This window comes from Pseudomonas sp. GW821-FHT09C10 (genome assembly GCF_059418085.1).
The window spans coordinates 57672-115342 of sequence record NZ_JBWKPE010000007.1 but is presented as its reverse complement, the minus strand read 5'-3'; the positions used below and the strand labels follow the sequence as shown (position 1 = coordinate 115342).

Annotated in this window: 49 protein-coding genes (1 of these 49 only partly in view); 29 read left to right on the top strand and 20 right to left on the bottom strand. The window is 61.6% G+C overall.

The window, feature by feature from the left end; genetic code table 11:
* The first annotated feature begins 118 nt into the window (after positions 1 to 118).
* The 7 genes from AC07OT_RS15365 (at position 119) to cysC (ending at position 6614) form a co-directional block, all read left to right on the top strand.
* Positions 119 to 1438, top strand: coding sequence for an N-acetyl sugar amidotransferase (locus AC07OT_RS15365; RefSeq protein WP_371914623.1), 1320 nt, complete (start codon positions 119 to 121; stop codon positions 1436 to 1438).
* Positions 1435 to 2196: an imidazole glycerol phosphate synthase subunit HisF gene (gene hisF, locus AC07OT_RS15360; RefSeq protein WP_065939798.1), complete on the top strand. Its 762-nt coding sequence runs from the start codon at positions 1435 to 1437 to the stop codon at positions 2194 to 2196. Before AC07OT_RS15365 ends, hisF begins: the two co-directional genes overlap by 4 nt.
* Complete coding sequence (gene hisH, locus AC07OT_RS15355) at positions 2189 to 2839, top strand: imidazole glycerol phosphate synthase subunit HisH (protein WP_065939797.1); 651 nt, start codon at positions 2189 to 2191, stop codon at positions 2837 to 2839. The genes hisF and hisH overlap by 8 nt, the downstream gene beginning before the upstream one ends.
* Positions 2836 to 3528, top strand: coding sequence for an acylneuraminate cytidylyltransferase family protein (locus AC07OT_RS15350; RefSeq protein WP_065939796.1), 693 nt, complete (start codon positions 2836 to 2838; stop codon positions 3526 to 3528). The genes hisH and AC07OT_RS15350 overlap by 4 nt, the downstream gene beginning before the upstream one ends.
* 215 nt (positions 3529 to 3743) lie before the next feature.
* Positions 3744 to 4826, top strand: a complete 1083-nt coding sequence (locus tag AC07OT_RS15345) for an acyltransferase family protein (RefSeq protein ID WP_495108416.1) — start codon at positions 3744 to 3746, stop codon at positions 4824 to 4826.
* A 92-nt stretch (positions 4827 to 4918) separates the two neighbouring features.
* A complete protein-coding gene (locus AC07OT_RS15340; RefSeq protein WP_065939794.1) occupies positions 4919 to 5875 on the top strand; it encodes a hypothetical protein in 957 nt (318 codons plus the stop codon).
* 118 nt (positions 5876 to 5993) lie between these two features.
* Positions 5994 to 6614: an adenylyl-sulfate kinase gene (gene cysC / locus AC07OT_RS15335; RefSeq protein WP_065939793.1), complete on the top strand. Its 621-nt coding sequence runs from the start codon at positions 5994 to 5996 to the stop codon at positions 6612 to 6614.
* Between the two features lie 22 nt (positions 6615 to 6636).
* On the opposite strand, the gene AC07OT_RS15330 is transcribed toward cysC, so the two are convergent.
* On the bottom strand, positions 6637 to 7518 hold the full coding sequence (locus AC07OT_RS15330; protein WP_495108415.1) for an EamA family transporter: 882 nt from the start codon (positions 7516 to 7518) through the stop codon (positions 6637 to 6639).
* A 103-nt stretch (positions 7519 to 7621) separates the two neighbouring features.
* Here AC07OT_RS15330 and AC07OT_RS15325 point away from each other — a divergent pair, with 103 nt between their 5' ends.
* The 3 genes from AC07OT_RS15325 (at position 7622) to AC07OT_RS15315 (ending at position 11412) form a co-directional block, all read left to right on the top strand.
* Positions 7622 to 8404: an AraC family transcriptional regulator gene (locus AC07OT_RS15325; RefSeq protein WP_115489139.1), complete on the top strand. Its 783-nt coding sequence runs from the start codon at positions 7622 to 7624 to the stop codon at positions 8402 to 8404.
* Positions 8405 to 8497: 93 nt separating this feature from the next.
* A complete protein-coding gene (locus tag AC07OT_RS15320) occupies positions 8498 to 10051 on the top strand; it encodes a DUF726 domain-containing protein (protein ID WP_495108414.1) in 1554 nt (517 codons plus the stop codon).
* A 41-nt stretch (positions 10052 to 10092) separates the two neighbouring features.
* Positions 10093 to 11412, top strand: a complete 1320-nt coding sequence (locus AC07OT_RS15315) for an Nramp family divalent metal transporter (protein ID WP_141157455.1) — start codon at positions 10093 to 10095, stop codon at positions 11410 to 11412.
* Between the two features lie 21 nt (positions 11413 to 11433).
* On the opposite strand, the gene AC07OT_RS15310 is transcribed toward AC07OT_RS15315, so the two are convergent.
* The 3 genes from AC07OT_RS15310 to AC07OT_RS15300 form a co-directional block, all read right to left on the bottom strand.
* Positions 11434 to 11811: a type II toxin-antitoxin system VapC family toxin gene (locus tag AC07OT_RS15310; protein ID WP_495108413.1), complete on the bottom strand. Its 378-nt coding sequence runs from the start codon at positions 11809 to 11811 to the stop codon at positions 11434 to 11436.
* Complete coding sequence (locus AC07OT_RS15305) at positions 11808 to 12158, bottom strand: type II toxin-antitoxin system Phd/YefM family antitoxin (RefSeq protein WP_371914519.1); 351 nt, start codon at positions 12156 to 12158, stop codon at positions 11808 to 11810. Before AC07OT_RS15305 ends, AC07OT_RS15310 begins: the two co-directional genes overlap by 4 nt.
* A 126-nt stretch (positions 12159 to 12284) precedes the next feature.
* Positions 12285 to 13217 (bottom strand): LysR family transcriptional regulator, encoded by a 933-nt coding sequence (locus AC07OT_RS15300; RefSeq protein ID WP_065939868.1) that lies wholly within the window; start codon positions 13215 to 13217, stop codon positions 12285 to 12287.
* A gap of 118 nt (positions 13218 to 13335) precedes the next feature.
* Here AC07OT_RS15300 and AC07OT_RS15295 point away from each other — a divergent pair, with 118 nt between their 5' ends.
* The 3 genes from AC07OT_RS15295 (at position 13336) to AC07OT_RS15285 (ending at position 14541) form a co-directional block, all read left to right on the top strand.
* Positions 13336 to 13824, top strand: coding sequence for a DMT family transporter (locus AC07OT_RS15295; RefSeq protein ID WP_065939787.1), 489 nt, complete (start codon positions 13336 to 13338; stop codon positions 13822 to 13824).
* A gap of 4 nt (positions 13825 to 13828) precedes the next feature.
* Positions 13829 to 14281, top strand: coding sequence for a DMT family transporter (locus AC07OT_RS15290; RefSeq protein WP_027607512.1), 453 nt, complete (start codon positions 13829 to 13831; stop codon positions 14279 to 14281).
* 89 nt (positions 14282 to 14370) lie between these two features.
* On the top strand, positions 14371 to 14541 hold the full coding sequence (locus tag AC07OT_RS15285; protein WP_074846300.1) for a metallothionein: 171 nt from the start codon (positions 14371 to 14373) through the stop codon (positions 14539 to 14541).
* Positions 14542 to 14585: 44 nt separating this feature from the next.
* Here the strand turns inward: AC07OT_RS15285 and AC07OT_RS15280 are convergent, their stop codons facing one another.
* Together AC07OT_RS15280 and AC07OT_RS15275 are read right to left on the bottom strand one after the other, a co-directional pair.
* On the bottom strand, positions 14586 to 14849 hold the full coding sequence (locus tag AC07OT_RS15280) for a hypothetical protein (RefSeq protein ID WP_495108412.1): 264 nt from the start codon (positions 14847 to 14849) through the stop codon (positions 14586 to 14588).
* Positions 14850 to 14865: 16 nt separating this feature from the next.
* Positions 14866 to 15108: a DUF6555 family protein gene (locus AC07OT_RS15275; RefSeq protein ID WP_495108411.1), complete on the bottom strand. Its 243-nt coding sequence runs from the start codon at positions 15106 to 15108 to the stop codon at positions 14866 to 14868.
* Between the two features lie 116 nt (positions 15109 to 15224).
* On the opposite strand from AC07OT_RS15275, the gene AC07OT_RS15270 reads away from it, so the two are divergent.
* From AC07OT_RS15270 to AC07OT_RS15260, 3 genes are all read left to right on the top strand, one after another.
* Positions 15225 to 16001, top strand: a complete 777-nt coding sequence (locus AC07OT_RS15270) for an AraC family transcriptional regulator (RefSeq protein ID WP_495108410.1) — start codon at positions 15225 to 15227, stop codon at positions 15999 to 16001.
* Between the two features lie 69 nt (positions 16002 to 16070).
* Positions 16071 to 16244, top strand: a complete 174-nt coding sequence (locus AC07OT_RS15265) for a DUF1427 family protein (RefSeq protein WP_081744482.1) — start codon at positions 16071 to 16073, stop codon at positions 16242 to 16244.
* 30 nt (positions 16245 to 16274) lie between these two features.
* On the top strand, positions 16275 to 17234 hold the full coding sequence (locus AC07OT_RS15260; RefSeq protein WP_495108409.1) for a quinone oxidoreductase family protein: 960 nt from the start codon (positions 16275 to 16277) through the stop codon (positions 17232 to 17234).
* Between the two features lie 16 nt (positions 17235 to 17250).
* On the opposite strand, the gene AC07OT_RS15255 is transcribed toward AC07OT_RS15260, so the two are convergent.
* The 3 genes from AC07OT_RS15255 to AC07OT_RS15245 form a co-directional block, all read right to left on the bottom strand.
* A complete protein-coding gene (locus AC07OT_RS15255; RefSeq protein WP_495108408.1) occupies positions 17251 to 18279 on the bottom strand; it encodes a purine-nucleoside phosphorylase in 1029 nt (342 codons plus the stop codon).
* 14 nt (positions 18280 to 18293) lie between these two features.
* Positions 18294 to 19241: a nucleoside-specific channel-forming protein Tsx gene (locus tag AC07OT_RS15250; RefSeq protein ID WP_495108407.1), complete on the bottom strand. Its 948-nt coding sequence runs from the start codon at positions 19239 to 19241 to the stop codon at positions 18294 to 18296.
* 155 nt (positions 19242 to 19396) lie between these two features.
* On the bottom strand, positions 19397 to 20335 hold the full coding sequence (locus tag AC07OT_RS15245; RefSeq protein WP_495108406.1) for a helix-turn-helix domain-containing protein: 939 nt from the start codon (positions 20333 to 20335) through the stop codon (positions 19397 to 19399).
* Positions 20336 to 20545: 210 nt separating this feature from the next.
* Between AC07OT_RS15245 and AC07OT_RS15240 the strand changes: the two genes are divergently transcribed.
* Positions 20546 to 21856: an ABC transporter substrate-binding protein gene (locus tag AC07OT_RS15240; protein ID WP_495108405.1), complete on the top strand. Its 1311-nt coding sequence runs from the start codon at positions 20546 to 20548 to the stop codon at positions 21854 to 21856.
* A 21-nt stretch (positions 21857 to 21877) separates the two neighbouring features.
* Positions 21878 to 22651: an L-iditol 2-dehydrogenase gene (locus AC07OT_RS15235; RefSeq protein WP_495108404.1), complete on the top strand. Its 774-nt coding sequence runs from the start codon at positions 21878 to 21880 to the stop codon at positions 22649 to 22651.
* 138 nt (positions 22652 to 22789) lie between these two features.
* Here the strand turns inward: AC07OT_RS15235 and AC07OT_RS15230 are convergent, their stop codons facing one another.
* Complete coding sequence (locus AC07OT_RS15230; RefSeq protein ID WP_495108403.1) at positions 22790 to 23482, bottom strand: NUDIX hydrolase; 693 nt, start codon at positions 23480 to 23482, stop codon at positions 22790 to 22792.
* Positions 23483 to 23628: 146 nt separating this feature from the next.
* Here AC07OT_RS15230 and AC07OT_RS15225 point away from each other — a divergent pair, with 146 nt between their 5' ends.
* From AC07OT_RS15225 to nadE, 3 genes are read left to right on the top strand one after another with little or no spacing between them, the layout of a single operon-like run.
* Positions 23629 to 24276 (top strand): nicotinamidase, encoded by a 648-nt coding sequence (locus tag AC07OT_RS15225; protein ID WP_495108402.1) that lies wholly within the window; start codon positions 23629 to 23631, stop codon positions 24274 to 24276.
* Positions 24277 to 24287: 11 nt separating this feature from the next.
* Entirely contained in the window at positions 24288 to 25505 is a 1218-nt protein-coding gene (gene pncB, locus AC07OT_RS15220; RefSeq protein WP_495108401.1) for a nicotinate phosphoribosyltransferase, read from the top strand.
* 1 nt (position 25506) lies between these two features.
* On the top strand, positions 25507 to 26319 hold the full coding sequence (nadE, locus tag AC07OT_RS15215) for an NAD(+) synthase (protein WP_495108400.1): 813 nt from the start codon (positions 25507 to 25509) through the stop codon (positions 26317 to 26319).
* On the opposite strand, the gene AC07OT_RS15210 is transcribed toward nadE, so the two are convergent.
* A complete protein-coding gene (locus tag AC07OT_RS15210) occupies positions 26309 to 26797 on the bottom strand; it encodes an Hcp family type VI secretion system effector (RefSeq protein WP_027607498.1) in 489 nt (162 codons plus the stop codon). The genes nadE and AC07OT_RS15210 overlap by 11 nt on opposite strands.
* A gap of 185 nt (positions 26798 to 26982) precedes the next feature.
* Between AC07OT_RS15210 and ssp4 the strand changes: the two genes are divergently transcribed.
* Both ssp4 and AC07OT_RS15200 read left to right on the top strand, forming a co-directional pair.
* Complete coding sequence (gene ssp4 / locus AC07OT_RS15205; protein ID WP_495108399.1) at positions 26983 to 27906, top strand: Ssp4 family T6SS effector; 924 nt, start codon at positions 26983 to 26985, stop codon at positions 27904 to 27906.
* A complete protein-coding gene (locus AC07OT_RS15200) occupies positions 27903 to 28382 on the top strand; it encodes a hypothetical protein (RefSeq protein WP_319804785.1) in 480 nt (159 codons plus the stop codon). Before ssp4 ends, AC07OT_RS15200 begins: the two co-directional genes overlap by 4 nt.
* A gap of 45 nt (positions 28383 to 28427) precedes the next feature.
* Here the strand turns inward: AC07OT_RS15200 and AC07OT_RS15195 are convergent, their stop codons facing one another.
* The 7 genes from AC07OT_RS15195 to AC07OT_RS15165 are packed head-to-tail and all read right to left on the bottom strand — an operon-like array spanning position 28428 to position 34867.
* On the bottom strand, positions 28428 to 29459 hold the full coding sequence (locus AC07OT_RS15195; protein ID WP_115489123.1) for an ABC transporter substrate-binding protein: 1032 nt from the start codon (positions 29457 to 29459) through the stop codon (positions 28428 to 28430).
* Between the two features lie 14 nt (positions 29460 to 29473).
* Positions 29474 to 30571 carry an NAD(P)/FAD-dependent oxidoreductase gene (locus AC07OT_RS15190; protein WP_495108398.1) on the bottom strand — a complete coding sequence of 366 codons (1098 nt, stop codon included), beginning with the start codon at positions 30569 to 30571 and terminating at the stop codon, positions 29474 to 29476.
* Positions 30568 to 31911 (bottom strand): FAD/NAD(P)-dependent oxidoreductase, encoded by a 1344-nt coding sequence (locus AC07OT_RS15185; RefSeq protein WP_495108397.1) that lies wholly within the window; start codon positions 31909 to 31911, stop codon positions 30568 to 30570. The genes AC07OT_RS15190 and AC07OT_RS15185 overlap by 4 nt, the downstream gene beginning before the upstream one ends.
* On the bottom strand, positions 31908 to 32198 hold the full coding sequence (locus AC07OT_RS15180; RefSeq protein WP_065939771.1) for a (2Fe-2S)-binding protein: 291 nt from the start codon (positions 32196 to 32198) through the stop codon (positions 31908 to 31910). The genes AC07OT_RS15185 and AC07OT_RS15180 overlap by 4 nt, the downstream gene beginning before the upstream one ends.
* On the bottom strand, positions 32198 to 32992 hold the full coding sequence (locus AC07OT_RS15175; protein ID WP_495108396.1) for an ABC transporter permease: 795 nt from the start codon (positions 32990 to 32992) through the stop codon (positions 32198 to 32200). Before AC07OT_RS15175 ends, AC07OT_RS15180 begins: the two co-directional genes overlap by 1 nt.
* A 4-nt stretch (positions 32993 to 32996) precedes the next feature.
* Positions 32997 to 33842 (bottom strand): ABC transporter permease, encoded by an 846-nt coding sequence (locus AC07OT_RS15170; protein ID WP_495108395.1) that lies wholly within the window; start codon positions 33840 to 33842, stop codon positions 32997 to 32999.
* On the bottom strand, positions 33839 to 34867 hold the full coding sequence (locus tag AC07OT_RS15165) for an ABC transporter ATP-binding protein (RefSeq protein WP_065939768.1): 1029 nt from the start codon (positions 34865 to 34867) through the stop codon (positions 33839 to 33841). The genes AC07OT_RS15170 and AC07OT_RS15165 overlap by 4 nt, the downstream gene beginning before the upstream one ends.
* Positions 34868 to 35107: 240 nt before the next feature.
* Here AC07OT_RS15165 and AC07OT_RS15160 point away from each other — a divergent pair, with 240 nt between their 5' ends.
* The 4 genes from AC07OT_RS15160 (at position 35108) to AC07OT_RS15145 (ending at position 40111) form a co-directional block, all read left to right on the top strand.
* Positions 35108 to 35938, top strand: coding sequence for an IclR family transcriptional regulator (locus AC07OT_RS15160; RefSeq protein ID WP_495103074.1), 831 nt, complete (start codon positions 35108 to 35110; stop codon positions 35936 to 35938).
* A 261-nt stretch (positions 35939 to 36199) separates the two neighbouring features.
* A complete protein-coding gene (locus AC07OT_RS15155) occupies positions 36200 to 37288 on the top strand; it encodes a hypothetical protein (protein ID WP_495108394.1) in 1089 nt (362 codons plus the stop codon).
* Between the two features lie 254 nt (positions 37289 to 37542).
* Complete coding sequence (locus tag AC07OT_RS15150) at positions 37543 to 38898, top strand: MATE family efflux transporter (protein WP_495108393.1); 1356 nt, start codon at positions 37543 to 37545, stop codon at positions 38896 to 38898.
* 40 nt (positions 38899 to 38938) lie between these two features.
* A complete protein-coding gene (locus AC07OT_RS15145) occupies positions 38939 to 40111 on the top strand; it encodes an MFS transporter (RefSeq protein ID WP_115489114.1) in 1173 nt (390 codons plus the stop codon).
* 23 nt (positions 40112 to 40134) lie between these two features.
* Here the strand turns inward: AC07OT_RS15145 and AC07OT_RS15140 are convergent, their stop codons facing one another.
* Both AC07OT_RS15140 and AC07OT_RS15135 read right to left on the bottom strand, forming a co-directional pair.
* On the bottom strand, positions 40135 to 40500 hold the full coding sequence (locus AC07OT_RS15140; protein ID WP_065939763.1) for a type II toxin-antitoxin system HicB family antitoxin: 366 nt from the start codon (positions 40498 to 40500) through the stop codon (positions 40135 to 40137).
* A complete protein-coding gene (locus AC07OT_RS15135) occupies positions 40497 to 40748 on the bottom strand; it encodes a type II toxin-antitoxin system HicA family toxin (protein ID WP_027607491.1) in 252 nt (83 codons plus the stop codon). Before AC07OT_RS15135 ends, AC07OT_RS15140 begins: the two co-directional genes overlap by 4 nt.
* A 210-nt stretch (positions 40749 to 40958) precedes the next feature.
* Between AC07OT_RS15135 and AC07OT_RS15130 the strand changes: the two genes are divergently transcribed.
* Together AC07OT_RS15130 and AC07OT_RS15125 are read left to right on the top strand one after the other, a co-directional pair.
* Positions 40959 to 51956, top strand: a complete 10998-nt coding sequence (locus tag AC07OT_RS15130; protein WP_495108392.1) for an amino acid adenylation domain-containing protein — start codon at positions 40959 to 40961, stop codon at positions 51954 to 51956.
* A 3-nt stretch (positions 51957 to 51959) separates the two neighbouring features.
* Positions 51960 to 57671, top strand: the 5' portion of a protein-coding gene (locus tag AC07OT_RS15125; RefSeq protein ID WP_495108391.1) for an amino acid adenylation domain-containing protein. 2070 nt of this gene lie beyond the right edge of the window; the window shows 5712 of its 7782 coding nt (coding positions 1-5712); its start codon is at positions 51960 to 51962; its stop codon lies off the right edge, out of view.

Genomic DNA, 57671 nt, shown 5'->3' with positions numbered 1-57671 from the left:
CGATATACCAATGTTGTTCGAGCGCGTGCAGCACGCGGGGCGGTAGCGATGCAGGCCCAACGATCCGCTGTTGGCACGTACAAGTACACTGTTCAATAAATAATTTCGTGATTGGAGATTGGTTTTGAAAATTGCCCCGGGTTCATCTATAGATCTTTCAAGGTTCAGCAAGCCAAAAAGTGAACTGGAAGTTTATTACGGGTTGCCGCGCGACGTTAAGTTCTGCAAAAAATGCAACATGTCGAACCAGCAGCCGATGTCGAGTAATGAATACGCGCACAGCAATGGCTCGACCAAGACAACCTTGAGTTTCGACGAGGAGGGTGTATGTCACGCTTGCCGTTTCAACATTCTCAAGGAAGACGGCGAAATCGATTGGGATGAGCGCGAGCGTGAACTCGTCGAGTTGTGCAATCAACATCGCAAGACCGACGGCACCTATGACTGCATCGTCGGTGGTAGCGGTGGTAAGGACAGCGCGATGCAGTCTCACCTGCTGAAATACAAATACGGCATGAACCCTCTGACCGTGACCTGGTCGCCGCATCTGTATACCGATATCGGTTGGAAAAACTTCCAGCAGTGGCTGCATGTGGGGGGCTTCGATAACTATCTGTATACCCCAAATGGCAAGATTCACCGCCTGCTGACCCGCAATGCAACAATCAACCTGCTGCACCCGTTCCAGCCATTCATCCTGGGGCAGAAGACGTTCGTTGCCAAAATGGCAGCACAACTGAATATTCCGCTGATCTTCTACGGAGAAATGCCCGGCGAATATGGCGAAAAGATTTCCCATAAAACCTCCAGCTACGCGGCAGCCAACGAAGTAGCGGAAAGCGAGGGTTTTTCGCTGGATTATTTCGGTGGCAAAGACGTACGCGACGTTTATCTGGGCGGCAAGAAAATCGGCGAATACCTGGATGAAGGCGTTCCTCTGGTTGACTTGAAAAGCTACCTGCCAATGCCCGCCGAAGTGCTTGAGCGCAAGGGTATCGATTTCAAATACCTGGGTTACTACAAGAAATGGGTACCGCAGGAGGCCTACTACTACGCCGTAGAGAATACCGGCTTCGAAGCCAACCCTGTTCGCACTGAGGGGACGTACTCCAAGTACAACAGCCTCGATGACAAGGTCGACGGTTTCTTCTACTTCACCCGTTGGATCAAGTTCGGCGTAGGCCGCTCGATGATGGACTCCGCTCAGGAAATTCGTAACCACCACATCGACAAGGACGAAGCAATTGCGTTGATGCAGCGTTATGAGGGTGAATATCCATCGCGCTACGAAAAGGAATTCCTCGACTACATCAGCATGACCCGTGAAGAGTTCCTGGAAACGTGTGATCGTTTCCGCTCCCCGCACCTTTGGCATGTGGTGGATGGCGAGTGGAAGCTGCGTTACACGCCCTGGAATCCTCAGGTTAACGCTGAATGAGCAACACGCGACTGATTGCCCGCCTTGATGTGAAAGGTGCCAATCTCATTAAAGGCATTCATCTTGAGGGGCTCCGCGTTGTCGGGTCCCCTAACGAACATGCCCTGCGTTACTACGAGCAGGGCATTGATGAATTGATCTATATGGATTGCGTCGCGAGTCTGTACGGGCGCAACAGCCTGAGTGAGCTGATCAAGCAGGCGGCAGAGAATGTCTTCATTCCCCTGACCGTCGGCGGAGGCGTGCGATCGGCCGACGATGTTGCTCATCTGTTGAGATGTGGCGCTGATAAGGTGGCGGTCAATACCGCTGCCGTAAGCAACCCGCAGTTGATCACCGAGATCGCTCGACGTTTTGGCAGCCAATGCATGGTTTTGTCTATTGAGGCAAAAAGCGTCTCGCCGGAACGTTGGGAGGTTTTCACCGACAATGGCCGTGAAAGCACGGGCATTGACGTCGTTGACTGGGCAAAACAGGCCGCAGCACTGGGGGCCGGAGAAATCTTGCTGACTTCAGTCGACCGCGAAGGAACTCGCAAAGGTTTCGATCTGGCGCTTGTTCAAGCGGTGAGCGAGTCAGTCAATATTCCTGTTATAGCCAGCGGCGGCATGGGTAAAGCCCAGGATGCGGTCGAGGTGGTCAGGAAGGGCGCGGATGCGGTCGCCATGGCTGACATTCTTCACTTTAAGCGAGCATCGTTGGCTGACATCCGAACAGAAGCATCTGCTGGCGGGATCCGGGTTCGAACCTATGAGTAATGTAGTTACTGTTATCGATTATGGCGTAGGTAACCTGTTCAGCGTCCGCCGGGCGCTCGAACACTGTGGTGCGACGGTAAATCTGGTTTCCGATCCCGATGCGTTGAAAGACGCCACCAAGGTTCTATTGCCGGGTGTGGGCGCATTTTCGAATGCAATGACGATGTTGTCGGCAAACGGAATGGATCAGGCAATCAAAGAGTACGCGTCATCAGGTGCGCCACTTTTCGGTATTTGCCTGGGCATGCAGTTGTTGCTCGATTGCAGTCACGAGTTTGGCCTTATCAACGGGTTGGGATTGATCCCGGGTACGGTAGAACCCATACCTGCCGTTGATAGCAGCGGTGCTCGTCTGAAAATCCCGCATATCGGTTGGTCCAACCTGGTGTGTGCCGCAGGGCGCGAATCCTGGGACGGGACATTGCTGGCCTCGATAGAACCGCATAACAGCGCGGTCTATTTTGTGCACTCTTACATGGCTGTGCCTGACGATGGTGCTCATCGCGTTGCGGATTGCTTGTACGGCGATACTGCGGTGGCGGCTGTCATCGGGCGCGACAATGTGTGGGGCGCTCAATTCCATCCTGAAAAAAGTGGCAAGGTCGGATTGTCGATGTTGAGCGACTTTGTGGCGCTGAAATGAAAATCCTTGCAATCGTACCCGCAAGGGGCGGATCCAAGCGGCTGCCCGGAAAGAACATCAAGGTTCTGGGTGGGCGGCCGTTGATTGCATGGACAATTGAAGCTGCGCTGCAAAGTGGCGTTGTTACCGATGTGGTGATTTCCACGGACGACCTGGCTATTGCAGACGTTGCCCGCGCCTTTGGTGGCAATGTTCTCAGTATGAGGCCCGCACATCTGGCCACTGATACTGCTGGCAGTTTTGATGTGGTGGTGCAGGTGCTGGATGAGTATGAAGCGGTTCATGGCGCGGTAGAGGCTGTCATGTTGCTTCAGCCGACGTCGCCCTTTCGTTCGGCAGAATCCATTCGGCGCGCGGTAGTGCAGTTCCAGCAAGACGTTTCCCGTTCCGTGGTCAGTGTGACTGCTGCCAGTTCCCATCCTGCTTGGTGTTTCAGGCTGGATGGGGACACGATGACGCCATTCCTCGGCTGGGAGAGCCTGTCGAGGCGGTCTCAGGATCTGGAACCGGCCTACACGCTGGACGGTTCGATTTACCTGCTGGCGCCAGACGTGCTTCGTGAGCAGAAGCGTTTTGTAGGCCCCGGTACGGTGCCGTTAGTCATGACGGACAGTCGCGAGTCGCTGGATATTGATACGCCAGAGGATTGGGATATCGCGGTACGTCTGCTGGAGCGGGCATCGACATGAGCGGACGTCCGCCTGAAACGGCCAAGCTTGAACAAACCGTCATTCTCGTTTGAATGACGGTTTTTTGTTTTTTGCGCGGGGTGGTGTTCTTTATGCGTCAGTGCCATCCGCTGATGGTTGCACGATTATATGGCGGAGACGCGTTTATCTCTGCATGTCAACTCCGTTGAAAACAGATGTTTTTTTTCGAAGAATAATGAATAAGGGATATATTCGTGACTAATAGATTATCCATCGGCCAGTCGACCATGCTCGACGCAATACGCGCGCTGGCAGCGTTTGTGGTGCTGGTGGGGCATACCTTTTCAGTGGTGGTACCTGACAGTTGGTTCGGCAATGTAATGCCATTTCAAAGCCTGGCGGTTGTTGTGTTTTTCTGGCTTTCAGGTTTTCTTATTGCCTATCAATGCCTGAGTAAAGCCAAGTACAGCTTTGGCGAATACATGATTGATCGCTTTAGCCGGATATATGTTTTATATGTTCCGGGGCTGATAATAACCTTCCTGGTTTGTATTGTTTTATTGGGCCGGGCGCCGCCAACGGCCTGGGATTCTGTCGGGCATCTTTTTCAGCTTCAGCACACGCCTTTTGCCAGGATGATAGAGGGCGTGCCGCCTATAAGGATTTATGGGGGCAACAGTGTTCTTTGGACAATCGCCATTGAGTGGTGGCTTTACGTCTTTTTCGGCATTGCCTTTTTTTGGCGATCGATGGGAAAAATTGAGAAAGCGTTTGCAATGCTGCTGGCAGGTCCAGCGACGTTCGTGGTTGGGTATTTCACCGTGTGGGAGTCGGTGGCATGGGAGTGGTTTGTGGGGGCTGCCTGCGCGACTATATTTGTTTATGCGCCCCAGATCGGTTGGCGGCAGGTTGTTATTCCCCTGATGGCTGTTGTGGCCGGGGTCCTCTGGCGATTCCAGAAACTCTCGCTTGCCAGTCAAGTAAATATGTATGACTTGCAACTGTTGATCTTTTCAGGTGCAGGACTGATGCTCGTGGTACTGGCATGCAAAGATCTTCATATCCCATCGCCGCTCAAATGGGTGGCTGCGAAGGGCGCTTTTGTGTCCTATGCGCTGTACCTGACACATGAACCTATTCGCGTCCTGGTGGGGCAATATATAGATTCATCGCGCGTACCTAATGCTTGGCTGTCGGTATTTATATGCATACTGTTCGCAACCTTGCTCGCGTGGTTGCTGGAAGATAAGCACGTCAATCTACGTGTCTGGCTGAAAGGAAAGTTGATCGCCCCCAAGGATGGGGTGGCCAAGGTTCAGGCGACGAAACTGACCTAGGCTGATCGCGAAAGCCTGCCGCAACTGCAGGGCGTTGAATTTACTCATGGGGTGGCGCCGATTGTTTTCGGGGACCTCCAACAGGATATTTAATGAAGCTCATTCATATTGGCCTGCCCAAGTCAGCGTCGACCTACATACAGGCCGCGGCACAGCAACGGGGCGACGTGCAGGTGTTGCAGTGGCACAACTACGCGCAAAATATAGTTCAGGGTGCTTCGCTGGGCGCTTATCTGAGCGGGCCGGGGGAATCGACGATAGCGCCACATGTTCCACTGGCCGACACCCCTGTTTTTGTGAGCAGTGAAGAACTCTGCGGTTGGGCGCCGAGGCCGGTAACGACAGATGAAATTCAAACCTACCAAGGCCTGGTAGCGGCTGCGCTGAAACACGAGTTATCCGACGCGAAAGTATTGATTGTGACAAGAAGTCCGTTGTCGTTTTTGGACAGCTATTACAATCAGGCGGTAAAGGAAGGCGCCTCTGAAAATCCTCGCGTGTTTGCCGAGCGCTGGCATGCGATGTTGCTCGAACTTCTGAATTACACAAGGTTGTGCAGTCTGTACGCTTCACTGTTTGGTGCCTCAAATGTGCTGGTTATTCCCGTAGAGTTACTACGTGACGACCCCGATCGTTTCTACAATATGATTGAGGGGCACGCAGGCTTTACCTTGAGGCCTCGCTCTCCGCAGAGCATTCAGCACAACCGCTCTCTGACCGGCCATGAGCTGCAGGCTATGAGAGTGCTGAATCGAATGCTGAAAGTACTGTCAGCCGATCAACGGGGCAAACCCGAGCAGTTCCTGCTACCTCACTTGAACTCGATAAAGCGCAGTTTCCTATCGTATTACATTGAAAACGACCCGAACTCCAAGCGGCGAAGCCGACGGTTGCTGCACACGGCCGGAGTCAGTGTTGATAAGCGTAAGGTCTCGACGGTATTTCTTGAAAAATGGCGTGAGGCAATTGTTTGCGGTTTGAGCGGATTGGAACAGTACGCCTTTCCCCGTGAGTATTTATCCACCTACCTGGCAGAAGTTGGGAGGTGATCGTCTCTTGATATACTCATGTCTGAAGTGCCCAAGACGATTGGCCATAATCGAACGGTGCTGAGTAGAATGCTCCGCACCGTCTAACTCATGCGTTGAGAGATGCTGGATCTAACTTATGAAGTCGCCTTTCAATACCCCTAACTTGACGTCTGTCAGCCACCATGTGACCCAGGCTGAGCGCGCCCATTATATGGGGGCACAAGGTGCCGTACTTTGGTTTACGGGCCTTTCTGCGTCCGGAAAGTCGAGTTTGGCGATGGCCTTGGAAGCGCATCTGTTGAGGTCCGGTTATGCGTGCTACACGCTGGACGGAGACAATGTTCGCAAAGGGCTTAACGCCAACCTCGGATTTTCAGAAGACGATAGAACAGAGAACATCCGCCGGGTCAGTGAGGTAGCCGCACTGTTCGCCGATGCAGGCATGATTTGCATCACGGCATTCATCTCCCCCTATCGTGAAGGACGCGCTCGTGCCCGCGCCGCTGCCAGCAACACGTCTTTCCACGAAATCTATATCGCAGCAGACCTGGCAACGTGTGAGCTGCGTGACCCCAAGGGCTTGTATCGCAAGGCTCGGGCCGGGGAAATTCTCGATTTCACTGGTATAGATGCACCGTACCAGCCGCCCTTGAACCCGGACTTGGTCATTGATACGGCTAACCAGACGTTCGAGCAAAGCCTGAGTCAACTGGTTGAATATGTTGTTGAGCACATCCCAACCAGAACTGATCGCTGAACGGCGACTTTTTGCTCGAAGATTATTTTGGTTTTTTTCCCAGGCTCGGTCTGTAGCCAGGCATTAATCCCACTGCCAAGCCAGCGATGATCACCGCAATGCAGATCAGGTTGGTAGTGGAGAGGTGCTCGCCGGTGATCAGCATTGAACCGGCGATTCCGAATACCGGAATCAGCAATGACAGCGGCGCCACCGTAGACACGGGATACAGCCTGAGCAACGAGTTCCAGCCCCAATAGGCAAAATGTGTGGCCAGGTAGACCTGAAAAAGGATGGACCCGGTGGCCCTCAGGTCGAGACTAGCGGTTAAGTGTTCGAATGGCGCGCCACCGTGCATCCACCAAGCCATGAGGAACAGTGGAATCGGTGGAAACAGACTGGCCCACACCATGAACGAAAAGATCTCTTTGACGCCCGATTGCTTGATGATGACGTTGCCGATGCTCCAGGCCAGGGCACTGAGCACGATCAGCAGGACACCCAACAGCGCGTGGTCGCCGGTTTGAGTCGAGATAATCCCGAGCAGGCCGGCCAATGCGAGGACCGCGCCGGCTATCTGCGGACCTCGGATTCGCTCATTGAACAACACACAACCCCAGCCCATGGTGAAAAACACGCTGAGTTGAATGATCAATGACGCGATGCCGGGGCTCACACCCCTCTCGATTCCATAGTTGATCATGCCCCACATACCCAGCCCGAAGATAAAGCCGTAGGCGGCCACGTAGCTGAACTTGATGGCGGGCCGCTTGATGAAGAACACCAGCGGCAGGGCGGCGAGGGCAAAGCGAATACCCGTGAGAATAAACGGGTCAACCGTGCGCAGGCCCAATTTGGTGATAGGGAAATTCAACCCCCACACCAGGGTGACGAGCACAGCTAACGCCAGGTGTTTTTTCAGCATGGAGTATTCCCTTGGTCATTACACTTTTCTAAGACAGTGAATGTTAGGGAGTGGCTGATTGGCCCGCTTGCTATGCAAGGCCAAGTTTTGACAGAATCGGGCCATGATTCCGACCTTTGATTCCGCCAGTCCAGAAGCCGTGGTAACGCTGCGCGAATACCCCAGCGGTACCGTCTTTGAGCGGCACACCCATTCACGTGGCCAGTTCGCCTATGCCTCCACCGGCGCGCTGAAAATGTTCACCGATCTCGGCAATTGGGTGGTACCGCCGCAGCGGGCGATCTGGGTGCCGGGTGGTGTGCCCCATGAAATGCAGATGCGCGGGGATGTGGTGATGCTCAATACCTATCTGGACGCCGATGCCGCTAAGCGGGCACGGTTGCAGGAGCGCTGCCAGGTGTTTGAAGTGTCGCCCCTGCTCAGGCATTTACTGGAGGCGGCGCTGGCTATCGACTCCTCGGCATTACCCAGCGTGAGGCATCACTGCGTGCTGACGCTGTTGATTGATGAAATCGCAGCCATGCCCGAGCTGCCCCTCAGCGCGCCATTGCCTGGCGAGCCACGGCTGGCACGAGCCTGTCAGCGTTTCCTGGATGCACCCACGCAAAAAATCACCCTCGATGAGATGGCTGATTGGTCGAACATGAGCCGACGCACCTTCACTCGCCATTTCTACGAGGGCACGGGGATGACGTTCGTGTCCTGGCGCCAGCAGGTGTGCCTATTGGAAGCCACCGCACGGCTAAGCCATGGCACGTCCATCACCGATGTCGCGTTCGAATTGGGGTTCAGCAGTTCCAGTGCATTCACCTCCGTGTTCCGGCGCAACCTGGGGGATTCGCCGGCGCGCTACCTGGCCAAATCAAAGGCTGCGGCGCAGTTCTGATCCCTTGCCAGTGCCACGCCGGTCAGGATTCACCGTTCTACGGGCCTCCCTTTGTTATTATCGCCGTCCCTCGTCACCAGGAGTCACCGGCCCATGCAGCACCAGTGGGATGAAATGCACCGCACCCGCAAGCCCACGTTCGTATTGTGCGGCGAGCCTCAGGGCGATGTGCTCAATCTCTATGTTCACGGTTACTCGGCGTTCTTTAACCGGCAACAGCTGGGCAATTTCAAGCAACAGCTGGCGGGTATCGAGGGGTCGACCAACCTGATGCTGTTCTGGCCGGCGGGGCATTTCCTGGAAAACCTGTTTGCGCCCTTCAAGGAGGTGATCGCCGCGATGCTGGGTGGTGGCAGCATCGGTGCCGCGACCGTTGGCGTGGGCAAGGCGATTGCCTATTTTCTCGACCACTACAAAAGCGTCGAGGCGCGGGTGGACGAAGTGGCCAGGAGCTTGCTGCCGGAGCTGGACAGCTACCTGCATGGCGAGGCGCTGGAGGTGCGGCGTATCAACCTGATCGGGCATTCCCTGGGGGCGCGGATTCTGGTCAAGAGCCTGCTGGCCAGCCCTGAAACTGCACGGGAACTGCCGTTGGACAACCTGCTGTTGATGGGCGGGGCGATCTGTACGTCCAGCCCTTGGGATGAAGTGTGTGCGCCGCTCAAGGGGCGGGTGATCAATTGCCACTCCAGCAAGGACTGGGCCCTGGCCATGAAGCCGGACACCGAGCGGTGCATCGGCCGGTATGCGATCCCGGTGACGCCGGCGCTCAAGGCCAAGGTTACCAATGTGCACCTGGCCACCTTCGATCACGCCGCTTATTGGCCGCAGTTGCAGACCGTGGTGCAGTACACCGACCTGTTGCAGGAGCGGCGCGGCCTGATCCGCGCCGACCAGCGCAGCAGCGAGGTACGCTTTGCCGAAGAGGACACCGACTTGTTGGCGGCCCTGGTGCAGGCGCGGCCGGAGGAACTGGCGTTCCTGGCCGAATTGATGGCGCAAAAGCGCAGTGCATCGATCGACGCCACGGTGCGCGAGCCGCTCAAGCTGGCCATCGAGTTGCAGCGCATGGGCGGCGACAGCTTTATGAACCTGGCCCGCGGCCACGGCGTGAGTTATCGCCAGATTGCCGAAGAGGTGGCGCAGCGACTGGGAATCAAGTTTGCCGAGCCCGTTGAAACGGTGGCACTGGCTGACCTCGAAGCCCAGGTCGCGGAAAAACTGCTCGAGCAGTACAAGGACAAACTCAGCCACGCCGACCGCCAGGTATTCGATGCTGAACTCAAGGCGGCCGCGCAAAAGGAGCAGGGTCTGTTCAGCCGTTTCGATCTCGGCCGAACAGCCACTACGGCGTTGAGCGGCACGGCGCTGGCCGGGTTGACCGGGTTTATCCTGCGTCGTGGTGCGGCCTCCGCGATCCCGGTGGTCGGCCAGGCGTTGGCGGCGGCGATGCTGCTGGTGAGCGGGGTACGGGCGTTTTCCGGCCCGGCGTACTCGATCACCACCCTGGCCGTGCTGGTGATCGGGGTGATTCGCCAGCGCATGGAGCGTGAAGCCTTGAACCAGGAGATGGATCTGGTGGTGCAGGTCGTGGAGGCGTTTGACCTGCCTCGGGACACGGTGATGCGCACGGTTGCGTCCGACTGATAAGCTGAGCCTCTGTCGAGTGTGTTTGCCTGGGATACCGTGTGAAATTCAGCCTGCCGAAAATCGCTACCGCTCCATTCTGCCCGCCGGAAGTGGCCGGCTCCGTTGTCGTTGACCCCAAGGCGTCGTTCTTCAAACGCATCCTGATGTTCGCCGGGCCCGGCCTGCTGATCTCCATCGGCTACATGGACCCGGGCAACTGGGCCACGGCTATCGAAGCCGGATCGCGCTACGGCTACAGCCTGTTGTTCGTGGTGCTGCTGGCCAGCCTGGCGGGGATGGCGGTGCAGTGCCTGTGCTCGCGCTTGGGTATCGCTACCGGCAAGGACTTGGCGCAACTATGCCGTGAGCGCTACAGCAAACGCTCCGCACGCACCCAGTGGGTGCTGGCGGAAATCTCCATCATCGCCACCGACCTCGCCGAAGTGCTCGGCTGCGCCCTGGCGTTTCACCTGCTGCTGGGCGTTTCCCTGACCACCGGCATTGTCATCACCGCCTTCGATACGCTGTTGGTGCTGGCTCTGCAGAACCGTGGTTTTCGCCGCCTGGAAGCGATCATGCTGGCGCTGGTGGCGACCATCGGCGTGTGTTTCTTCATTGAGCTGGTGCTGATCAAACCGTATTGGCCGGATGTGCTCAGCGGCTTTACCCCATCACTGTCGGCCATCAGCGATGCCGCGCCGTTGTACCTGGCCATCGGTATTCTCGGCGCCACGGTGATGCCCCATAACCTCTACCTGCACAGCTCGGTCGTGCAAACCCGCCTGATCGGCAAAGACCTCGCCAGCAAACAGGATGCGATCAAGCTGGCCCGGATCGACACCATCGGCTCCCTGGCCCTGGCCCTGCTGGTCAACGCTGCGATCCTGATACTCGCCGCCTCCGCCTTCTACAAGACCGGGCACACTGAGGTGGTGGAGATCCAGGACGCCTACCGCTTGCTCGACCCGTTGGTGGGCGGCGCCTTTGCCAGCATCCTGTTCGGCATCGCCTTGCTGGCCTCCGGGCAAAGCTCGACCTTTACCGGCACCATCGCCGGGCAAGTGATCATGGAGGGGTATCTCAACCTGCGCATTCCCTGCTGGCAACGCCGCCTGATCACCCGTGGGCTGGCGCTGATCCCGGCGTTTCTCGGGGTGTGGCTGATGGGCGACCAGGCCATTGGCAAGCTGCTGATCCTCAGCCAGGTGGTGCTCAGCCTGCAACTGCCGTTTGCCTTGTACCCGTTGATCCGCATGACCGGCGACAAGCAACTGATGGGGCCGTTCGTCAATCGCCTGCACACCCGGGTGCTGGCGTGGTTTCTGTTTGCGCTGATCAGTGGGGCCAATGCGTGGTTGATCGGGCAGTGGGTGTTCTGAGTTCCAGGCCGTGGGTGCGGGCTATACCAGGATTGCCAAGGATGTGTACTGGGCAATCTGCGTGTCGGCGGTCAATAGCCTCATCGGTTCACTGATGGCTGTCGCTACGATAAGTCGATCAAAAGGGTCTTTGTGATGAGGCTCAAGATCCTTTACGGCAATCGCGTGTTCCGAGGTGATGGGCAGTTCGACGAAACCGCTTTCAAGGCAATATCCCCGGATTTCGTCCAGGTCTGCATCGAGTTTTCCAAGGCCGACCTTGATCGCCAGTTCCCAGAAGGTTGCCGCGCTGACGTAGATCTCTGCGGCATTCTCGATCAGTCGTCGGGCTTTGCTGGATAGCTTCGGATCGTCACTCAGTGCCCAGAGCAGAACATGGGTATCCAGCAGCACCCTCATGGATGGCTGCCCTCAAACGCATCCAGCAGATCGCCTGGCAGGGGCGCATCAAAGTCCTCGGGGACAACGAGCTTTCCTTTCATCGCGCCAATTCGCTGACCGTTGGATTTCCCCACGGGAACAAGTTGTGCCATCGCACGCCCATGCTTGGCAATGGTGATAATTTTGCCGGCGGCGGCGTCATCCACCAGTTTTGACAGGTTATTTTTTGCTTCGCCCAAGGGTACGGTAATCATGAGGTGCTCCGCGTATTTTGGCCAAATATAGCCAAAACTGGGTGAGCTATCCAAGACGAGCCGACCGCTGGTTGCCGCCTCACGTTCAGCGCGTGACGGCTTTGGGTACATGAAAACCATGGCATCTCTCCAAAAAGGACATCGCCAAAGTCTGCCCCAATGCACCCGGTCCAAAATAGGGTGGCCCGTTAAATCAGACCGAACCTACTTTTACTACTCGGAAAATTCCTCAACCGTTTATCGATCCCAATACGGCACCGTCCCAAAACACTCCACAAAATAATCGATCACCGTGCGCACCTTCAGCGACAGCCTGCGGCTCCCCGGCCACAGCGCCGCGATCTGCTGCGGCTCCAGCGTGGTCGCCACTTCATATTCCGTCAGTACCGCTTGCAGGGTGCCAGCGCGCAGGCCTTCGCCGATCAGCCAGGACGGAAACACCACCAGGCCCAGGCCTTGTTCGGCGGCGTGGGTGAGGGTGTCGGCGTGGTTACCGGTGATCGGGCCCTTGACGCTGTAGGGCGTCCAGTCGCCCTGGCCTTTGCGGAAGAACCAGCGTTGCTGGCCGGTGATGCCCTTGTAGGCCAGGCACTGGTGATGGAGCAGTTCCTCGGGGTGCTGGGGCGTGCCCTGGCGGGCCAGGTAGGCGGGGCTGGCGGCGAGGCGAAAGCGCTGGGGGGCGAAGATGCGCGCCTGCATGCTGGAGTCGTTGAGCACGCCGATACGGAACAGCAGGTCGGTGCCGTCTTGCAGCGGGTCGACGTATGTATCGGTTTGCTGGATGTCCAGTTGCAGCTTCGGGTAGCGCCGGCATAACTCTCCCAGCCACGGTGACAGGTGACGCTGGCCGAACACCATCGGCGCGTTGATGCGCACCAGGCCGCTGGGTTCGCTTTCCTGTTCCTGCAGGGCCTGGCCGGCGGCTTCCAGCTGTTCGAGCATCAAGCGTGCGTGTCGCCCCAGCAGGCGCCCGGCTTCGGTGGGGCTCACCGCGCGGGTGTGGCGGTAGAGCAACTGCTGGCCGAGGGCCTGTTCCATCAGCTGGATCTGCCGGGAGATGGAAGAGGGCGCCAGGCCTTCGCGGCGAGCTACTTCGGAAAAGCTGCCGTGGTCCAGCACCGCGACGAACAGGCGCAGTGCCTTGAAACTCAATTCATTCAAGCCCTGCATCAGGCCTCCGGTTTGTGCGTATTGCGCAAAGGTGTTGTCGGCATGCTCCCATTTATCGCACAGGACGGCCACCGGATAATGCGCGTCATCCAATCCTTTGTTGACGTGCAGGTGATGTATGCAAGCAAGTTCCATCGAGGCCGTGGCGCAAGCCACGCCGAAGAAAAACCTTCTACGGCTGCTGTTGTTGCCGCTGGTGATCCTGGCCGGCATGGGCTTGTCGGTCGAGGCCGGATTGCTCGGGCCGCTGGGCGTGCAAGTGGGGCACCTCTGGGCAACCTTGAGCATCTTCGGCGTCGGCTCGGCGATTCTGTTTTTGCTGCTGTTGTTCAGCGGCCCGCAAAAGGGCCCGGCGTTGTCCGAGTTGCCGCGCTGGCAACTGATCGGTGGGTTCCTGGGGCCGATGTATGTGGTGGTGCTGACCCTGGCCACGCCGCACATCGGTATTGCCATGACCATGATCGCGATTTTGTCCGGCCAGGTGGGCAAGAGCGTGCTGATCGACCATTTCGGCTGGTTCGGCACTGCACGCAAACGGGTCAATGGCGAGCGCTGGATAGCCCTGGCGTTGATTGTGGCGGCACTTGTTCTGATTGCACGAGGGTAAGGCGATGAATCTGATTCTGTTATTGGTGCTGGTGATTGCTGCCGGTGCGGTGCTGAGTGTGCAGGCTGCAATCAATGGTCGCCTCGGCCAGGCGGTGGGCGTGTTGCGCAGCAGTCTGCTGACGTTTGCGGTGGGTGCGCTGACCACCGCGCTGCTGATTTTCTTCTTCGAGCCGGCCCAGTCCGTGAGCCTGCTCGACGTGCCCAAATGGCAACTGACCGGCGCATTGTTCGGCGTGGTGTACATGATGGTGATGGTCGGGGCCGTGCCGGTGGTCGGTACTGCGGTGGCAACCGTGGCCGTGATCACCGGGCAATTGGGCATGGGCATGCTGATCGATAACTTTGGGTGGCTGGGCAACCCGGCCGTCGAACTGTCGAGCAGCCGCATCCTGGCGATGGTGTGCCTGGCTCTGGCCCTGGTGTTCATGTACCGCAGCAATACACGCACGGACTGATGGTTTGAACCATCGCCGACGCCTGGCAGTCACTGCTTAAGGTGCCGGCAACCGCCGCACCGGACGACCATAGAAGAAGGAGTCTGGCCATGCCTGATCAAACCTGTGCCTGCCCGCATTGCAAGTGTGTGCTGGGCGTCGATGCGGTAATGAAGGACGGTAAGGGCTATTGCTGCCAGGGCTGTGCCGAGCACCATGCCCATGGCGAGCCTTGTGCGGCGGCGACGGGGTGCGAGTGCGCCAAGTCGGCTAAAGGCTGAATACGTTCGCAGGGAGCGTCAATAGCGCGCTCCCTGCGTATCGCTTACTGGGGTTCCAGCTCCAGGCGCAGGCTGTGGTCGGACAAGCGCCGGCTGTCTTTTACCACGCCGCTGGTTCGTCGACCTTCGAGGGCCAGCACCAGGGTCTGCGCATCATGCAAATCGTCCGGCAGCGGCTGGAACACTTTCAGCACCAGCCAGCCGGGTTTGCGCTGCAAGCTGACCTGGCACTCGACATGCCTGGCCAGCGGCCCGAACAAGGTGTCGCGCGTGTAATCAATGCGCGCCTTGCCATTGATTGAATCCATGGTTATCTCTCCCTGATCAAGCCTCGGCGCGCACATCCGAGCGGCGCCATTGCACGTTTTTTATGCCGAATTTTTCGGCCTGTTCCTGGCTGGTTTTCTTCACCCGCTCGCGGGCAAACCGGCCGATACGGCCCACGCCGGCGTCACAGCTTGCCCAATGCCAGGCCTCCAAAGTATCGAGCCTTTCCAGACGAATGATGAATGACTTGGCTTCGCCATGAAGGGTGTAGTCGATCACAAACAGTTTTGCGTTATTCATTGGCCCCTCAACCCTGGTGGTGTAAGCAAGTGATCGCCCTCGGCGGTAAAAATTCACTCGGATTGTCGGACGGTGGTCTTTACCATGGCGGCTGACTTCCGATAGATGTGCTCCCCATGGCCCTGGCTGCACCCCCCGACCTCAGTGATCACGCCGTCCCCGTGCAACCCTTGGCGCGCACCTACCCGCGTGGCCTGTACGTGGAGCCCCATCGCCACGACTGGGGCCAATTGCTCTATGCCATGAGCGGCGTGATGTGGGTCGAGACGCCTCGTGAAGCCCTGGTGGTGCCGCCCCAGCGCGCGGTCTGGCTGCCGCCGGGCGTGGAGCACGGCATCCGGGTGGTGTCGGATTTGCAGATGCGCAATATCTACTTGCGTCCGGCCCTGGCGGCGACATTGGACAGCCAGGTGCAAGTGATTGAAGTCGGTGGGCTGCTGCGTGAGTTGATCGTCACGCTGGTGGAACAGGGCGACAGCGGTGACGAGGGATATTACGCCGCCTTGGTCGGCCTGGCCCTGCTGGAGTTGCAACGGGCGCGGCGCTCGCAGATTCGTATCGCCATGCCGGTGGAAGCTGACCGCCGGTTGATCAGCGCGTGCCAGGCGGTGATGGCCGCGCCTTCGCTGGACATCCCTTTCGAGCAGCATGCCGAAGCGGCCGGTGCCAGCGTGCGCACCTTGGCGCGACTGTTCCAGCACCACCTGGGCATGGGCTTTGCCGAATGGCGCCGCCAGGTGCAATTGGCCACGGCGGTGGCCGAGTTGATCCAGGGCCAGTCGGTCAGTGCTGTCGCGCGTTCCCTGGGCTATTCGCCGAGCAGTTTCAGCGACATGTTCCGGCGGGAACTGGGGATGGTGCCTTCCCAGTACGTGAGTTGGCCGAAATCCTGAAGCCCTTGGCCGATGCTACCGGGATGGGCTCCCTACACTAAGCCCATCAACCCAACAGGCGTCGCCCCCATGAGTTACCTGATCTCCCTTGGCATTGGCCTTTTTGTCGGCGTGATCTACGGCGCCCTGGACTTCCGCTCGCCCGCACCGCCCGCCATTGCGCTGGTAGGGCTGATGGGCATGCTGCTCGGCGAAAAACTCTGGCCCATGGGGCGGCAGTTGCTCAGCGGTTGGTGGTCCTGATTCCTTTTCTCCCTTCGATGGATACTGGCAATGAAAGCACTGCAATTTTCCGCTACTGGCGACCTCGGCGCCCTGAGCTTCGTCGACGTCGCCACGCCGGTACCGGCCGCCGATGAAGTGCTGGTACAGATCAAGGCGGCGGGCCTCAACCCCAGTGACGTGAAGAACGTACTCGGGCGTTTCCCCTACACCACCGTGCCGCGCATACCTGGCCGCGACTTCGCCGGCGTGGTCGTGCAGGGGCCCCAGGCGCTGGTGGGGCAGGAGGTCTGGGGCACCGGTCGCGACCTGGGCTTTTTCGCCGACGGTTCCCACGCCCAATACCTCACCGTGTCGGCCAAAGGCGTGGCGCATAAACCTGCCCACCTGAGTTTTGCCCAGGCCGGCAGCCTGGGTGTGCCCTACACCACGGCCTGGGATGCGCTGCAGCGCAGTGGCGTGGGCAAAGGCACGCGCTTGCTGGTGATCGGCGCCAATGGGGCGGTGGGCAGCGCGGCATTAGCCTTGGGGAGGGTTCTGGGTGCCCAGGTGTTGGCGGCGGTGCGCAAGGCTGACCAGGTCGAGGTATTGCAGGCGCAAGGGTTCGACGCGATTGCGTTGGGCAAGCCCGAAGCGCTGGGCGCGCAGGTGAATGCGGTGTTCAAGGGCGGCGCCGATGTGATCTTCGACACCACCGGTTTCTGGCTGCCGGCGGCCGTGGCAGGCCTGGCGCCGTTCGGTCGCATCGCGATCATTGCCGCGCCGGTGGACGGTCACGTACAACTGCCGGCCCTGGCCCTGTATCGCAAGGGCGGCTCGGTGGTGGGGATCAATTCATTGCTCTACAACTGTGAGCAGTGCGCGGTGATGCTGGAGCAGTTCGGACGTTTTTTCGACGAAGGCTTGTTGCCGCTGCCCACCGGCCTGCGTGAGGTGGCGCTGGCCGATGGGGTGCAGTGCTATGAGGACGTGAATCAAGGCAGTGCGGACAAGATCATCTTGCTGCCTTGACCCATGTCGCTCCGCACTAGGCTTCTGGGACGCCTTTTTCCCACGCCTGCCAGTTCTTGAGGATCGCCTGTACCAGCGGGTTCCCCGTGCGGTACAGGTTTTCCAGCGCCGGTACGAACCCGCCCTGGTCGGCGTACTTGAGCAGGTTGTCGACTTCGCTGTAGCCGGGGTATGGGCGGTCGAAGTCCGAACCGGCACGTACGACGGCCAGGCGCTGGATGTCCACCAACCCCTCGCGGCTGGCGCGCAGCAAGGCTTCGTAGGTGGAGTTGTCTTCCTGTTGGGTGGTGCAGTACTCGCCTTTGTTATCCGTGAGCAGCTTGGTCCACACCTCGGCGCGTTCGCTCAGGCGCGTACCGGAGAACCAGGTGTTGCCCGCCAGGGTGTCGCAGCGGGTGACTCGCGGCGGCTGGTTGGCGGGGGCGGCGGGGTAGTGTTTGCGCCAGGCGGCGGACTCTTTGCTTTCCGTAAGTTCGACGGTGTGCGACAGGGCGAACGCCTTGGCCTGCAGCTTGGGGTTCAGCTCAAACACTTCGGTCTTGTAGTCCAGCGGCGGCTTTTCGTTGGGCCCCTTGGTGTTGATGCCAAGGTAGCCGGTCGGCCAATCCTTGGGCGCATCCCGCGAATCCAGCTCCCACTGGGTGCCGAACTCCACCAGGTAGTGGGCCCAGGCGGCAGTGCCGATGGTGCCGTGTTTCGGGCTGATCCCGGCAATCCCGGCGATCAGGAAATAGCTCTGGCGCAGGTCGAACTTGGGCGACAACGCCAGGGCCAGGGTGGACGCGGCGGCGTTGGTCTGGCCCATGCCGGTCACCAGCAGGCACACGTCCCGGGTGTTGCAGCGGATCACCGGGTATTCGGCAGACAGGCCGGGCACGCGCACTTCCTGCTTGAGTTCCAGGCGGTCGATCCAGGTTTGCGCCTCGGGGGCGAACATGGTGATCAGCATCACCTTGGGCCTGATGGGGGCAGCAGAATCAGCCAGCACCACATGGGGTAGCAGCGCCAGGCCTACGGCCATGGAGAGACGGGTAAACGTATTCATCTAATACTCCTTGATCAGAATTGGTAGCCCACGCCGGCGTAATAACCCCAGCCGTCGGAGCGGGCGCGGAAGTTACCCTCGCCGAAGTTCAACTCACTGCCATCTTCCCAGTTGCCGCCGTTATGAAAATAACGACCGACCAGGGTGAAGCGCAGGTGGGTGAAGGAATACAGCAGCACGTTGGTCGCCACCAGGGCGTTGGCGGTGCGCGCCGGGTTGTCCTTGTGCAGGCCCGAGCCGAAATCGTAGTTGGTGAAACCGATATAGGTCAGCGACGCACCGTTATCGAACTTGCCGATGGGCACGATGTATTTCATCTGTGCGCGGTAGCCATCCCAGGAATACTCATTGCTGGCGCCGTAGTTTTCCCACTGGTAACGCCCGTAGAAGTTCGCCGACAAGTTGACTCGCGAATGGGTGTCGATGTCCGTACCGAGGCCGCTGTACAGGGTGTTGGCGCGGTTGGCCTTATTGCTGCCGTGGTCGTAGATCCAGTCGAACGCCACATACCATTCCTTGAACGGGCCGATGGCCAGGCTGCGTCCGGCCAGGTAGTCGATGGAGATACGCGGCTCGTGCTCCATGAACACCGGCGAGCCATGGTCCCACGCGCCTTTGTCGTTACTGTTGCCGATGCCGAGGATCTTCGGCACGTCGATGTAGCCGTACAACTCGAAGGGCCCCTTGCGGCCGAAGTACTCGTATTCCAGGTACACATCATCCTGGGGCTTGGGGCCGAAGCTGATGTCTTTACTGCCGATCAGCGTCAGGTCCTGGTTGAACCATTCCGACAGATAGACGCCTTTTTTCGCCGGGCTGGCCTCAGGGCTCAGGGTTTCGCCCTGTGCTGAGTCATCCACGGGTTTTTCCTGCGCCAAAATGGGCGGGCTGAGTACTCCCGTTACGGCGGCCAGTAGCAAGGAAACACCAAAGCAGGCACGGGGCCTTGAGGTGGAGAGCATTGAAAATCCCTATTCGTACGCGGTTTGAACCCGATTCTTCGGGTCGTGGTGAACTTGGCGGTCAAGTTCGTACCGCAAACGGCTGCACAGGCTGTACCAACTTTGCTTAATGGCTTGAATGTCATGGAAAAAAGCAGAATTACTCGACCTTTTGATCAGAAATGACTGGGTGTCATTTTCTCGATGGGGTTGAACAGGTGTATCGGCGGTTCGCGGCGATATTCACTGGGCGTCTGGTGCATCTCGATCCGGAAGTGCCGGTTGAAGTTGGACAGGTTGGCGTAGCCCACTTCAAAACAGATATCCGCCACCGACATCTCGCTTTGCAGCAGTAACCGACAGGCGCGTTGCACGCGGAATTTGCGCATCAGGTCGATAAACCCATGGCCCGTGTTGCGCTTGAAGAAACGTGAGAAGCCCGGTTCGCTCATGTCCAGCTGCTGGGCGATCACTGACAGGCGCAGGTCGCCGGTGAGTTCGCGCATCAGGTAGTCGAAGGCCTTGTTGATGCGCTCGGCGCTGCGGGCGTCCAGGGTCGGGGCGTAACAGGGGCTGGCCAGGGCCTTTACCTGCTGCGCCGGGGCGTTTTTCAGGCAGTCGAGCAGTTGCAGGAACAGGATCAGCCGTTGCAGGCCGTGGGCGTTGCCGATGGCCTCCATCAAGCGTGCGGCCTGCACGGCGGTGTCGCCGCTGAACTCCAGGCCGCGCCGGGCCTGTTCGAACAGCGCGTGCAAGTCGCCGAGTTCCGGCAGGGTGTTGCGCAGGGCGAGGAGGGCGGCGCCGTCGAATTGCAGCACCACGTCACGGCCGGCCAGGTGTTCGCCGGGCGCCAGTTCGCCGATCCAGTCGTGGGGCAGGTCGGGGCCGATCAGCGCCACATGCCCGGCACTGAACGCACCGATATAGTCGCCCGCCACCAACTTGCCGCAGCCCTGGCGAATCAGGTGGATTTCGAATTCGGGATGGTAGTTCCAGCGCGCCAGATCGTAAGGGTAGTCGTGCTCGAACCAGCGAAAGCAGTGCTGCGGCTCGGGCAGGATCACCTCAAGCTCGGCGGGGCGGTGTTCGAACAGCTTGGCGCGACTGACGGGCATGGTGATGCCTCTTCTATGGGTGCAGTCGCCTCAAAATACGCGGGTGGCACTACCTGCGCTACCCCCGGTTTCGCCCGGCACTGATACTTTTTTGCGCCCTATGCAGCGGTTAAAAAAGTATCAGCCAGGCATACCCCAGGCGTTTGTGAGGGCCTGGCCCAAGCTGCTGTAATCGGCCCTCAACAACAAAAACAACAGGTGGAAACCGCTATGTCCAAGATTCCGCAAGCGTTGTTCCTGCTTTCCGGCCTGGCCTTGGCCATGCCGGGCCAGGCTGCCGATACCGTGACCATCGCTACCGTCAATAACAGCGACATGATCCGCATGCAACGCCTCTCCAAGGTGTTCGAGCAGCAGCACCCGGACATCCGGCTCAACTGGGTGGTGCTGGAAGAAAACGTGCTGCGCCAGCGCCTCACCACCGATATCGCCACCCAGGGCGGCCAGTTTGACGTGCTCACCATCGGCACCTACGAAACCCCGCTGTGGGGCGCCAAGCACTGGCTGGAACCGCTGACCCAACTGCCGGCCGATTACGACGCCGACGATATCTTCCCCTCGGTCCGCCAGGGCCTGTCGGTCAACGACACCCTGTATGCCTTGCCGTTCTACGGGGAAAGCACCGTCACCTACTACCGCACCGACCTGTTCAAGCAGGCCGGTCTGAGCATGCCCGCGCATCCGACCTGGACCCAGCTCGGTGAATTCGCCGCCAAGCTCACCGACAAGAACAACGGCCAGTACGGCATGTGCCTGCGCGGCAAGGCCGGTTGGGGAGAGAACATCGCGCTGCTGAGCACCATGGCCAACGCCTTCGGTGCGCGTTGGTTCGATGAGCAGTGGAAGCCTGAGTTGACCAGTCCCGAGTGGACCGCCGCCGCCAACTTCTACGTCAACACCCTCAAGCAATACGGCCCGCCCGGCGTGTCCAGCAACGGCTTCAACGAAACCCTGGCGCTGTTCAACAGCGGCAAGTGCGCGATCTGGGTCGATGCCAGCGTCGCCGGCTCCTTCACCACCGACAAGAGCCAGAGCAAAGTCGCCGACAGCGTAGGCTTCGCCGCGGCCCCCACCGAAGTCACCGACAAGGGATCCTCCTGGCTGTACGCCTGGTCACTGGCAATCCCGGCCACCTCCCAACACAAGGGCGCCGCCAAGGCCTTCATCGCCTGGGCCACGTCCAAGGACTACATCCAGCTGGTCGCCGATAAAGAAGGCATCACCAACGTACCGCCTGGCACCCGCCAGTCCACCTACAACGCGGCGTACCTCCAGGCTGCACCGTTTGCCCAGGTGACCCTGGAGATGATGCGGCATGCCGACCCCGCGCACCCGTCGGCCAAACCCGTGCCGTACGTGGGCATCCAGTACGTGACCATTCCCGAGTTCCAGGCCATCGGCACGTCCGTCGGCAAACTGTTCTCGGCGGCGCTGACGGGGGGCATGTCGGTCGAGCAGGCGTTGCTCCAGGCGCAGTCCACCACCGAGCGCGAAATGAAACGCGCCGGCTATCCCAAATAATCTTCAAAGGACAGATGCCTTATGAAACGACTCGAAGGTAAGAGCGCGCTGATCACCGGCTCGGCGCGCGGGATTGGCCGCGCGTTTGCCCAGGCCTATATCCATGAAGGCGCGACCGTCGCCATCGCCGACATCAACCTGCAGCGGGCCCGGGACACCGCCGCCGAACTTGGCCCGCAGGCCTACGCGGTGGCGATGGACGTCACCGACCAGGCTTCCATCGACAGCGCGATTGCCGCCGTGGTCGCCCAGGTCGGCAAGCTCGACATCCTGGTCAACAACGCGGCGTTGTTCGATCTGGCGCCCATCGTCGATATCACCCGCGACAGCTTTGATCGGCTGTTCTCGATCAACGTCGCCGGCACGCTGTTCACCCTGCAGGCCGCCGCGCGGCAGATGATTCGCCAGGGCCATGGCGGCAAGATCATCAACATGGCCAGCCAGGCCGGGCGGCGTGGCGAGCCGTTGGTGGCGATCTACTGCGCGACCAAGGCGGCAGTGATCAGCCTCACACAATCGGCGGGGCTCAACCTGATCAAGCAGGGCATCAACGTCAACGCCATCGCGCCGGGTGTGGTGGATGGCGAGCATTGGGACGGGGTGGATGCGCTGTTCGCCAGGCATGAAGGGCTGGCACCTGGCGAGAAGAAGCGGCGAGTGGGGGCCGAGGTGCCGTTTGGGCGGATGGGGACGGCGCAGGATTTGACCGGGATGGCGATCTTCCTGGCGTCCAAAGAGGCTGACTACGTAGTGGCGCAAACCTATAACGTGGATGGCGGTAATTGGATGAACTAATCCATACACCGCTCAAAATGTGGGAGGGGGCTTGCCCCCGATGGCGGTGGATCAGTCACTCTATTTGCTGACTGTCACACCGCTATCGGGAGCAAGCCCCCTCCCACATTTGAAGGTCATCGTTCTTGAAAAGGGTGCCTAATCGGCAAAACTGCGATCAAAGAAGTAAACCGCCCCAGGCTTCAGGTTCTCCACCGTCGCCTGGGGCCTGCCGCCTTCACCCTGCTTCTTGCGCCCCGTCTCGCGCAAATATCCCGCCTCCGTCAGCTTCAACAGGCGCTGGCGAATACTGGTCTTGAGCACCGGCCGCTCCAGCACCAGGGAAAAGATCGTGGTCGCCTCCGGCGCGCTGAATTCATTGCCCAGGAACATCAGCGGCAAGTTGCTGTACAGCGACTTGGAAAACAGCCGTTCCTGCACAGCCGCGACGATGCTGTTGTGATCGAACGGCAACTTGATGCTGCCATCAGCCACCGCCTTCAGCGCGAACCAGCCTTGATGCTCCCTCGGCGCCACCTCATGCGCGACGATCGCCAGGTAGTACGTGGACGACGACCAGCAACGCGGATCGCGAAACGCATCGCCCACCGTGCCCACTTGCTCGCTCCAGGCCAGCTCCAGGCCGACCTTGTCACTGACGCGCAAGCGTTCCACCGCATCCTGGAGGCTCAGATCTTGCACGCCGCCATTCACCACCACGCCCGGCAGCGCCCAATGCCCGGCGAAGGGCTCGGCTTCGCGTTTGTTCAGCAGCAGTTGGAGTTCTCCGGCAGCGCGGCAGTAGCACAGCACGCACAGGTCGACGGTATGGAGGTAGGGGCTAAGGGGCATGTGACGTCCTTCTGAACAGCGGTGGGGCACAGTCTAACGGATCGAACAGATATGTCATGTACCTGCGTCAGGATAGATAAATAAATGTTTCTTGCAATGAAAGTACATGACGTGTACTTTTGTTTCCAGGCCACAGGAGAACCGCCATGACCCTTGCGAAAACTGCCCTTGCTTCATTCGACGTCGATGCCCAGAAGAGCTTCACGCCGCTGTGCCCCAACGAGTTGCCGGTGGCCGGCGGTGACCGGATCGGTGCCGAACTCAACTACATGGCCAGCCTCGCCGGCCACCGCGTCGGCAGCAAGGACGCCCACACCCCGCACGCACCTTGGGTGGTCACGCAACACAGCGAGATGCTCAAGCCCACCGGCCTGGCCCACGCCGACGTGACCTGGGTCAGCCACTGCGTGCCGGGCACCGAAGGCTTTACCTTGCTCGACGAGTTGCCCACGCCCTATGACTACGACTACTTCATCTGGAAGGGCGTCGAACCCGACCTGCACCCCTATGGCGCCTGCTACCACGACCTGCACGACAAACTCTCCACCGGCGTGATCGAGTACCTCAAGGCCCAAGGCGTCAGCCGCGTGATCGTCGGCGGCCTGGCCCTGGACTACTGCGTCAAGACCACCGCCTTGCAACTGCTCAAGGCCGGCCTGGAGGTGGTCCTGCACCTGCCGGCGTGCCGGGGGATCAGTGAGGAGGGCGGTGTACAGGCCGTCAATGAGTTGCTCAAGGCCGGTGCCGTCATCAGCAGCACCCGCGAAGAACTGGCCGCGATGGCCACGCGTTAAGGAGATACACCATGGAAAGTGCCTACGACTACGAAGCCCCGGTGATCCAGGGCTTGCTCGACACCGACTACTACACCTTCACCATGATGCAGGCGGTGTTGCACCAGCACCCGAATGTCGATGTGGAATACAACTTCATCGTGCGCGCCAAGGAAAAGCTCGGCCACCTGATCCCCGAGTTGCGCGCCGAGCTTGAGAACATGGCCGGCCTGCAGATGCGCGAGGGCGAGTTGCGCTTTCTGTTCAACCCACGCTTTCGCGAATACCTGACCCCCGACTACGAACGCTTCCTCGGCCTGTTCCGCTTCAACCTGCGCTATATCCACGTCAGCGAAGTCGACGGCCAACTGAACATCCGCGTGGTCGGGCCGATGCTGCACTGCATCATGTTCGAGCAACCGCTACTGGCACTGGTCAGCGAGCTGCGCAACCGCGCCAAATACCCCGACGTGACCCTGGAAGACGTCACCCGCAAGCTCTACCAGAAGTTCGACTGGCTGGAGAAAAACCTCAGCCGCGACGAGTTGGCCGACCTGCGCGTCTCCGATTTTTCCACTCGCCGGCGCCTGTCGTTCAAGGCCCAGCGCGAAGTGGTGGACATCATGCGCCGCGACTTCCCCGGCCAGTTCGTCGGCACCAGTAATGCGCACCTGGCTTACGAATTCGACCTGCCGCTGATCGGGACCATGGCGCACCAGTGGATGATGGTGCACCAGCAACTGGGGCGGTTGCGCGAAAGCCAGAACGCCGGCCTGGAAAACTGGGTGCGTGAATACCGCGGCCGCCTGGGCATTGCCTTGACCGACACCATCAGCACCGACTTTTTCCTCAAGGATTTCGACCTGTACTTCGCCAAGCTCTACGACGGCCTGCGCCAGGACTCCGGTGACCCCATCGCCTGGGCCGACAAGGTGCTGGCCCGCTACAAACAGCTGGGTATCGACCCGATGACCAAGGACCTGATGTTCTCCGACGGCCTGAACTTCGAAAAATGCCTGCCGATCCTGCGGCACATCCGTGGCAAGGCCAAGTTCGGTTTCGGCATGGGCACCAGCCTGGCTTGCGATGTGGAAGGCGTCGAGCCGCTGAGCATCGTCATGAAGCTGGTGCGCGTACACGGCGAACCGGTGGTGAAGTTCTCCGATGACCCGGTGAAGAACGTCTGCGAAGACCCCTCGTTTTTGCAGTACGCAGCGAAGGTATTCAATGTCGGCAACGTGGAGGTGTGACATGCAGGAACGTATCGCGCAGGAACTCAATATCGATCGCACATTGGTGAAGGGCGGTGAAGCCCAGGAAATCCAACGGCGCCTCGACTTCATCAAGACCACCTTGCGCCAGTCAGGCTGCAAGGCCCTGGTCCTGGGCATCAGCGGCGGCGTCGATTCCCTCACTGCCGGGCGACTATGCCAACTGGCGGTGGAGCAACTGCGGGCCGAGGACTACGCCGCGCGCTTTATCGCCATGCGCCTGCCCTACAAGACCCAAGCCGATGAGCGCGACGCCCAGGCCTCGCTGGATTTCATCACCCCGGACCACATCGACACCCTGAACATCGCCGCCAGCGTCGACGGCCTGATGGCCAGCCTCACCGCCACCGAAGCCAGTGCCTCGCAGGTGGATTTCATCAAGGGCAACGTCAAGGCCCGCACCCGCATGATCGCCCAGTACGCCGTGGCCAACCTGCACAACGGCCTGGTGGTCGGCACCGACCACGGCGCCGAAGCATTGATGGGGTTTTTCACCAAATTCGGCGACGGCGCCTGCGACCTGGCGCCATTGTCGGGCCTCACCAAGACCCAGGTGCGCCTGCTGGCCAGTGCCCTTGGCGCCCCGGCGAACCTGGTGCACAAGCAACCCACTGCCGACCTCGAAGAGCTCGCACCGGGCAAGCTGGATGAGCATGCCTATGGCTGCACGTACGAGGAGATCGATGCGTACCTGATGGGTGAGCCAGTGAGTGAGCGGGTACGGGCGATTGTCGAGGGGGCGTATAGCAAGACAGCGCACAAGCGCGCGCTGCCTGTCGTGCCTACACCTTGATATTTTCGCGAATGTTCCAGCCGAACCGGATGGCCCCGCCATCCTTGCCGCCATCGGCTTTCTGTGGCTGGTAACTGACTTCCACCTTGGCGAAGTTAAGGCTGATTTCTTCCGTCAGTACGTCATTGGTTGCCGCTGCACGCGTGTCGTAAGTGGCAACCATGACCTCCTTCAACGTGATCACCAGATACTCCACGCTGCTGTCGCCTCCAGCCTTGCGCACCACAATGCGTGCTTCGGGGTAATGCTTGCCGGTGGCACAGGCCATCATCAGGTTTGGGGTGGATTTATCCAGTGTCTTCTCAATCGCGATATTCGCCATATTGACCTTGCCCGCGCCGCCGCCCGTACCGCTATGCATGGAGCCGGATTGGGACAGGCTCCAACCCCAACGGGTGATATCGATTTCATCACGATGCACCTGGTCCCTGGACTCGCCCTTGATGTCTCCCAGCTTCAAAAACATATCGGTCGCCATGTTCGCTCCTTCTCTGATCGTTCGCCGGTGGTGGCGCGGGGCGTACTTTTCCTATTCCCAGGATTGACTACAAGACGCTGAGGCCAGATCGGGAAGTGCCTGTCTTAAAAAAGGAAACCTTCCTACATTCCTGGCAGATATTGATTCTTTACGCTCTGCGCTCTTGTGAATTCAGGAGTAAAGGAATGGCCACCAGCTTATTGAAGGACGGTTTCCCGAAGGCTCACCTCACCACCCGTGAGCGGGTAGAAAGCAGCATTGACCTGCGTCGACTGTTTGCTGTGATCGACGCTGATCCTGCAATTGCCGGGGCAGGGGTGGTTTACCTCGACGCCCAGTTGTGGCCGGTGACGTTGCGTGAGTTTCAGCCGATTTGCAGTGTGTTGCCCAAGCGCGTGATCTTGCGGGAGATGCCGAGGTCGATGGCGCGGTTGGATTTTGTGCGGCGGTTGGAGCATGAGCCGAGGGAGTCGCAGCTTGTATTCGAAGCCATCAATACGTCCTTGTCTTGCGGGGCTGCAGTGTTAGGTTGGATTGTTGTCCTGAGTGGCTCGGTGGCGACTCCGTTTACAGCGGGGGTCAGCAGTTTTGTCGTTACGGCGGGCGTCTCCGCGGCAATTGCCAGTTCTGCCCAATGTGCGATTGGTGCGGTTAGAACCTTCAACGAACAATACCGTCCGGCCGAAAACGATCATATGGATGATTCCGACTGGTACAACACTGTTTCTCCGATACTCGATGGCGTTTCGCTTGTAGGGATTGGTGCGGGTACGTTGACTACGGTGCGACTGCTCAAAGCCAGCAAGAAATCATTAGGTAAAAGTTGGTATGAACTCTTGAGAGGTCTGACACGCCAAGAGCGAAAAAAACTGACTAATGAACTGTTGGCCCTGAGAGATCCTAGCTTGACCACTAAGATACTCAAGCTAAAGCAGCGAGCTGGAGGACTGCCGAAGAGTTACAGTTCCGACCAAATTCGTCATGCCACGTTGACTCAGTTAAAAGATGTTTTGGGTGGGGGCTTGGGCTTGGCTGGAAGTTACCAAAATGGTCACGTTGGAAGTGCAGCGACGATTGTAATTGGTTTGTACGAGGAGATTATAGAGTGAATGAATCGCTTATTAGCTTTCTCACTCGTTACTTTCCAGTTTTCATGGGCACTATATTCATGGCTATCTTTTCAACAGCCATGCTGACTGTTCTTGTTGACGAAACCTATTTGCGCGAGCTTGACCAGCCATTGAGAACTGAATTGTCTGGTTGGGGACTACTGTTGCTGACGTTCTTTTTCGGATTTGCCAATTTTATGATTGCGAGAGGGCGCTCATGGGCCGCCAATTTGTTAATGGGCTATTTCGCTTTCTGCCTGATGCTAGTGATATCGACGATTCAATACCGCCCGCATACCGTGGCGTTTTCTCTAGGGGTGGTGTTTCCCCTCCTTGGGTTACTTGTGATCAATACTGACCGTCATCGAGAAATGCGGCAGAAATTGTTTGAAATCCGCATTCAGCGGAATGCGGTGAGAGCGACCTATAAAAAATATTCCAATAAACTCAAAGCCAAGGCGCGCAGGGCAAGATAAGCGTAGCTCCCACGTCAACCACGTGGGAGTGACCGCTATGCCAGCCTACCGCTCAATCGACCGACTCCACCGCGCATTCCACTCCGGCCGCGCCTGGTTCACCTGGTCCCAATCAATCGAAATCGCCGTCTGCAAATACCCCTGCATCGCTTCCACCCGTGCACGGGTCTTGTCGGTGGTCGGTGTGGTTGGGTTCGACGGGATCTGGTCGCCTTCTTCCAGTGCCGGGGCCTGGGCCTCGGCGGTCAGCAGGAAGGCGGCGAGTTTCTGCGCCAGTTCCGGCTGGTCATTGCGCGCAATCACGCATTCGGCGACGTTGAGCACCACCGCGCCTTCCTTGGGCTGTGCATATTCCATCGGCACGCCGAGCAGTTTCTGGGTGGCGACCTGGGTCGGGGTGAGGGGGAAGATCGCGGCTTCGTCGGTCTGCACCATCTCGGAGATCTTCGCCGAGCTGGCGATGTATTCCAGCACGTTGGGGCCGACGGTTTTTGGCCAGGCCTTGAAGCCGGGCTCCACGTTGGTTTCGTCGCCGCCCTGCAGGCGGTTGAACATCAGGAAACCGTGCAGGCCGAAGGTGGAGGAGGCCAGGGATTGGAACACCACTTTTTCCTTGAACCGTGGGTCGGCCAGGTCCATCCATGAGGTCGGCGCGGCCCAGCCTTTTTCCTTGAACATGCGGGCGTTGTAGCCCAGGCCGGTGACGCCCAGGGTCACGGCCACGGCTTGGTCCTTGATCTTCGCCTTGTCCGGGATCTGCGCCAGGGTCGGGCTTGGCGCCAGTTTGTCGCACAGGCCCATGGAGATGGCGCGGTACATGATGCCGTCGTCGAGGAACATCACATGCATCTGTGGGTTGTCTTTGTTGGCCTGGACCTTGGCGAGGATGTCCGACGAGGTGCCGGGGACGATCACCACCTTGACGTTATTGGCCTTCTCGAACGCGGGCAACACCTTGTCGGCGTACACCCGTTCCATGGTGCCGCCGTTCATGCCCAGGTACAGCGTCGGTGCGGCGTGGGCGGTGGAGGCGAGCAACGTGAGGGACAGGCAGGACAGCGCGATACGTGGGTTCATGGATGTTTTTCCTCTCAGGCTTGGAAACGACGGATGGAAAACGCTTCGATGGGTTGGCGGCTGGCCCCGTTGCAGACGATCTCTGCCAAGGCTTCACCGACCGCAGGACCGAGCTGGAACCCGGCGCCGGCAAAGCCGAAACCGTGGAGCAAGCCCGGTTGGGTGCTGCTGGGGCCGATCACCGGTTCATGATCGGGTAGATAACCTTCGGTGCCGCTCCAGGTGCGAATCGCCTGGGCACCCTTGAGGAACGGGTACAGTTCGCCGGCATTGCGCAGGATCTCCAGCACCGCCGCTTGCCCCGGACGCGCCTGTTTAGGCCCGAGGGCAAAGCCGCGACCGCCGCCGAGTATGCAATTGCCCCGGGCCACCTGCCGCGCATAAATCCCGCCGCCTTCAACACCGGTGCTGACGTTCATCACCACCGGCAGCGGTTCGGTGACCAGCATGGCCGGGTGCGCCGACATGATCGGCACCGGCTCGCCAAATTGCGTGGCGAGGGTGCCGGCCCAGGCGCCGGCGCAATTCAATAACCAAGGGGCCTGCAGGTGCAGGCCGTTGGCGCAGTGCACGTGGAAATGACGGCTGTCATGTTCGATCCGCACCACGTCGGCCTGCTCGTATACCGATGCGCCAAGGCGTTGCGCGGCGCGTGCGAAGGCAGGCGATACCAGGCGCGGGTTGGCGTGGCCGTCTTCGGGGCACAGTGAGGCGCCCACCGCGATATCGCCGACCCAGGGGAAACGTGCGCGCAGTTCGGCGTGATCGAGCAACTGCAAGCCCAGGCCAAAGCCTCGGGTGTGCTCGGCATACGCCTGCAACGCGGCGAAATCCCCATGACTGCGTGCCAGTTTCAAATGGCCGGAGCGCACGTATTCGCCATCGATACCGATCAACCCCGGCAAGTCGGCCCACAGCTGATGGGCGCGCTGCGACAACGGCAACTGATGCAACGGCCGACCCTGGCGCCTGACGCCGCCGTAGTTCACCCCGCTGGAATGCGAGCCACAAAAATCGCGCTCCACCAGGGCCACGCGCTGGCCTTTCTGCGCCAGCATCAAGGCCGCTGAAGCACCGACGATCCCGCCGCCCAACACGATGACATCGATCATGGCTGCCCCTCCACGCCAAACGGCAGCGGCTTGATCGGTGCCTGGCCACGCAAGCGGCCGACGTTTTCAATCCCGCGCCCACTGCGCTCGGCGACTATTTCCGCCGCCGCCAGCCCGCACATGCGGCCCTGGCAGCGCCCCATGCCGACCCGGCAATGGGCCTTGACCCGGTTGATCTCCCAGTGGCCTTCATCCACCACGGCGCGTATATCGCCGACACTGACTTCTTCACAGCGGCACACAATCAATTCATCCGCTGCCTGCGTCGCCCAGTCTTCGGGGAAGGGGAACGCCGTTTCCAAACCCTGGCGAAAGCGCTGGATGCCTGCCAGTTGCTGCTCCAGCACAGCGGGGCGGCGATGATCGATGGCCACGCCCGCATCTTCCAGCACCGCCAGCGCCGCCCGCTCACCGGCCATCTGTGCGGCATCCGCACCCATGATCCCGGCGCCGTCGCCTGCCAGGTACACGCCTTCGCGGCTGCTGCGCCCAGCACTGTCCCGTCGCGGCAACCAGGCACGGTTCAAGGCATTCCATTCAAATTCACAGCCGAGCAGATCCGCCAGCTGGGTTTCGCTGCGCAGGGCATGGGCGAAGGCCACGGCGTCACAGGCCAGCCCCTGCGTATCCCAACGAATACCGCTGACCCGCTGTTCACCCTCGATCTGTTGCAGCGTCGCGCCCTGATGCACCGGCACCCCATGGGCGCTCAGCCAGGCGCGGTAATACATGCCCTTGGCCAAGGTCGCCGGTTGCCCGAGCAGCGCCGGCAACGCACGGCACTGCGCACTGAACGGCGCGCTGTCGAGCACCGCCACCACCTTGGCGCCCGCTTTGGCATATTGATAAGCAACCAAGTACAGCAACGGCCCGCTGCCACAAAACGCCACGCGCTCGCCGATGGCGCAGCCCTGATACTTCAAGGCGATCTGCGCCGCGCCCAGGCTGTAGACGCCGGGCAAGGTCCAGCCCGGCACAGGCAGGATGCGGTCGGTGGCGCCGGTGGCGACGATGATCCGCGAATACTCGACGCTCTCGGCACGGCCGTTATTGAGCATATCCAGACGATCATCCTCGGCATTCCACACCAGGGTTTCCGGCCGGTAGTCGATCAACGGCGCCAACTCGTCCAGGGTGCGGTGCACGGCTTCAGCCTTGCTCGCCTCAAAACCGTATACCTGCTTGGCCGTACGCTGGAATCCCAGGGGTTGGCGCCGATAGATCTGCCCACCACCGCGCAGGCTCTCATCCACCAGGCACGCCTGGATGCCATGGTCGAGCAGGGTGCGCGCCGCGCTGATTCCCGCTGGACCGGCGCCCACAATCACGACCGGCTTCATGCTTGGCGCCCCGGTTCGCGGCTGATCGCTAGGCCTTCTTCGAGCAGCGTCGAACAGGCGCGCACACGGCGCCCATCCGCCAGCCGCACCCAGCAATCCTGGCAGGCGCCCATCAGGCAGAAACCGGCGCGGCGTTCGGCGCTGAAGTCGCTGCCGCGCAGGTGCTCGGCGCAGGTCAGCACGGCGGTCAGCAGGGTGTCGCCGAGCAAGCCGGTGGCCGCTTGCCCGTCGAGGGTGAAGGCCAGGGCGGGGCGCTCGGTTTCGGCTAATCGTTTGAACAAGGCCATCAATGTTTTCCCACCAGCACGCGGTCCAGGCCGTAGACGCGGTCGAGCAGAATCATGGTCGCCGCCGTCAGCGCGATCACCAGCGCCGACACCGCCGCCATCATCGGGTCGATGGACTCGGTGGCGTACACATACATGCGCACCGGTAGGGTTTGCGTGGCCGGCGAGCTGACAAAGATCGACAGCGTCACTTCGTCGAAACTGTTGATGAACGCCAGCAACCAGCCCCCGGCCACGCCGGGCAGAATCATCGGCAGGGTGATCTGGCGAAACAGCGTAAAACGCCCGGCGCCGAGGGATTCGGCGGCCTGTTCGGCGCTGCGATCAATGCCGATGGCCGCCGCCAATACCAGGCGCAGCACATACGGTGTGATGATCACCACATGCGCGAGCATCAACCAGGTAAAACTGCCGTTGACCCCCATCAGTGCAAACAGGCGCAGCATTGCCACCCCCAGCACCAGGTGCGGGATGATGATCGGCGACAGGAACAGCGCGCTGAAAAAGTCGCGGCCGAGGAACTGATAGCGACTGATCGCCAACGCCGCCGGCACCGCAATCAGCGTCGCCAGCGTGGCGGCGGTAAAGGCCAGGACCAGGCTGTTGTAGAACGCCTGGATAAAATCGGCGCGCTCGAACACCGCGCGAAACCAGCGCAATGAGAAGCCCGAGGTGGGCAGGCTCAAGGTGTTCTCTGGCGTGAACGCCACCAGGCACACCACCACCAGCGGCGCCATCATGAACAGCACCACCAAACTGTGGAAACCAAGGGCCAAAGGACCGTTTCTGGACATGCGCTTAAACCCCCAGGGACTTTTTGTAGCGGCTTTCGAGCATGCGGTTCCAGCTCAGCATGATCAGCAGGTTGAGCAACAGCAGCACCACCGCGATGGTCGCCCCCATGGGCCAGTTGAGTTCCGAGAGGTATTGGTCGTACACCACGGTGGCGACCATTTTCAGGCGCCGCCCGCCCAGCAGGCCGGGGATCGCAAACGAGCTGGCGGCCAGGCCGAACACGATCAGGGTGCCGGACAACACCCCCGGCATGACCTGGGGCAACACGATTTTGCGCATCACCGTGGCCTGGCTCGCCCCCAGCGACAAGGCTGCCTGTTCGGCCGATGGGTCAAGCTTTTGCAGGGAGGTCCACACCGGAATGATCATGAACGGCAGCATCACGTGCACCAGCGCGATAATCACCGCGAACGGGGTGTACAGCAGCTTCACCGGGCGCCCGCCGAGCGCCTGGATCACCTGGTTCACCAGGCCGTCGGCGCCGAGCAGCAGGCTCCAGCCGAAGGCGCGCACCACCACCGAAATCAGCAGCGGCGTGAGGATCAGGATCAGGAAGATCGAGCGCCACGGCGTGCCCATGCGACTGAGGATGTAGGCCTCGGGCACGCCGATCACCACGCACAGCAGGGTCACCAGCGCGCTGATCCAGAAGGTGCGCCAGAAGATCTCGTAAAAGTATGAGTCGCTGAACAACGCCAGGTAATGGGCCAGGGTCCACTCATCTCCCTTTATGCCCACCTGGTAGTCGAACATGTTGAACGACAGCACCAGGGTCAGGCACAGCGGCAGGAGCAACAGGCCGGCAAACAGCACCAGCGCCGGCAGCGAGAGCCAGTAACCCCGGCTCATGGGTGCACCTCATCCGCTGCCAGCACCCGCAGCAGCCCGGCTTGCCAGTCCAGGCCGACCGCTGTGCCGTTGCCCATTGGTGCGCTGCCATCGTTGCTGCGCACTACGGTGATTTCGCCGAGAGGGGTGTGGACGCGGTACAGCCATTGGCTGCCGAAGAAGTAGCGGTCGAGCACTGTGCCTTGCAGGCGACCCGAACCTGCGTCTACCAGGCTGATTTTTTCCGGGCGCAGGCTCAGCGTCAGCTCGCCGTGGCCGCTTTCGTGGCGGACTTGCGGCGTGCCCAGCTGGTCGTAGTCGCCCGGCAACAGGTTGGCCTTGCCGACGAAGTCCGAGATGAAACGGGTGCGCGGGTGCTCGTAGAGTGTGTACGGCGCATCAATCTGGGTCACGCGCCCGGCCTGCATCACCACCACGCGGTCGCTGATGGACAGTGCTTCGGCCTGGTCGTGGGTGACCATCAAGGTGGTGATGCCCACGGCGCACTGGATGCGGCGGATCTCGAACTGCATCTCTTCGCGCAGGTTGGCGTCCAGATTAGACAGCGGTTCATCCAGCAGCAGTACCGGCGGTTCGATCACCAGGGCGCGAGCCAGGGCCACGCGCTGGCGTTGGCCACCGGACAACTCCCGTGGGTAGCGCTCTGCGTGGGGGGCAAGTCGCACCAGGTCGAGCACGGTCTTGACCTTGGCGGCGATCTCCACGGCCGGCACTTTGCGCATCTTCAGGCCGAAGGCGACGTTGTCGCGCACACTCATGTGCGGGAACAGCGCATAGCTTTGGAACACCACGCCCAGGCCACGGCTGGCGGGCTTGGCGTGGGTGATGTCGCGGCCGTCGAGCAGGATTTGCCCGCCGCTCACGTCGACGAAGCCGGCGATCATTTGCAGGGTGGTGGTCTTGCCGCAGCCCGAGGGGCCGAGCAGGGAAACGAACTCGCCTTTTTCCACCGCAAGGTCGGTGGCGACCACCGCGTCGACGGCGCCGTAGCGTTTGCTCAAGGCGTTGAGTTGGAGAAATGCCATGTCTGCGTTCCACCTTTTTGAGTCGCGTCGAAACGCGCTTTTTTGTTTTGGGCAGATGCGAAAAGGGTATTGCGGGTGCGTTGGCGCTCGATCTGGGTCGGCTGCCGTTAGTTGTTCATTTCGCCCCTGTGGACGCAGATTAGGACGAAGACTAGGATGGGCGAAAGATGGAATTTCACTCAACGGACTACTATTTTCAGTTTTATTCGTTCATCAAAATTATAAGTGAGATTAAGTGTTATGGATTCCATTGAGCGGAATGAAACCCATAAGGAAGTCGGCGCTGGCGGGGTGTCTCGGCTGTTTGCGCTGCTGCGGGCCTTGGGTGAAGTGCCCGAGGGCGGCGAGCGCGTGACCCAGCTCGCGCAACAGGTCGGTTTGTCCCAGCCCACCACCCATCGCCTGCTGCGCAGCCTCATGGATGAAGGCATGGTCGAGCAGGACGCGCGCAGCAAACGCTACCGCCTGAGCCTGGAGTTCTTCGCCCTGGCGGCCAACGCGGGCAAGACCGGTAACCTGCGCGACCTGGTGCGGCCAAGCTTGTTGCGCCTGAGCGCTTCACTGGGGGATTCGTTGTTCCTGCTGGCGCGCAGCGGCTTCGATGCGATTTGCCTGGATCGCAGCGAAGGCCCGTACCCGATCCGCACCTTCACCGGCGATATCGGCGGCCGCGTCGCGTTGGGCGTGGGGCAGGGCAGCCTGGCGATCCTGGCGTTTTTGCCGGAGGAAGAGCGCGAGACGGTGATCCGCTACAACCTGCCACGGCTCAAGGACTTCCACCTGTACGACGAAGTGCTGTTGCGCTCGGAGGTCGAGAACGTGCGCACCCTGGGCTACGCGGCGCGCAATACCGGGGTGCTGGAAGGCATGGCCGGGTTGGCGGTGCCGATCCTCAATCGCGATGGGCATGCGGTGGCGGCGTTGAGTGTGGCGACCATCAGTGATCGATTGGGGCCGAGCCGGTTGCCGATGGTGGTGGAGTTGCTCAAGCGCGAAGCGACGGCGATCGGGCCGCGCATCAACCCATTTGACCCGACTTTGCGCCGGCCCTCGATGGCTTTTGGCGATTGACCTGGGCGGCGTTGAACCAGAAGGCGATGCCTACTTGGTCGTGAGGGTTTTTCTCTAAGTGGTACGGGGCTTGGTCTGAACATGGAAATATCATGTTCGTGCAGTCGATTGTCCTTTTATCCCGGATCATGGGAACCGTTAAGTTGCAGGCCGCCACACATGGAGCGTTGATCCAGGGCGGGGGTGTCCTGGGCTGGCAGTGAAGGATTCCATTACCGAGGTACTACTATGAGCATGTTTTGTCCGCCTGCGCGAAATTGCATGAAAAATGAACCTGCCTTTTCCCCTATGCCAGTCAGCAATGGCCAATGGCGTGGCGTAGGTCAGCCTGCACATAGTGGTGCAGGCTTGCCTCCCACGCGTATTTTGGGAGAGTTTGCAAACAACTTCGATTACTTCAGAACGCCAGGATCTCCCTTCGTTTCCCGTGACTCGCTTGAGCACGCGGGCAATCGTCCAATGAGCGGAGATACCTACCATGATCGGATGACAATGCTCGCCCGGGAGATCACCCGTAATCCTGAAATGGCTAACGTGCTGGACGGTATCACCAACGGCGGCGAGCAAGATGGCCTTATCAGCCCAGGGGATGTGCAAGAGACTATGGCTCTGTATGCCACGCAAAACATGTTCTCCAACTCGCGGGGCATGCAAACCGGCCTGGGTGGCATGTTCGGCGGTATGCGCCAACTACGCATGAATCAAGATTACTTTGCGCCGCAGCCTTCTTACACAGGGGGCGCCTACGGCGGTCAGGCTCCGAGGTCTGAATTCAGTCCGTATGCCAACGACAGCAAGGAAGACTTTTCCAATAAAGTCCTGGCCCGTTTCGGCGCCCTGGAAGATCCGAATAAGCCAGGATTCATCACTGACAAGTCTCTGAGTTCAGTCGCGGGCGGATATCACCTGGATGGTCGGCCAGCCACTCAAGATGAGATGGAGATTGCTCAGGAAATGCTGTCACGGGGCGATCAATTCAAACAACTCGACCAAGGCCGCAGCGGAAAGTTGGACGGTGCGTTCTCCAGGGATGATCTAGGTGACGCATCGAACAAATTCAGGGCTGTCAGCGATCACGATCTTGTTCAAGTCATAAAAGATAATTTCAGGCAATACACCGCTGGCGCTAACGACGGCTACGTTAATGTCAACGAGTTGAAAGAAGCCGCAGGTGTGATTCCGTCGGATCGAACATTCAACCCCGACGCGCGTGAAGCGGCGGCTGAGATGCTGCTGCGTCCAGGACTTCTACGGGAGTTGGATATTGGCATTAGCGACTCTGGGCGCGGGGTTGAGGACGGTCGGTTTGATATACACAACCTCGACTATATGCTCAGTAATACTAAGTAGACCGGATAAGGCTTGACTTACAGGGCCATGCAAAAACGGATGGGCGAAAACCTTTTTATGGTGCGTTTCCCACGCGTCACGTCCATCCGGATGGCCGCCGGTACGATCTATCGGAACAGATCAGGTGCGACCGGCAAGCGTATCGCCTGATGGCTTGCCAGGCCACGGGCCTGCAACCGGATAAAGCACGGGAAGATGGGATCCAATTACGGTATAACCCTCGGACGCTTTAGTTCTCCGAGGCCCCGTTTTTCATGCAAAGCCCTTTGCAACGCCCGCTGTGGCAGATCTACCTGATCTTTCTGGCACCGATGGTGCTGTCCAATTTCCTGCAAAGCTTTTCCGGCACCCTCAACGGCATTTATGTCGGGCAGATGCTCGGCACCCAGGCGCTGGCGGCGGTGTCGGGGATGTTCCCTATCGTGTTCTTCTTCATTGCCCTGGTGATCGGCCTGGGGGCGGGCGCCTCGGTGCTGATCGGCCAGGCCTGGGGCGCCCAGGAAACCGGGATGGTCAAGGCGATTACCGGTGCCACCCTGACCCTTGGCGCGCTGGTGGGCCTGATCGCAGCGGTGCTGGGCAGCCTGTTTGCGCGCCCGGCGTTGCAGGCATTGGGTACGCCGATCGATGTGCTCGATGATGCCGTGGGCTATGCCCAGATGATGATGTTGATCATGCCGCTGCTGCTGGTATTTATCCTCTACACCCAGCTGTTGCGCGGGGTCAGCGACACGATCTCGCCGCTGCTGGCGCTGATGGTCTCGACCCTGGTCGGCCTGCTGCTGACGCCGGCGCTGATTCGCGGCTGGATCGGCCTGCCGCCCTTGGGTATCCAGAGTGCGGTATACGCAGGCCTGGTGGGGAATGCTTCGGCGATGCTGTTTCTGATCCTGCGCCTGCGCCATAAAAACCATGTGATGGCACCGGACCGCGAGTTGCTCGCGGCCTTGCGCCTGGATCGCGTGATTTTGGGAAAGGTCCTACGCATCGGCTTACCTACTGGCCTACAGATGGTGGTGTTGTCGCTCTCGGAGCTGGTCATCCTGGCGTTGGTCAATGGCCATGGGTCTCAGGCCACGGCGGCCTATGGCGCGGTGACGCAGATCGTCAACTACGTGCAGTTTCCGGCCTTGTCGATTGCCATCACCGCGTCGATCCTCGGCGCCCAGGCGATTGGGGCAGGGCGGCTGGAGCGTATCGGGCCGATCCTGCGTACCGGGCTGTTGATCAATACGTGCCTGACCGGGGGCCTGATTGTGCTGGGCTATCTGTTGTCGCACTGGTTGCTCGGGTTGTTCATCACCGATGACGCTGCACGCGTGAATGCCGAGCACCTGCTGCACATCATGCTGTGGAGCATCCTCGTGTTCGGCTTCCAGGCCGTGATCGGCGGGATCATGCGCGCCAGCGGCGTGGTGCTGATGCCGGTGGCGATCTCGATCTTCTGCGTGCTGTGTGTCGAGCTACCGATGGCGTACCTGCTGAATGCGCACTTCGGCCTGGAAGGCGTCTGGATGGCGTTCCCGGTGACGTACCTGGCGATGCTGGGGTTGCAGACCGCGTACTACCGGCTGGTGTGGCGGCATAAGCAGATCAAGCGGTTGGTGTGATAAAAGGATGCGCAATTTAAGGACTCAAGGCGTTTAAGTCATGGCGAACCCCTATGCCGAATTGTTCCAGGTTCCTGGCGCTCGGGCCTTCGTATTGGCCGGCATGCTGGCACGCATGCCGGTGTCCATGGCCGGTATTGGCTTGATCACCATGCTTTCCCAGGTGCACGGCGGCTATGGCCTGGCCGGTTCGGTGGCGGCGGTGTTCGCCCTGGCCACGGCGTTTTGCGCGCCGCAGGTGTCACGCTTGGTGGACCGGTACAGCCAGGGCCGGGTGCTGCCGATTGCCGCCCTGATCGGCGGCGGGGCGCTGTTGCTGCTGTTGCTGTGCACGCGGTTGCAGGCGCCGACCTGGACGCTGTTCCTGTTTGCTGCCCTGGCGGGCTGCATGCCGAATATGTCCGCCATGGTGCGGGCGCGCTGGACCGAGCTGTACCGCGGCCAGCCCAGGCTGCAAACCGCATTCGCCCTGGAATCGGTGCTGGATGAGGTGTGCTTTATCATCGGTCCACCGATTTCGGTGGGCTTGAGCGTGGTGCTGTTCCCCGAAGCCGGGCCGCTGGTGGCCGCGCTGCTGCTGGCGGTTGGGGTTACCACGTTTGTGCTGCAACGCGCGACCGAACCCCCGGTGCATGAACACCACGCTCACCATCGGGGCTGGCTGATCGCCTCACCGTCGGTACTGATCCTGATGATCCTGCTGCTGGCCATGGGGGTGATCGTGGGCGTAGTAGATGTGGTCAGCGTGGCCTTTGCCCAGCAACAGGGCCAGCCGGCGGCGGCAAGCATCGTGCTCTCGGTGTACGCCATCGGCTCGTGCTTGGCGGGGCTGGCCTTTGGCACCCTCAAGCTCAAGGCGCCGCTGCCCCGGCAGTTCCTGTTCTGCGGCGTGGCCACGGCGTTGACCACCTTGCCGTTGCTGCTGGTCACCCACATTCCGGGCCTGGCAGTGGCCATCTTCATTTCCGGACTGTTCTTCGCCCCTACCCTGATCGTGTCCATGGCCCTGGTGGAAAAGAGCGTGCCCGCGAGCCGCCTGACCGAGGGCATGACCTGGCTGATCACCGGCCTGAGCATCGGCGTGGCCATCGGTGCCGCCAGCTCCGGCTGGATGATCGATCACTTCGGGGCAGCCAGCGGGTTCTGGGTCGCGCTGGCGGCGGGGGCGGTGGTGATGGGGGCAGCGGTGCTCGGGTATCGGCGGTTGGGTTGAGCATCACAACCCACAATGAAACGTCAGCCAGTCACGGGGCAGGAATCCCCTCGGTGGTGTTGCAGGAATTCGTTCAGCGCCTGGCGCGTCAGGTCATTCAGGGTCACCTTTTTACGTGTCGCCTCAAGGGCGGCGGCAAGATGAAGGTCGTGGCCGACCCGTACGTTGAAAGAGCCTTTGCACGGTTTCTCCGGTGTTTGCCCAAGGGCCTGGCAGGTAGCGAGGTAGTCGTCCACCGCCTCGCGAAACGCGGCGTCCAGTTCCGCGACGGTTTTGCCTTCGTAACTCACCAGTGCCTTGATGAACAGGATCTTGCCGAACAGGCAATTGTCTTCGAGGCTTGCTTCGATAGAGCCGATGTAGCCATTGTGTTTCAGTTGGTTGTTCACTGAATCAGTTCTCCTGATTTCAATTGTTCGATGATCTGGCGCCGAATGTAGTGTTTCAGTTCGTTGCCGGGATGAGGCTTGTGCAAGGTGATCATTGCGCTCGGATCGCCGATGTCGAACTTGACCCGGCTTCCAGCCCCCTCAATCTGTGTGTAGCCGAGACGACGCAGCAGCGTGACGAGCTCTGGCCAGGTAAATGCCATCTGCTCGTTGAGCAATTTGGCGAGCAGCTTTTCATTTTTGGACACGGCGTTCCCTTCGTGTAACTAAATGTAGTTGCAAAAAGTGGTGTTCGTCAATGCTAGCTGGGGTTCGTGGGTGTTTCCCGAGGATTGATGTAACCCTTGATGACAGCTCGCTCTACGCCTCCCATCCCCCGCTAATTTTTCCCTGTCCGGTTCGTTTTATAGGGACGACGTGCCTTTGTGCTTCCTGCCTATTGCTCCGGACTCCAACAAATGAATGCTGAAGACTCCTTGAAACTTGCTCGCCGGTTTATCGGGTTGCCCCTGGAAAAACGCCAGCTGTTCCTGCAGGCACTGCAGAAAGAAGGGGTGGATTTTTCGCGGTTTCCGATTCCGGCCGGGGTGGAGGCAGAGGACCGCCAGGCGCTGTCCTATGCGCAACAGCGCATGTGGTTTCTCTGGCAACTGGACCCGAGCAGCGGCGCCTACAACCTGCCGGGCGCGGTGCGCCTCAAGGGTGCGCTGAGCCTGGGTGCCATGGAGCAGGCGTTTGCCAGCCTGGTGGAGCGTCATGAAACCCTGCGCACGGTGTTCCAGCGCCAGGCCGATGAGCGCCTGATGCAGGTGGCCGTACAGCCGTCGTTGGCCATTGAGCAATTGGACCTGACGGCGTTGGCCGCGGCCGAACGCGAACACGCCGTCAACGATGCAGCCACCCGCCAATCGCTGCTGCCGTTCGACCTGGAACACGGCCCGCTGCTGCGCGTGCAACTGCTCAAGCTCGATGCCGAGGAACACGTACTGCTGCTGACCCTGCACCATATCGTCTCCGATGGCTGGTCGATGAACGTGTTGATCGACGAGTTCATTCGTTTCTACGATGCCCATGAGCGCAACGAAGCGCCGCCATTGCTGGCGCTGCCGATCCAGTACAGCGACTACGCCCTGTGGCAGCGCCGCTGGCTGGAAGCCGGCGAGCAGGCCCGTCAATTGGAATACTGGCAGGCGCGCCTGGGTGATGAGCATCCGGTGCTGGAACTGCCGACGGACCGCCCGCGCCCGGCCATGCCCAGCTATCAGGGCACCCGCCACACCTTCGCGATTGAGCCGGCGCTGGCCGCGCAGTTGCGCACCTGCGCGCAACAGCACAACGTCACCCTGTTCATGCTGCTGCTCGGCGCCTTCAATGTGTTGCTGCATCGCTACACCGGCCAGGGCGATATCCGCGTCGGCGTGCCGATCGCCAACCGCAACCGTACGGAAGTCGAGGGGCTGATCGGCTTCTTCGTCAACACACAAGTCCTGCGCACTGAGCTGAGCGGGCAAACCCGCGTCGCCGAGTTGCTGCAAGGTATCAAGGAGCACGCCCTTGGCGCCCAGGCGCACCAGGAATTGCCCTTCGAGCGCCTGGTGGAAGCCCTGAAGGTCGAGCGCAGCCTCAGCCATACGCCGCTGTTCCAGGTGATGTACAACCATCAGCCGGTGGTGGCCGACATCGCCTCGGTCAGCACCGCCTCTGGCCTGGAATTGGCCCTGGTGGAGTGGCAAGGCCGCACCACCCAGTTCGACCTGACCCTCGACACTTATGAAAAATCCGGCACCTTGCACGCCGCGCTGACCTACGCCAATGACCTGTTCGACGCGCCGTCCATCGCGCGGATGGCACGCCACTGGATCAGCCTGTTGCAGGCCATGGTGGCCGATGGCGAACAGCGTATCGGCGAGTTGCCGATGCTGGCTGTCGATGAGCAACAGAGGCTGGTGCACATCTGGAACCAGACCGCGCAAGCGTATCCCACCGAGCGTGGCATTCATCACCTGATCGAGGACCAGGTCCAGCGCACGCCGGATGCGCCGGCGCTGGTGTTCGGCGCGACCACGCTGACCTACGCGCAACTGGACGCCCGTGCCAACCAACTGGCCCATGCCTTGCGCGACCACGGGGTCGGTCCTGATGCGCTGGTGGGTATCTGCGTTGAGCGTTCCATCGAGATGGTCATCGGCCTGCTGGCGGTGCTCAAGGCCGGTGGCGCCTACGTCCCCCTCGATCCCGAATATCCCCAGGAACGCCTGGCCTACATGATCGAAGACAGCGGCATCCAGCTGCTGCTCAGCCAGCATAGCCTGCTGCCACTGCTGCCTGTCGAAGGCATTCGGGTGATGCTCCTTGACCAGGCGCTCGGCTGGCTCGACGCTTACAGCGTCGCAGCGCCCGCCGTCGACATCCACGCGCTGAACCTGGCCTATGTGATCTACACCTCCGGTTCCACCGGCAAGCCCAAGGGCGCCGGCAACAGCCATCGCGCACTGGTCAACCGCCTGTGCTGGATGCAGCAGGCCTACGGCCTGGATGCCAGTGACGCGGTGCTGCAGAAAACCCCGTTCAGCTTTGATGTGTCGGTGTGGGAGTTCTTCTGGCCGCTGATGACCGGCGCCCGCCTGGTGGTCGCCGCCCCTGGCGAACACCGCGAGCCGGCGCGCCTGATCGAGACCATCGGCGAGCACGGGATCACCACCTTGCACTTCGTGCCGTCCATGCTCCAGGCGTTTATCCATGAGCCGGACGTGCAGCGCTGCGCCAGCCTCAAGCGTATCGTGTGCAGCGGCGAAGCCTTGCCCCTGGATGCGCAACTGCAGGTGTTCGCCAAGCTGCCCCAGGCCGGTTTGTTAAACCTCTATGGCCCGACGGAAGCTGCCATCGACGTGACCCACTGGACCTGCATCGACGAAGGCCGTGACGCCGTGCCCATCGGCCGCCCGATCGCCAACCTCGGCACCTACGTACTCGACGCGCAGCTCAACCCGGTGCCTGCCGGCGTGGCCGGCGAGCTGTACCTCGGCGGCACCGGCCTGGCGCGCAGCTACCACCGCCGTCCGGCACTGACCGCCGAACGTTTTGTGCCCAGCCCCTTTGGTGACGGCGCACGCCTGTACCGTACCGGCGACCGGGTGCGCCAGCGTGACGACGGTGTGATCGACTACCTTGGCCGTCTCGACCACCAGGTCAAGCTGCGCGGCTTGCGCATCGAATTGGGTGAAATCGAGACGCGCCTGATGCAACACCCAGCGGTGCGTGAGGCGGTGGTGCTGGTGCACGGCGGCAAACAACTGGTGGCCTACCTGGTGTTGGAGGGCGAGGCGCCCGCCGACCTCAAGGCCTGGCTGCTCGGCAGCCTGCCGGAATACATGGTGCCGACCCATATGGTGCCCCTGGCCAAGCTGCCGGTGACCGCCAACGGCAAGCTCGACCGCAAGGCCCTGCCGTTACCGGATGCAACGCCACAACAGGCCTATATCGCGCCGCAAGACGACCTGCAAAAAGCCCTGGCGGCGATCTGGAGCGATGTGCTCGGCATCGAGCAGGTGGGCCTGGACGACAACTTTTTCGAACTGGGCGGCGATTCGATCATCTCCATCCAGGTGGTCAGCCGCGCGCGCCAGGCGGGGATTCGCCTCAGCCCGCGCGACCTGTTCCAGTACCAGAGCGTGCGCAGCCTGGCGTTGGTGGCCAGCTTCGAGCACTCCACCGTTATCGACCAAGGCCCTGCCAGCGGCGAGGTGATCCTCACCCCGGTGCAGCAAAGCTTTTTCGCCCAGGCGATCCCCGCGCGTCATCACTGGAACCAATCGTTGTTGTTGACCCCGCGCGAGCGCTTGGAACCGGCACGCCTGGAAGCCGCCCTGATCCAGGTGATCAACCATCACGACGCCTTGCGCCTGCGTTTTGTGCAACAGGCCGACACCTGGCAGCAAGCCTATGCCGCGCCGATCACCGCGCCAGGTCTGTGGCAGACCCACGCCGGCAGCGACGATGAGCTGGCGGCGTTGTGCGATGAAGCCCAGCGCAGCCTCGACCTGGCGCAAGGCCCGCTGCTGCGTGCCGCGTTGGTGAGCATGGCCGATGGCAGCCAGCGCCTGCTGCTGGTGATCCATCACCTGGCGGTCGATGGCGTGTCCTGGCGCATTGTCCTGGAAGACCTGCAACAGGCTTACCGCCAGGCATCGTTGCCGGCCAAGACCAGCGCCTACCAGCTATGGGCCGAACAGTTGCAAGCCCATGCCCGCACGCTGGACGATCAGTTGGCGTACTGGCAGGCGCAGTCGGTGGACGCGGACTTGCCGTGCGACAACCCCCAGGGCGGCCTGCAAAACCGATTGGGCAGCAAGCTCGAAATCCGCCTTGACGCCGAGCACACCCGTCAACTGCTCCAGGACGCGCCAGCGGCCTACCGCACCCAGGTCAATGACCTGCTGCTGACGGCCCTGGCGCGGGTGGTCAGCCGTTGGAGCGGCCAGGCCGCCGCACTGATCCAGCTGGAAGGCCATGGCCGCGAAGACCTGTTCGACAATGTCGACCTGACCCGCACCGTGGGTTGGTTCACCAGCCTGTTCCCGGTACGCCTGCAAGCCGACGGCGAGCTGTCGGCCGCGATCAAGGCGGTCAAGGAGCAACTGCGTGCCGTGCCCGCCAAAGGCATCGGCTACGGTCTGCTGCGCTACCTCGGCCCGCCTGCGGCCCGCGAAGCCCTGGCGGACCTGGCCGCGCCACGCATTACCTTCAACTACCTGGGCCAGTTCGACCGCCAGTTCAACGAATCCGCGTTGTTTGTACCGTCTACCCAGGGCAGCGGCCAGGCCCAGGATGCCGAGGCACCGCTGGCCAACTGGTTGACCGTGGAAGGGCAGGTGTACGGCGGTGAGCTGACCCTGCAATGGGGCTTCAGCCGCGAGATGTTTGAGGTGGCGACGGTGCAGCGCCTGGCGGATGACTATCGGCAGGAGCTGTTGGCGCTGATCGCCCATTGCATCGATCCGCAACAGGGCGGCCTGACCCCGGCCGACGTGACCCTGGCGCAACTGACCCAGGCGCAGCTGGACGACCTCGCGCTGCCCGCCCGTGACGTACAGGACGTGTACCCGTTGTCGCCGATGCAGCAGGGCATGCTGTTCCATAGCCTCTATCAACAGGGTGAGGACGACGTCTACGTCAGCCAGTTGCGCGCGGATGTGCAAGGCGTCGACGTGCAGCTGTTCCAGCGTGCCTGGGCACAGGTGCTGGCGCGGCACGACATGCTGCGCACCGGGTTTGTCTGGCAGGACGACCAGGGCCAGGCCCTGCAGGTGGTGCATCGCCAGGTCAGCCTGCCGTTCGACGCATTGGACTGGCGCGGGCATCAAGACCCCGGCGCGACGCTCGACGACCTGGCGGCCGAACACCAGCGCCAGGGCTTCGAATTGGCCCGTCCGCCGTTGCTGCGGGTGGCGCTGGTGCGGGTCAGCGAAGAGCGCTGGCACTTGATCTACACCAGCCACCACATCTTGATGGATGGCTGGAGCAATGCCCTGGTCCTCAATGAGGTGCTGCAAGCCTGCAAGGGCCTGGCATTGCCGCCGACAGGCGCGGCGTTTTCCGCGCATATTGCCTGGCTGCAACAGCAGGATCCGGCGCTGGGCGAGGCGTTCTGGCGCGAGCGTCTGGCGCAGTTGGACGCGCCCACGCATCTGGCTCGCAGCATCGCCAGGACCGCGCCACACAGCGGCGACGGCTATGAGCAGATCCTGTGGGAATGGGATGAAACCCGAACCCGCCATCTGGCCGCGTTCGCCCGTGCACATCAAGTGACCCTCAACACCCTGGTGCAATCGGCGTGGTTGCTGCTGCTGCAGCGCTACACCGGCCAGGCCAGCGTCGCCTGCGGCGTCACCGTGTCAGGGCGCCCGGCGCAGCTGGCGAATGTCGAGCAACAGGTCGGCTTGTTTATCAACACCTTGCCGCTGATCGCCGTGGCGAATCCGTCACAAAGCGTCGGCGACTGGGTGCGTAGCGTCCAGGCGCTCAATGTGGAAATGCGCGAGCACGAGCACACGCCGCTGTTCGATATTCAACGCTGGGGCGGTTCGGCCGGCGAGGCGCTGTTCGACACCTTGGTGGTGTTCGAAAACTTCCCGGTGGCCAAGAGCCTGGAGTCGTCGGGCGAGGATGGCCTGCGCTTCAGTGGCGTCAGCCATCAGGAACGCACCAACTACCCGCTGACCCTCACGATTCACGGCGGCCAACACTTGAGCCTGCACGTGGAATACCAGCGGGCAGACTTCGACGAAGACGCAGTACAGCACATTGGTGCGTACCTGCAGGAACTGCTGCAGCAGTTCGCCGATGCCCCCGGGCAGGCATTGGGCGCGGTGCCCTTGCTGCGGCCCCATGAACACCTGCGTGTGCTCCAGGAATGGAACCCGCGCGATGTCGCACGCCCGGCCCAGGCGAGCGTGTTGCAGCGCTTCGAACAACAGGCGGCGCTGTGTCCGCATAACGTCGCGCTGATCCTCGACGAGCAGCGCATGAGCTATGCCGAACTCAACCTGCGCGCCAACCGCCTGGCCCATCGCCTGGTTGAACTGGGCGTCGCCGCCGACACCCTGGTGGGCGTCGCGGTGGACCGTTCCCTGGCGATGGTCGTTGGCCTGCTGGCGGTGCTCAAGGCCGGTGGCGCCTACGTGCCGCTGGACCCGAAATACCCCGCCGAGCGCCTGCAATGCATGATCGAGGACAGCGGCTTGCACCTGCTGCTGACCCAGCAGGCGCTGCTGGAGCAACTGCCGCTGACCGCCGACCTGGCGTTGGTCTGCCTGGAAGATGGCGCCGGCTGGCTGGCCGACTACAGCGGGGAAAACCCGGCGCCACGGGCGTTGCCGAGCAACCTGGCCTACGTGATGTTTACGTCCGGCTCCACCGGCCGCCCGAAAGGCGTAGGCATCGACCAGGCCTCCCTGGCGCGGCATGTGGAAGTCTTTACCGAGCTGTTCGCGCTGCAGCCCCATGATCGTGTGCTGCAATTCGGCACCTTCAACTTCGACGGTTTCGTCGAGCAGCTATACCCCGCGCTGTGCTGCGGTGCCGCGGTGGTGGTGCGTGGTGGCGAGCTGTGGGACAGCGACACGTTCTACCGGCAATTGCTCGACCACGATATTTCCGTGGTCGACCTGACGACCGCCTACTGGCTGGCGTTGGTACGTGACTTCGCCGAGCGTGGCCCGCGTGACTACGGACGTTTGCGCCAGTTGCACATCGGTGGCGAAGCCATGCCGCCCGAAGGCCTGAGCGCCTGGCGTGAAGCCGGTCTGCACCACGTGCGCCTGCTCAATACCTATGGCCCCACCGAGGCCACGGTCACCGCCACCGCCCTGGACTGCGCCGCGTACGTCGACGGGCGCGAAGCCTTGCCGTCGATGATGCCGATCGGTCGTGTGCTGGACGGCCGCGCCATTTACCTGCTGGACGCCAACCTCAACCCGGTACCGGTGGGGGTCGCGGGCGAGCTGGTGATCGGCGGGCCGCTGTTGGCGCGGGGGTACTTCAACCGTCCCGATCTGACGGCGGAACGCTTCGTGCCTGATCCGTTCTGCGCCGACGGTGCGGGCCGGCTGTACCGCACGGGTGACCTGGCGCGCTATCGCGGCGACGGCATGATCGAGTATGTGGGGCGTATCGACCATCAGGTCAAAGTCCGTGGTTTCCGCATCGAGCTGGGCGAAATCGAAGCACGCCTGCTGGCCCAGGCCAGTGTGCGCGAGGCGTTGGTGATCGCGGCTGATAACCAGCTGGTCGGCTACATCGTCGCCAACCGGCCACTGTCCGAAGTGCAACAAGCGCAATGGCGCACCCAGCTCAAGGCCACGCTGCGCGACGAGCTGCCGGACTACATGGTCCCGGCGCACCTGCTGGTGTTGGACCGCCTGCCATTGAGCCCCAACGGCAAGCTGGACCGTGCCGCACTGCCCACGCCCGACGCCAGCCAATCCCAGGTTGACTGGATCGCGCCGATCACGGAGCTGGAGCAACAGGTCGCGGCCATCTGGGCCCAGGTGCTGGGGGTCGAGCGGGTAGGGCTCAACGATCACTTCTTCGACATGGGCGGGCATTCGTTGCTCGCCACACAGATGGTGTCCCGTGTACGTCATGGCCTGGGGGTTGAGGTCAGCCTCAAGGCGCTGTTCGAGCACCCGCTGCTGGCGGATTTTGTCCGGGCGCTGGGCGCCGAGGGTGATTCGACGCCGGCGTTGGTGAGCGTCCAACGTGACCAGCCGCTGTTGTTGTCCTACGCCCAGGAGCGTCAGTGGTTCCTTTGGCAGCTGGACCCGCACAGTGCGGCCTACCATGTGCCGAGCGCATTGCGTCTGAAAGGCCGCCTGGACACATCGGCATTGCAGCGTGCCTTCGACACGCTGGTGGCGCGCCACGAAAGCCTGCGTACGCACCTGCAAGAGAAGGGCGAGCGCACCGTGCAGGTGATCAAGCCACAAGGACGCCTCGAGCTTGCTTTGCTCCAAACCCACGAGGGCGGCCTGAAAGCCCTGGTGGAAACCCTGATCACCCAGCCGTTCGATCTACGCCAGGGGCCGCTGATGCGTGTCAGCTTGTTGCGGTTGGCCGAGGATGAGCACGTGCTCGTGCTGGTGCAGCACCACATCATCTCCGACGGCTGGTCGATGCAGGTGATGGTGGACGAGCTGGTCCAGCTCTATGCCGCCTACAGCCAGGGCCAACCGCTGCAATTGCCTGACCTGCCCATCCAGTACGTGGACTACGCCCTTTGGCAGCGCCGCTGGATGGAAGCGGGGGAGAAGGCGCGGCAGCTGGATTACTGGCGCGGTCAGCTTGGCGGCGAGCAACCGGTGCTGGAACTGCCGTTCGATCATCAGCGCCCGGCGGTACCGACCCATCGAGGGGCGCGCTTGAACATCCCACTGGCGGCGCCGTTGCTGGATGAACTCAAGACGCTCGCCCAGCGTGAGGGCGTGACGTTGTTCATGCTGTTGCTGGCGTCTTACCAGGTGTTGTTGCACCGCTACAGCGGGCAGCAGGACATTCGCGTCGGCGTGCCCATCGCCAACCGCAACCGGATCGAGACCGAGCGCCTGATCGGCTTTTTCGTCAACACCCAGGTACTCAAGGCGGAGATTGACGGGCACACCACCGTGCGCGCGTTACTGGCCCAGGTCAAACAGCGTGCCCTGGAGGCCCAGGCCCATCAGGACCTGCCTTTCGAGCAATTGGTCGAGGCGTTGCAGCCCGAGCGCAGCCTGAGCCTGAGCCCGTTGTTCCAGGTCGCATTCAACCACCATGTCAGCCTGGCAGGCGGGCATCTCCAGCACCTCGAGCACTTGCAACTCAGCCCGGTCAGTTGGGATGAGGCGGTTGCGCAGTTCGATTTGACCCTCGATATCGAGGAGTCCCAGGCGCAATTGCGCGCGTCGCTGAGCTATGCCACCGACCTGTTCGACACCGCCACCATCGAGCGCATGGCCTGCCACTGGCAGAACCTGTTGCAGGCGATGGTTGCCGATCAGCAGCAGCTCGTCAGCCAACTGAACCTGCTGGACCAGGATGAGCAACGGCACATCCTTCAACTGTGGAACCAGGCCGACGCCGGCTTTTCGGCCGAGCGCTTTGTTCACGAGTTGGTGGCCGACCGCGCCGTCGAAAACCCCGCTGCGGTAGCGGTCAAGTTCGATGCGCAAACCCTGAGCTATGGCGAGCTGGACCGCCAGGCCAACCGCCTGGCCCATGCCTTGATCGCCCGTGGCGTCGGCCCCGAAGTGCGCGTGGCGATTGCCATGCCGCGCAGTGCCGAGAGCCTGGTAGCGTTCCTCGCGGTGATGAAAGCCGGTGGTGTGTATGTGCCGCTGGATATCGAATACCCGCGTGATCGCCTGCTGTACATGATGCAGGACAGCCGCGCGCAACTGCTGCTGACCCATACCAGTGCGTTGCCGCAACTGCCGATTCCCGACGGCATGCAGACGCTGGCCATCGATCGTACCGAGGCGTGGGCCGACTACAACGACACCGCGCCGGCGGTAAAACTGCACGGCGACAACCTCGCCTATGTGATCTACACCTCCGGTTCCACCGGCATGCCCAAGGGCGTGGCGGTGTCCCATGGCCCTTTGGTAGCGCACATCATCGCCACCGGCGAGCGTTATGAAACATCGCCGGCCGATTGCGAACTGCACTTCATGTCGTTCGCCTTCGACGGCTCCCACGAAGGCTGGATGCACCCGCTGATCAACGGCGCCAGCGTATTGATCCGTGACGACAGCCTGTGGCTGCCCGAGTACACCTACGCGCAGATGCACCGTCACAACGTGACCATGGCGGTGTTTCCGCCGGTGTACCTGCAGCAGCTGGCCGAGCATGCCGAGCGCGACGGCAATCCACCAAAGGTGCGGGTCTACTGCTTTGGCGGCGATGCGGTGGCGCAAGCCAGCTACGACCTGGCCTGGCGCGCGCTCAAACCGACCTACCTGTTCAACGGCTACGGCCCGACCGAAACCGTGGTCACGCCGTTGCTGTGGAAAGCCCGCCGAGGCGATCCTTGCGGTGCCGTCTACGCGCCAATCGGCACGCTGCTGGGCAACCGCAGCGGCTACGTGCTCGACGCGCAACTCAACCTGCAACCCATCGGCGTCGCCGGTGAGCTGTACCTGGGCGGCGAGGGCGTGGCCCGTGGTTACCTGGAACGTCCGGCGCTGACCGCCGAACGCTTCGTGCCGGACCCGTTCGGCACGCCGGGCAGCCGCGTGTATCGCAGCGGCGACCTGACCCGTGGCCGTCCGGATGGCGTGGTGGATTACCTCGGTCGCGTCGACCACCAGGTGAAAATCCGTGGTTTCCGCATCGAACTGGGGGAAATCGAAGCGCGTCTGCGTGAACAGGACAGTGTCGGTGAAACGGTGGTCGTGGCCCAGGACGGCCCGACCGGCAAACAGCTGGTGGCCTATGTGGTTCCGGTGTCCGCCCCGTCCAACGAAGCCGAGTTCCGTGACGCATTGCGTCGCGCACTCAAGGCCCGCCTGCCGGACTACATGGTCCCGGCGCATTTCATCTTCCTGGCGCAAATGCCGTTGACCCCCAACGGCAAGCTCGACCGCAAGGGCCTGCCGCAACCGGATGCGAGCCTTATGCAACAGGCCTATGTGGCCCCCGAGACCGAGCTGGAACAGCAGATCGCCACGATCTGGGCCGACGTGCTGCGCCTGCCGCAGGTTGGCTTGAACGATAACTTCTTTGAAGTGGGCGGCCACTCCCTGTTGGCGATCCAGATCACCTCCAGGGTCCAGGCCGAGCTGGGCCTGGAAGTGCCGCTGGTGGAAGTGTTCCAGACTGAAACGCTGCGCGCCTATGTGCAGGCGGCTGCCACCTTCCGCGCCGGCAGCGCGGAAGACTTTGATGATCTTCGTGACTTTTTGAGCGAACTAGAGGCGATTTGACCCATGCTTTCCAACCCTAATATCGATCTGGTTTCGCGCTTTCTTCGCCTGCCTCTGGAACAGCGCCAGCAGTTTTACCAGCGCCTGCAAAGCCGGGGCATGAGCTTCGCCCAGTTGCCGATTGCCTCGATCCGCGAGGACGGCCGGAAACTGCCGTTGTCCTACGCCCAGGAACGGCAGTGGTTTCTCTGGCAGTTGGACCCGGACAGTGACGCTTATCACGTCCCCGGCGCCCTGCGTCTGAGCGGCCAGCTGGACAAGGCCGCCCTGCAGCGCAGTTTCGACACCTTGGTGGCGCGCCATGAAAGCCTGCGTACACGCCTGCACCTGGACGCCGAGGCACGTACTCAGGAGGTGCTGGCTCACGGGGTGGTCGAGATCGCCGAAAGCGCAGTCGACGAAGCGCAGCTCAAGGCCCGTGTCGAAGCCGAAATCGCTCGTCCCTTCGACTTGCAGCAAGGCCCGTTGCTGCGGGTCAGTTTGCTCGCAGTGAGCGAAGAGGAGCACGTGCTGGTGCTGGTGCAGCACCATATCGTCTCCGATGGCTGGTCGATGGGTGTGATGGTGCAGGAGTTGATGCAACTCTATGCCGCCTACAGCCAGGGTCAGGACTGTGCGTTGGCGCCGCTGCCGATCCAGTACGCCGACTATGCGCTGTGGCAACGCAGCTGGATGGAAGCGGGGGAGAAGGCCCGTCAACTGGCGTATTGGCGCGAATTGCTCAGCGGCACGCAGCCGGTGCTGGAGTTGCCGTTCGACCAGCCCCGCCCGGCGCAACAGAGCTTCCGTGGCGCGCGTCTGGACATCGCGCTGGAACCGGCACTGGTGGCAGGGTTGAAAGCCCTGGCCCAGGGCGAAGGCGTGACGATGTTCATGTTGCTGCTGGCCTCGTTCCAGGCGTTTCTGTACCGCTACAGCGGCCAGCAGGACATCCGCATCGGCGTGCCGATTGCCAACCGCAACCGGGTCGAGACCGAATCGCTGATTGGCTTCTTCGTCAATACCCAAGTGCTCAAGGCCGACCTCGATGGTCACATGAGCTTCGCCCAGCTGCTGCAGCAGACCAAGCGCCGTGCGCTGGAGGCCCAGGCCCATCAGGACTTGCCGTTCGAGCAGTTGGTGGAAGCCCTGCAACCGGAGCGCAGCCTGAGCCATAACCCGCTGTTCCAGGTGATGTTCAACCACCAGGCCAATTCACCCGCCGCCGCGCAGCAATTGCCGGGCCTGCGCGTGGCCAACCTGGAATGGGACAGCCACAGCGCCCAGTTCGACCTGAGCCTGGACACCCAGGAAAGCGGCGACGCGATCTGGGCGTCCCTGACCTACGCCACCGACCTGTTCGATGCCGCCACCGTCGCACGCATGGCCGAACATTGGCTGAGCCTGTTGCGGGCAGCCGTGGCGAATCCTGCATCGCCCTTGCACGACCTGGCGACACTCAACGCCGCTGAGCGCGAGCAAATACTCGCTCAATGGAACGCCACCGCGCGCGACTACCCCCAAGGGCAGTGGACGCATCAGTTGATCGAGGCCCAGGTGCAGGCGCAGCCGGATGCACCGGCGTTGCGTTTCAATGAGGTGTCGCTCAGTTATGCCGAGCTGAACCGCCGCGCCAACCGCCTGGCCCATCGCCTGATCGAAGCCGGCGTAGGGCCGGACGTGCTGGTCGGCCTGGCGGTGGAGCGTTCCATCGACATGGTCGTCGGCCTGCTCGCGGTGCTCAAGGCCGGTGGCGCCTACGTGCCGCTGGACCCGGAATACCCGCGCGAACGCCTGGCCTACATGCTGGACGACAGCGGGGTGAAACTGCTGCTGACCCAGGCGCATTTGCGTGAGCAGCTGCCGATTCCCCAAGGCCTGGAAACCCTGGTGCTGGGCGAGTCTGCCTTCGAGGGCTACAGCGACGCCAACCCAGGCATCGCCCTGGACGGCGAAAACCTCGCCTACGTGATCTACACCTCGGGCTCCACCGGCCAGCCCAAAGGCGCCGGCAACCGTCATTCGGCATTGCTGAACCGCCTGCAATGGATGCAGGAAACCTATGCCCTGGACGGCAGCGACACGGTGCTGCAAAAGACCCCATTCAGCTTTGACGTGTCGGTGTGGGAGTTCTTCTGGCCGCTGATGAGCGGTTCGCGCCTGGTGGTTGCGGCGCCCGGTGATCACCGTGATCCGGCCAGGCTGATCAACCTGATCAATCAACAGCAGGTCACCACGCTGCACTTCGTGCCGTCGATGCTGCAGGCCTTCCTGCAGGACCCGGCGGTGTCGACCTGCCAAAGCCTGCAGCGCATCGTATGCAGCGGCGAGGCCCTGCCGGTGGACGCCCAGCAGCAGGTCTTCGCCAAGCTGCCCCAGGCCGGGCTCTACAACCTGTACGGCCCGACCGAGGCCGCCATCGACGTAACCCACTGGACCTGCGTGGATGAAGGCCGCGACGCCGTGCCGATCGGCCGCCCGATCGCCAACCTCGGCTGCTATATCCTCGACAGCCACTTTGAACCCGTACCGGTGGGTGTACTCGGCGAGTTGTACCTCGGCGGCATCGGCCTGGCCCGGGGTTACCACCGCCGACCGGCCCTCACTGCCGAACGTTTTGTCGCCCACCCGTTCATCCAGGGCGAGCGCCTGTACCGCACCGGCGACCTGGCACGCTATCGCACAGACGGCGTGATCGAATACGCCGGGCGTATCGACCATCAAGTCAAACTGCGCGGCCTGCGCATCGAGCTGGGGGAAATCGAAGCGCGCCTGCTGGAACACGCGTGGGTCCGCGAGACCGCCGTGCTGGCGGTCGATGGTAAATACCTGGTGGGCTACCTGGTGCTGCAGGACGCTGGCGATGATTGGCGCGAAGTCCTCGGCGCCCACCTGGCCCAGCACCTGCCGGACTACATGGTCCCGGCACAGTGGGTGCTGCTGGAGCAGATGCCCCTGAGCCCCAACGGCAAACTCGACCGCAAGGCCCTGCCCAAACCCGAAGCCACCCACCACTACGAAGCTCCGCAAAGTGCCCTGGAGCAGCAGATCGCGGCGATCTGGGCTGAGGTGCTGGGCGTCGAACAGGTGGGCTTGAACGACAACTTCTTCGAGCGCGGCGGTGACTCGATCATTTCAATCCAGGTGGTCAGCCGCGCCCGCGCCGCCGGTATCCATTTCACCGCCAAGGCGTTGTTCCAGCACCAGACCGTGCGCAGCCTGGCGCGGGTGGCGCAGTTGCAGGTTGCCCAGGTGTTTGACCAGGGCCCGGTGCAGGGCGAGACGCCGTTGCTGCCGTTCCAGCAGTTGTTCTTCGAGATGGACATGCCGGACCGCCACCACTGGAACCAGTCCTTGCTGCTGAGGCCACGCGAGCCGGTGCGGGCAGATCGGCTGCAAGCGGCCTTGCACGCCATCGTCCACCACCACGATGTGCTGCGCCTGAGCTTCAGCCAGGCCGCCGAAGGGTGGCGGGCCGAGCATGCAGCCGCCAGCCCTGAGGTGCTGTGGCAGGCCACGGTGGCGGATGCCGACGAGCTGGCCGCGCTGTGCGAAAAAGCCCAGCGCAGCCTCGACCTGCAACACGGGCCCTTGTTGCGTGCGGTGCTTGCCGAACTGGCCGATGGTTCCCAACGCCTGTTGCTGGTCATGCACCACCTGGTGGTGGACGGCGTGTCCTGGCGGGTGTTCCTCGAGGACCTGCAAAGCCTCTACCGCCAACAGCCGTTGCCGGCCAAGACCTCGTCGTTCAAGGCCTGGGCCGAGCGTTTGCAGGCCCATGCCCGCAGCGAAGCGGTACAGCCGCAAAAAGACTTCTGGCTGCAACAGCTCCAGGACGTGCCGACCGATCTGCCCTGCCGTGATCCCCAAGGCGCGCGTCCTGGCCGCCTGGCGCAGACAGTGGTCAGCCGACTGGACGCCGAGCACACCCGGCAATTACTGCAACAGGCGCCTGCGGCCTATCGCACCCAGATCAACGATCTGCTGCTGACCGCCCTGGCGCGTGTCATCTGCCAGTGGACCGGGCAGGCTTCCAGCCTGATCCAACTGGAAGGCCATGGCCGTGAAGACCTGTTCGAGGATATCGACCTGACCCGTACCCTGGGCTGGTTCACCAGCCTGTTCCCGGTGCGCCTGACCCCGGCCGAATCCCTTGGCGCCTCGATCAAGCAGATCAAGGAGCAACTGCGCGCCGTGCCGGACAAGGGCCTAGGTTTCGGCGCGCTGCGCTACCTCGGCGACGAGGCCACGCGCCAGGCATTCAGCGCATTGCCGGTGCCGCGCATCACCTTCAATTACCTGGGCCAGATCGACGCCAGCTTTGACCAGCCGGACGGTTTGTTTGTACTCGCAGCGGAAAGCGCCGGAGCCGAGCAGAGCCCGGAGGCGCCGCTGGGCAACTGGCTGACCCTCAACGGCCAGGTATTCGGCGGTGAACTGCACATGGGCTGGACCTTCAGCCCGCTGATGTTCGAGGCCGCGCAGATCGACGCCTTGAGCCAGGCCTTCAGCCGTGAGCTGACGGCATTGGTGGAACATTGCTGCACCCCCGGCAATCACGGCGTGACGGCCTCGGACTTCCCATTGTCACGCCTGAACCAGCAGCAGCTTGAGTCCTTGCCGCTGGCCGCCGATGGGATTGACGACATCTACACCTTGTCGCCCATGCAGCAAGGCATGCTGTTCCACACCCTGTACGAACAGGCCGCCGGCGACTACATCAACCAGATCCGCGTGACGGCCGAGGGCCTGGATGTGGCGCGCTTCCAGCAGGCCTGGGATGCCACGGTGCAGGCCCATGACGTGCTGCGCAGCGGGTTTTTCTGGGAGGGCCAGCTGGAGTGGCCCTGCCAGGTGGTGTACCGCGAGGCCCGGCTGCCCATCGAACTGCTCGACTGGCGCGCCATGCCGGAGCCTGAGCTGGCGTTGCAAGACCTGCAGCAAGCCCAGCGTCGCCAGGGTTTTGAGCTGGCCAAGGCGCCGCTGGTCCGTCTGGTGCTGGTGCGCACCGACGAGCAACGCCATGAGCTGATCTACACGAGCCATCACATCCTGATGGACGGTTGGAGCAATTCGCGCCTGTTCGGTGAAGTGCTGCAACGTTACGCCGGCGTGGCGGTGCCCGACGCGGCCGGACGCTATCGCGATTACATCGGTTGGTTGCAGCAGCGTGATGCCGGTGCGACCGAAACCTTCTGGCGCGAGCAGTTGAGTGCACTGCAAGCGCCGACTCGCCTGGGCCGCAGCCAGCCCATGGCGGCGGACGGGCACGGCGAGCACGCGCTGAGCCTGGATCGCCCGCTGACAGGGCGCCTCGAGGCCTTCGCCCGCAGCCATAAGGTCACGCTCAACACCCTGGTCCAGGCGGCGTGGCTGGTCCTGTTGCAGCGCCATAGCGGGCAGGCGGTGGTGTCGTTCGGTGCCACCGTGGCCGGGCGCCCGGCAGACCTCGTGGGGGTGGAGCAGCAGATTGGCCTGTTCATCAATACCCTGCCGGTGATCTGCGCAGTGGAGGGCGAGCAAACCGTGGCCGACTGGTTGCAAAGGGTGCAGGCGCAGAACCTGGCCTTGCGCGAGCATGAACACACCGGGCTGTACGATATCCAGCGCTGGGCCGGGCAGGGCGGTGAAGCCCTGTTCGACAATATCCTGGTGTTCGAGAACTACCCGGTGTCCAAGGCCCTGGAACAGAGTGGCGGCAGCGGTATCCGTTTTGGCCTGCCGGAGTCCCGCGAG

Coding starts and splice junctions, on each gene's coding strand:
- ssp4 (WP_495108399.1), top strand. CDS start 26,983: ATGGCCACCAGCTTATTGAAGGACGGTTTCCCGAAGGCTCACCTCACC.
- AC07OT_RS15295 (WP_065939787.1), top strand. CDS start 13,336: ATGCAAGCAAGTTCCATCGAGGCCGTGGCGCAAGCCACGCCGAAGAAA.
- AC07OT_RS15190 (WP_495108398.1), bottom strand. CDS start 30,571: ATGATCGATGTCATCGTGTTGGGCGGCGGGATCGTCGGTGCTTCAGCG.
- AC07OT_RS15305 (WP_371914519.1), bottom strand. CDS start 12,158: ATGTACCCAAAGCCGTCACGCGCTGAACGTGAGGCGGCAACCAGCGGT.
- AC07OT_RS15150 (WP_495108393.1), top strand. CDS start 37,543: ATGCAAAGCCCTTTGCAACGCCCGCTGTGGCAGATCTACCTGATCTTT.
- AC07OT_RS15325 (WP_115489139.1), top strand. CDS start 7,622: ATGATTCCGACCTTTGATTCCGCCAGTCCAGAAGCCGTGGTAACGCTG.
- AC07OT_RS15245 (WP_495108406.1), bottom strand. CDS start 20,335: ATGCCCGTCAGTCGCGCCAAGCTGTTCGAACACCGCCCCGCCGAGCTT.
- AC07OT_RS15180 (WP_065939771.1), bottom strand. CDS start 32,198: ATGGCCTTGTTCAAACGATTAGCCGAAACCGAGCGCCCCGCCCTGGCC.
- AC07OT_RS15170 (WP_495108395.1), bottom strand. CDS start 33,842: ATGAGCCGGGGTTACTGGCTCTCGCTGCCGGCGCTGGTGCTGTTTGCC.
- AC07OT_RS15320 (WP_495108414.1), top strand. CDS start 8,498: ATGCAGCACCAGTGGGATGAAATGCACCGCACCCGCAAGCCCACGTTC.
- AC07OT_RS15340 (WP_065939794.1), top strand. CDS start 4,919: ATGAAGCTCATTCATATTGGCCTGCCCAAGTCAGCGTCGACCTACATA.
- AC07OT_RS15165 (WP_065939768.1), bottom strand. CDS start 34,867: ATGGCATTTCTCCAACTCAACGCCTTGAGCAAACGCTACGGCGCCGTC.
- AC07OT_RS15275 (WP_495108411.1), bottom strand. CDS start 15,108: ATGAATAACGCAAAACTGTTTGTGATCGACTACACCCTTCATGGCGAA.
- AC07OT_RS15160 (WP_495103074.1), top strand. CDS start 35,108: ATGGATTCCATTGAGCGGAATGAAACCCATAAGGAAGTCGGCGCTGGC.
- AC07OT_RS15195 (WP_115489123.1), bottom strand. CDS start 29,459: ATGAACCCACGTATCGCGCTGTCCTGCCTGTCCCTCACGTTGCTCGCC.
- AC07OT_RS15280 (WP_495108412.1), bottom strand. CDS start 14,849: ATGGATTCAATCAATGGCAAGGCGCGCATTGATTACACGCGCGACACC.
- nadE (WP_495108400.1), top strand. CDS start 25,507: ATGCAGGAACGTATCGCGCAGGAACTCAATATCGATCGCACATTGGTG.
- AC07OT_RS15175 (WP_495108396.1), bottom strand. CDS start 32,992: ATGTCCAGAAACGGTCCTTTGGCCCTTGGTTTCCACAGTTTGGTGGTG.
- AC07OT_RS15255 (WP_495108408.1), bottom strand. CDS start 18,279: ATGAATACGTTTACCCGTCTCTCCATGGCCGTAGGCCTGGCGCTGCTA.
- AC07OT_RS15285 (WP_074846300.1), top strand. CDS start 14,371: ATGCCTGATCAAACCTGTGCCTGCCCGCATTGCAAGTGTGTGCTGGGC.
- AC07OT_RS15130 (WP_495108392.1), top strand. CDS start 40,959: ATGAATGCTGAAGACTCCTTGAAACTTGCTCGCCGGTTTATCGGGTTG.
- AC07OT_RS15185 (WP_495108397.1), bottom strand. CDS start 31,911: ATGAAGCCGGTCGTGATTGTGGGCGCCGGTCCAGCGGGAATCAGCGCG.
- AC07OT_RS15310 (WP_495108413.1), bottom strand. CDS start 11,811: ATGAGGGTGCTGCTGGATACCCATGTTCTGCTCTGGGCACTGAGTGAC.
- AC07OT_RS15270 (WP_495108410.1), top strand. CDS start 15,225: ATGGCCCTGGCTGCACCCCCCGACCTCAGTGATCACGCCGTCCCCGTG.
- AC07OT_RS15145 (WP_115489114.1), top strand. CDS start 38,939: ATGGCGAACCCCTATGCCGAATTGTTCCAGGTTCCTGGCGCTCGGGCC.
- AC07OT_RS15235 (WP_495108404.1), top strand. CDS start 21,878: ATGAAACGACTCGAAGGTAAGAGCGCGCTGATCACCGGCTCGGCGCGC.
- AC07OT_RS15260 (WP_495108409.1), top strand. CDS start 16,275: ATGAAAGCACTGCAATTTTCCGCTACTGGCGACCTCGGCGCCCTGAGC.
- hisF (WP_065939798.1), top strand. CDS start 1,435: ATGAGCAACACGCGACTGATTGCCCGCCTTGATGTGAAAGGTGCCAAT.
- AC07OT_RS15330 (WP_495108415.1), bottom strand. CDS start 7,518: ATGCTGAAAAAACACCTGGCGTTAGCTGTGCTCGTCACCCTGGTGTGG.
- AC07OT_RS15350 (WP_065939796.1), top strand. CDS start 2,836: ATGAAAATCCTTGCAATCGTACCCGCAAGGGGCGGATCCAAGCGGCTG.
- cysC (WP_065939793.1), top strand. CDS start 5,994: ATGAAGTCGCCTTTCAATACCCCTAACTTGACGTCTGTCAGCCACCAT.
- AC07OT_RS15290 (WP_027607512.1), top strand. CDS start 13,829: ATGAATCTGATTCTGTTATTGGTGCTGGTGATTGCTGCCGGTGCGGTG.
- AC07OT_RS15210 (WP_027607498.1), bottom strand. CDS start 26,797: ATGGCGACCGATATGTTTTTGAAGCTGGGAGACATCAAGGGCGAGTCC.
- AC07OT_RS15155 (WP_495108394.1), top strand. CDS start 36,200: ATGAAAAATGAACCTGCCTTTTCCCCTATGCCAGTCAGCAATGGCCAA.
- AC07OT_RS15225 (WP_495108402.1), top strand. CDS start 23,629: ATGACCCTTGCGAAAACTGCCCTTGCTTCATTCGACGTCGATGCCCAG.
- AC07OT_RS15300 (WP_065939868.1), bottom strand. CDS start 13,217: ATGCAGGGCTTGAATGAATTGAGTTTCAAGGCACTGCGCCTGTTCGTC.
- AC07OT_RS15240 (WP_495108405.1), top strand. CDS start 20,546: ATGTCCAAGATTCCGCAAGCGTTGTTCCTGCTTTCCGGCCTGGCCTTG.
- hisH (WP_065939797.1), top strand. CDS start 2,189: ATGAGTAATGTAGTTACTGTTATCGATTATGGCGTAGGTAACCTGTTC.
- AC07OT_RS15265 (WP_081744482.1), top strand. CDS start 16,071: ATGAGTTACCTGATCTCCCTTGGCATTGGCCTTTTTGTCGGCGTGATC.
- pncB (WP_495108401.1), top strand. CDS start 24,288: ATGGAAAGTGCCTACGACTACGAAGCCCCGGTGATCCAGGGCTTGCTC.
- AC07OT_RS15230 (WP_495108403.1), bottom strand. CDS start 23,482: ATGCCCCTTAGCCCCTACCTCCATACCGTCGACCTGTGCGTGCTGTGC.
- AC07OT_RS15250 (WP_495108407.1), bottom strand. CDS start 19,241: ATGCTCTCCACCTCAAGGCCCCGTGCCTGCTTTGGTGTTTCCTTGCTA.